The organism is Paracidovorax konjaci (genome assembly GCF_900112675.1).
In the GTDB taxonomy this organism is placed as follows: domain Bacteria; phylum Pseudomonadota; class Gammaproteobacteria; order Burkholderiales; family Burkholderiaceae_C; genus Paracidovorax; species Paracidovorax konjaci.
This window is the reverse complement of record NZ_FOMQ01000019.1, coordinates 1-55512: the sequence shown is the minus strand read 5'-3', so window position 1 is coordinate 55512 and position 55512 is coordinate 1. Positions and strand designations below refer to the sequence as shown.

Sequence of the window (55512 nt, the reverse complement as noted above, 5' to 3'; positions counted from 1 at the left end):
GCTGCGATACCAGCAACAGGATCGCATTGCGGATGCTGGGCAGGTATTGCTTGACCGTGTCGGCGGTCTTGGCATCCGCCAGTTCCAGCGTGAGGCCGATCTGGGCGAAACGCTCTCCACCGGAGTCGGCAAGGTTCACCACCATGTTCTCGATGGGCAGGAAGGTGGGCGCCACCTTCGGCGCCGTGGCCTTGGGCGCAGGCGCAGCGCCCTCCTCATCGTCGGCAGCATGGCTGCGCTTGGACAGGAGGAACCAGGCCGCACCACCACCGACCAGGGCCAACACCACCACGATGGCGATGATCAGGACCAGCTTCTTGCTTTTGGGCTTGGCGGCAGCTGCGGCAGGAGGATTGGCGGACACGTTGGATTTCCTTGCGCAACGGAATCGGACAACAGGGGCGGCGGTTGGCCGGCAAAGGCAAGGGACTCGGCACGATCCTTATCGCCGCGGGCCTCTCGCATGGGGGCATTATTGGGCACCAGCGCGACCAATAATAGCCAGAATAAGGGTGGAAACCACCGCCTTCCGCCCGTTGCACCCACCCTGCAGTGCCCCTCCGATGGCTGCCGCCCGGCCCGGCGTCAGACGAACACGTCGAGCGCCCGGTCCGGATGGGCTGCGGGACGCGCCACGGCCGCAGGCGCGGAGGACTGGCCGCCCCCAGACTGCACCCGGGTGACGCGGGCCCCTTCGCCCCTGGCCGACTGCCGGCCCGACGCATCGCCCGCGCCGTTGCCGCCCGACTGGCCGACCGTGACGCCCGCCAGCTCGAGGCCTTCGCTGCGCAACAGTTCGCGCAACTGGGAAACGCTGGTGTCCAGCAGGTCCCGGGTCTGGGACTGGTCGCTGCGGAAAGCGACATGGGCCTCATTGCCCGAGAGAGACACGGAGATCTCGACCGGCTGACCGTCCCGGTCGATCGTGAGCTCGGCATTCTGCGTTTTCTGGTGCACCCAATAGGCCACCTGCTCGGCAATCTGGTCTTCCATGGCGACCTGCGAGGGATCGGGCACGCCTACGGCGCCGCCCGATCCCGTGCCTGCGCCAGCGTCGACGGGGTGAGCCCCGTCCGCCACGCCCGGGCCGGCTGAGCGTTCCACCGCCGCCGCGAAGGACGGGCTGCTTTCCGTGCGGGCCGATGCCTGCAAGGCCGTGGCCTGTACATCGGCGCCACCGCCGGCCGCCTGCCCCTGCAGGTTCGACTCACTGCCGCGCCCGGCACCGTGCGCGCCCGCTGGCAGCGCCCCTGCTTCCCGGCGTTCGGCGCCGGCCAGGGAGGCGGCAGCGCTTTGCAGTGCCGCGCTGCTGTCCCCAAGGCCGACAGTCCCCTCGCCCTTGGCGCCGTGGACCGGAACGGCGAAACCGCTGCCTGCTGCGACAGCAGCCTCCTGGCCCGGGCCGCCCGCTGAACCCATGGCGGAGTGGGCGCCCCGCGCCATGCCGGCGCGTGGGGCACCCAGCCCCTTGCCTGCACCGGCTGCAGCCCCCCCGGAGACATCCGCAGCCCCATCGATAAGGGCCGTCTGGCCCACCAGGCTGCTGGCATCCATCAGACCCACGGCCCGGGAAGCCTGCCCGAAGCCCATGCCCGAAACGCCTGGCCCCGCACCGGTGCCAACGACGCCGACACCAACGCCGGACCAGCCGGAAGCCAGCGCCGTGGGCAGCATTCCCTGCAGTGCGAGCGCCGAAGGGTCCGTGGCGGCGAAGGCAGCGCCCCCCGAAAGCCCGGCGTCCGGCGTGCCCGGCAGCAGCGGATCTTCCGCCGCAAACCCTGCTGCGCCAGCAGCCGCGCCGGCCACGGCATCCCCAGCCCCCAGGTCGGCGCCCAACGATGCCAGCAGCATCGAAAAGCCGCCCTGTCCGGCCGCCGCGGCATCGGCACCATCGGTGGCCCCCTGCGCACCGGCCGTCTTGGCTGCCCCCCGGGTTCCGCGCGCTTCGTGGCTGGCGTGGGATGAGGACGGGCCTCGGGCAATGCGATTCTGGGTGTCCGTGTTCATGATGATGGCTCCTCTGGCCCCATGCCTGGGGCCTTGCCGAACTGCAGCGATGCACGCTCGTCCGTCTGCTTCTGATCCCGCCGCGCTTCGGCGTGTTCGATGTCCCTGCGCCGCTTCTCGACCACCTTGCGCAGGGCCGTGACGCGCAGCTCGGCCTGCAGCAGCGCTTGCCCGGCTGCACGCACACGGCCTTCCTGCTCACCCACTACGCTGTTCTGCAAACCCATGGCATGCCCCAGGCGAGCCATGAAGTGGTAGTGGTGGTGCATGACTTCGGGCTTGACCGTGGCGTCGGCACGCATCCCCCACCGGCCCTCCGTCTCGTGGGCATAGTTTTCGAGCTGCTGCAGTTGCGCCTCGGAGGCCTGGCGCGCGCGCTGCATGTCCTGCAGGGTCTGGCGCGCGGCGTCGCGCTGGCGTTCCGCCAGTTCGACGGCCACGAGGAACGCGTTGAGTGAAGCCATGGTGGATCGGTCCTTCCGTCAGCCCTGCAGGCCCAGCACCGTGACCATCGAATGCAGGCTCTCCTGCATGGGCGCGGCCTCGAACATGTTCTGCTGCAAGAACGCGGCCATGGCCGGCTGCAGGCGGATCGCCTCGTCGAGCGCAGGATCGGAACCACTCATATAGGCACCCACCTGGATCAGGTCGCGGCTCTTCTGGTAGCGCGAATACACGGCGCGGAACCGGCGCGCCACATCGAAGTGTTCACGCGAGGCCACGTTGTGCATGACGCGCGAAGCGGACTGCTCGATGTCGATGGCGGGAAAATGCCCGGTCTCCGCCAGCGCCCGCGACAGCACGATGTGGCCGTCCAGGATGGCACGCGCCGCGTCGGCGATCGGGTCCTGCTGGTCGTCCCCTTCGGAGAGCACGGTATAGAAGGCGGTGATCGACCCCACGCCGTGCAGTCCGTTGCCGCTGCGCTCGACCAGGGCGGGCAGTTTGGCGAAACAGCTCGGCGGATACCCCTTGGTGGCCGGCGGCTCGCCGATGGCGAGAGCGATCTCGCGCTGGGCCATGGCATAGCGGGTGAGCGAATCCATGAGGAGCAGCACGTGCTTGCCCTTGTCGCGGAAATGCTCGGCGATCGCCGTCGCGTAGGCCGCGCCCTGCATGCGCAGCAGCGGCGGCGCATCGGCGGGTGCGGCCACCACCACGGCCCGCCCCCGGTCCTCTTCGCCCAGGATGTCTTCCACGAACTCCTTGACCTCGCGCCCCCGCTCGCCGATGAGCCCCACCACGATGACGTCGGCCTGCGTGTAGCGGGCCATCATGCCGAGCAGCACGCTTTTGCCCACGCCCGAGCCCGCGAAGAGCCCCAGGCGCTGCCCCCGCCCCACGGTGAGCAGCGAATTGATCGCGCGCACGCCGGTGTCCAGCATCTCCCGCACCGGATCGCGGTCCATGGCGTTGATCTGGCGGCGGTCTATGGGTTCGGACGACACGTTGGCCACTGGGCCGCCGTGGTCGAGCGGCAGCCCCTGCGAATCCACCACGCGGCCCAGCAGGCCATCGCCCATGGGCAGGCGCAGCACCCCCGCGGCATTGGAAGGCCGCGCGGCATCGCCGAGGCGCGGCACCGGAACGTAGGGCGCCGCAGGCACCACACTCGCGCCGCTGGAAAGGCCGTGGATGTCTCCGGCCGGCATGAGGAACGCCCGGTCGCCCGAGAAACCCACCACCTCCGCCAGCACCGCCTCATGGCCAGGCATCTGTACCAGGCACTGCGATCCCACGGGAACGCGGATGCCCGCGGCTTCCAGCACCAGCCCGGTCAGCCGCGTCAGCGTGCCGCGGGCCTCCAGCGGCGTACCGTCCGCCAGGCGTGCGCGCGCATCGGCCATGAAGGCGCTCCAGGCCGAAGCCTGTGCATCTGCCGGCACGTCTTCGGTGGCTGGCTGCGCTGGGGATTCAGCCATGGCCGCCCTCGTCGATCTTCCATGCGGTCGACAGGCCCAGCGCCGCGATGGCACGGCGCCAGCGCCTGTCCAGCGAGCCGTCCACCACCGTGCCGGCCGATTCCACGAAGCAATCGCCCTCGGCCACGGCCGCATCGGGCACCCACTGCACCTTCGCCGTGGCGTAGGCCGCCGTCAGCGGCTGCTCCAGGAAGGACCAGTCTGCCGGGTTGACCCGCACGGTGGCGGGGCGGCCTTCGGCCACGAGCATGCCGAGCGCCTCCCGCACCACGGGCAGCAATGCCTCGGGGCCGACGGACAGCTCCTGCCGGATGACCTGGCGGGCGATGTCGCAGGCCAGCTCCAGGACCTCCTGCGCCATGCGCTGCTGCAGCTCCGACAGCGTGGCGTCGGTGCTCTGCACCAACTGGCCGAGCTGCGCGGCCACCTGCTGGCCCTGCCCGGCGATGTAGTCGTCCATGCGCTGCTGCCAGGCCAGCGCGGTTTCTTCCTCGCCCTGCGCCTTGCCCTGGGCGAAGGCGTCCTGGCGGGCAGCCTCGATGGCGGCCCGGTGCTCCGCTTCGTCGATGCCGGGCGGCGGCAGTTCGGCCGCTTCCGGCTCGGTCTCCGCGGCCTGCGGAGGGTCGGAGCCATCCACGGCGCCGAAGTGCCATTGCGTCACATCGCCGATTTCCTCGCTGGGGATGAAGCGCGTGTAAGCGCCGCGGGGGCTATACGAATGCGTCATCGCCGCCGCCTCCGATCACGATCTGGCCTTCGTCGGAGAGCCGCCGCACGGTCTTGAGGATCTCCTTCTGCTGCGCCTCCACCTCCGACAGCCGCATCGGGCCGCGCGACTCCAGGTCTTCGCGCATGGCTTCGGCCGCACGGGAAGACATGTTGGACAAAAACTTCTCGCGCAGCTCGGGCTGGGCACCCTTGAGCGCCACCACCAGGGTTTCGGAGGCCACCTCGCGCAACACCGTCTGGATGGAGCGGTCATCGAGCTTCATGACGTCGTCGAACACGAACATCTTGTCCATGATCTTCTGCGCCAGGTCGGGGTCGTAGCCCCGGATCGATTCGAGCACCACCGTGTCCATGTTGGAGCCGAGCAGGTTGATGATCTCGGCCGCGGCCTTGACCCCGCCCAGCGAACTCTTGCGGATCTTGTCGCCGCCCGCGAGCACCTTGAAGAGCACCTCGTTGAGGTCCTTGAGCGCCGTCGGCTGGATGCCTTCGAGCGTGGCCACGCGCAGCAGCACTTCCCCGCGCTGCCGGTCGGTGAGCTGCATGAGCACGGCGGCCGACTGCTCCGGGTCCAGGTGCACGAGGATGGCCGCGACGATCTGCGGGTGCTCGTTGCGCAGCAGTTCCGCCACGGAGAGCGGGTCCATCCACTTGAGGCTTTCGATGCCGGAGACGTCGCCGCCCTGCAGGATGCGGTCGATCAGCAGCGCGGCCTTGTCGTCGCCCAGCGCCCGCTTGAGCACGGAGCGCACGTAATTGCTGGTGTCCGACACCAGCAGGCTCTGCGCCGCAGCATCCTTGGAAAACCGGTTGATGACGCCATCCACCTTCTCTTTCGAGACGGAGCGCATGCGGGCGATGGTCTCGCCCAGCTTCTGCACCTCCTTGGGGGACAGGTGCTTGAACACTTCGGCGGCTTCCTCCTCGCCGAGGGACATCAGCAGGATCGCCGCGTCGTTCAGGCCTTGCTCATCCATGGAAGGTCACCGGGTGGGAAGGAAAGGGGTGGGTCTGGGCTGTCATCGCCGCCATCATCGGTGGATGCCGCGCGGGTTTCAAGCGTCGCCGTTCACCCACACCTTCAGGATGTTGGCCACGGCCACCGGGTTGTCCTTGGCCAGCACGCGGGCTTCGTCCAGGCGCAGCTGTTCGGGCGTCTGGATGAGGTCTTCGGGCTTGGTCGGTGCGGCCAGGGCCGGGCGCTCGGGCTGGTCGGCCTCGATCGCGTCGACCTGGCGCCCGGCCACCGCCGCCGGAGCAGGCGCCTGGTTCAGGCCCTTGATCGCGGGGCGCACCAGGCCCAGCAGGATCAGCGCGGCGAAGAGCGACATGCCCACGGGCCATCCCAGGCTTCTGGCGAGCTCGATCATCTCGGGCTGCTTCCAGAGCGGCAGATCCACCGAAGGCGTGCTGTCCACCTGGAACTGGGTGTTCATGATGTTCACCGAATCGCCGCGCTCCTTGCTGTAGCCCACGGTCTCGCGCACCAGCGCGGTCATCTGCTCCAGCTGCTCGGGGGTGAGGGCCTTGGCCACAGGCGCCTTGCCGGCCCCTTCGGCCACGGCCTGGTAATTGACCACCACGGCGGCGCTCACCCGCTTGATCGCGCCGCTGCCGGCACGCGTCACGCGCACCGTCTTGTCGACTTCGTAATTGGTGATGGACTCGCGCTTCGCACCCGGGGCCTGGCCTTGCTGGCCGGTGCCGGCGGCGGGCGCGGGATTGGCGCCGTTGATCGGTGCGGTCGAAGGCTGGGGCGGCTGGTTGCTGGCTGCGCCCGGCACGCCGCTGGGCGGCTGGTTGCCCTGGGCGCCGGAGCTTTCGACCACCTGCTGACTGCGCACGGCGCTGCTGTCGGGCGTCTGGTTGGGGCGGTGCTGCTCCGAGGTCTGCTCCGACTGGCTGAAATCCACCTCGGCCGTCACCTGGGCCTTCACATTGTTCTTGCCGACCACGGGCTCCAGGATGTCCAGGATGCGGCGGGTGTATTGCTGCTCGATCTGCTGCACATACGAGAGCTGCTGCGCGTCGATGCCGCTGTTGCTGCCGGCGGCACCGTCGGGCGACTGCGACAGCAGCTTGCCCGTATCGTCGAGCACGCTCACGGCCGACGGGGTCATCTCGGGAACGCTGGAGGCCACGAGGTGCACGATGCCCGCGAGCTGGGCACGGTCCAGGAAGCGGCCCGGGTAGAGGCTCAGCAATACGGAGGCCGAGGGCTTCTGCTGCTCGCGGAAAAACCCGTTCTGATTGGGTAGCGCCAGGTGCACGCGGGCGCTCTGCACCGAGGACAGCGCCTGGATCGAGCGCGTCAGCTCGCCTTCGAGCCCGCGCTGGAAGTTCAGGCGTTCCTGGAACTGCGTCACGCCGAAGCGGTTGGTTTCCATCAGCTCGAAACCCGTCACCGAACCCTTGGGCAGCCCCTGCGTGGCCAGCCGCAGGCGCACATCGTGCACACGGTCCGCGGGCACCAGGATGGCACCGCCGCCTTCTGCGTACTTGTAGGGAACGTTCATCGTGGACAACTGCGCCACGATGGCGCCGCCGTCCTTGTCGCCCAGGTTGGAAAACAGCACCTTGTAGTCGGGCTGGCGGTTGAACACCACCGCGGCCACCACCGCAGCCACGAGCAGTGCCACGCCTGCGCCGAAACGCAGTCGCTTGGAACGGTCGAGCGCGGAAAAGCGCTGCACCAGCGAGGGCGCGTTCGGGCTTGCAGGAGGGACGACGGGGATTTCGGCGACTGCGGACATGGTGCTTTCCAAGAGGGCCGACACGGCACACGGGATCTGGCGTGCCGCGATTATTGGGCGGCCCCGCACGGCCCGGCGGGCGGATAAGGCCCCCGTTTTCCCAGCTATTCCCCAGGATACGCCGGCGCTCCGCCCCTAGGATTGCACCATCCCGCAACCCCCTCGCCCACCGCCATGGACCTCCGCATCTCCAGCTCCACCGCCCCCTTGACGGGCGCCGGCCTGGCACGCCGCGCCACGGCCGCGCCGGAGGCCGCAGGCCAGGAAGTCGGCTTCTCCAGCGCGCTCAAGGGCGCACTGCAGTCGGTCAGCTCCGCCCAGAACCGCGCCTCCAACCTCCAGCAGGAGGTGCAGATGGAAAACCCGTCCGTCAGCCTGGAAGAAACCATGATCGCCATCCAGAAGGCCCAGGTGGGCTTCCAGGCCACGCTGCACGTGCGCAACCGGATGGTGCAGGCCTACACCGACATCATGAACATGCAGGTCTGACGCCTCGCATGGCGCACCGCAGCGCAAGGCCATCGGTCAATTGCTATTATTTAAATAGCAAACTCTCCAATGAATCCGGCGGCATGAAGCCGATTTGACCCAAAACCCGGGGGCTTGCCGCTCGCATGCAAAAGGCCTCGCCATCCGGACCGGATGGCGAGGCCTTTTGCATGGTGACCACTGCCCGTGGCAGAGGTGCCGCAAGCGGCCCCCTGCAGGACGGGTCAATGCATGGTCATGGGCTGGCGCTCGAACAGGTGCTCGAACTGGGCGAGCCAGGGTTCGGCCAGGCAGCGGATCTCCGCGTCGTTGCGCAGGATGCGCTGCATGATGCGCGTCTTCTCGCGGCGGTGCTGCGGCAGCAACTCCTGGTCCTGGGACCGGAAGCGGAGCTGCTCGATCAGGACCGCGCAGGCCCCTTCGCAGCGCACGACTTCATCCCAGTCCTTGAGCTTCGCGGCTTCGAGCATCCGCGCGCTGCTGTCTTCGATGGCTTTGTAATAGTCAATGAGCATATCGGACATTTCTACGTACTCCCCTCAAACGGGCCGGCGCGTCTCCGCACCGATCTCGTTCCAGCTTTGGGCCACGGGGACAATCAAGGTAACCACTTCTTCCACCAGCGACAGGTCGTTGCGCAGGTTGGCCATGGTCAGGCGGCCGACGCAGTAGTCGTACAGCGCGCGCAGGTTCCCGGCCAATTCGCCACCCTGGACAGGATTCAGGCCACCCTTGAGGCCTTCTTCCAGGATGCGCACGGCCTTGCCGAGATGGCGGCCTTTTTCTTCCACCTCACCGCGCTGCATGGAGCCGCGGGCCGCGTTGAGCGACTGCATCAAGCCCTCGAAAAGCATCTGGATCAACTGGTGAGGCGATGCACCATCCACGCTGGATTGCACACCGACCTGGCGATAGACCGAGGCTGCGCGGGAACTGACTGGCGTATACATCGAGGACTCCTTCATGCTGCTTACCTTTCTTATCGGCAGGCGCGGGAAGAACTCAAGGCCATTTCTGCACAGGATGGAGCCGATGTTGCGGATGCCGCAACGTCAGGCATTCCACTTCGCGATCTGCTGCGTCATGTAGGTGCTCAGCGAGGACATGTTGGCCATCTGCTTGTCGAGCGCGGTGTACTGCGCCCGCATTCTTTTCTCCAGCGTGTCGGCCCGCTTGTTCACTTATTCCACTTCGCGATCTGCTGCGTCATGTAGGTGCTCAGCGAGGACATGTTGGCCATCTGCTTGTCGAGCGCGGTGTACTGCGCCCGCATTCTTTTCTCCAGCGTGTCGGCCCGCTTGTTCACTTTGTCCTGGTCATCGGTATTGCGCTTGGACTCCGCCGAGAGCGCGTCCGACTTGTTGTTCATGAGCCCGTCGAAGGACAGCATCCTGGCGGTGAGCGACTTGAGGCGCACGCCCAGGCCGGTGCTGGTCGCACCGGAGGCGGGGTCCGCAGCGAAGAAAGTCTTGAGCGTCTCGGGCGTCTTGAGTGCAGTGTCCAGCTTGGTGGCGTCCACGGTGAGCTTGCCGCCACGCTGCATCTGGATCCCGAGATCGGAAAGCGTCTGGAGCGCATCCGTGCCCCCCGTCGCAGCGGTCATCGCCGAGCGCAGAGTGCTCTGCAGGCCCACGGTCGTGCCGTCGCCCTGCAGCACACCGGCGGTTTTCGTGTCGCTGTCGTACTTGGTGACGCTGCCGAGCAGGTCGTTCACGGCGTTGTAGGCATCCACGAAATCCTGGATGTTCTTCTTCATGCTCGCCGTGTCCGACTTGGAGGTCACCTCCACGTCTTCCGTGGTGACCTTGGACGCGGTGAGCGTCAGGCCGGGAATGGTGTCCGCAAAGACGTTGGTCTTGGACGTGACGCTGATGCCATTGATCTGGGCCTGCGCGTTCTGCGCATACTGGATCGAGTTGCCGGCCATGCCCGTGCCGGGCGACGACTGCGGATCGAACGCCAGCTTGGAGAGCCCCGGGGAAGCGGAATCCTCGGTGACCTGGATGCGGAAGCCCGATTCCTCGCCCGTCGTCTTGGAGCGCAGCATCAGGCGCTCGCCGGACGCATCGCGCAGCACCGTGGCGGTGACTCCGCCATCGGCCTCGTTGATCTTCGTCGCGATGGAAGTCATCGTGTCCGTGGCGGACACGGAGATGTTGAATGCGGCCGTCGAACCCGCGGTGAACGCCGGCGGATTCGTGGTGGAGTTCCAACCACCCAACTGGATGGCCATGGTGCCGGCGCCGACGGCGGCATCCTTGTTCACGACGGCGGATGCCACGGACTGAGAACGCGCCAGCTGCTGCACGCTCATGGAGAACGACGTGGCGCTGGCGATGCCCGAAACGGACACGGCCACCGCACCGCTGTTGGAAGACGTCACCGCCATGCCGTTCCACGCACTGTCCCGCGTGAGCTTGGAGGCCGCGTCGGACAGGGTGGACACCAGCGACTTGATCTGCGAATAGGTCGAGATCTTGGTCTGGATGGAGCTGGCGGTGTTCTGCAACTGCGTGAGCGGGCGCTTTTCCAGCGCAACGGTCTTGGAAATGATGGTTTCGACATCAAGTCCGCTTCCGATCCCGATCGAGGTAATGGCCATGTCCAGCTCCCTGGGCGTGCTCGCGCCCGGTCTTCATTAATGAGATGCGATTCTGGCAAGAACCCTGCGCTTCAAAAGCAGGAAAAGCGGCCACAGGAGCCTCCCTGTCGCCGCTTAGCGAGGGGCCGGCCCCTGCCGCCACCCCTTATAAGACACCCATCAACGCAGGAGGGACAAGACCCCTTGCGGAAGCTGGTTGGCCTGCGCCACCATGGCGGTGCCGGCCTGCTGCAGGATCTGCGTGCGCGACAGGTTGGCGGTTTCCTTGGCGAAGTCGGCGTCCACGATCCGGCCGCGCGATGCGGAGAGGTTTTCTGCCTGGATGTCGATGTTGCCGACCGAGTTCTCGAAGCGGCTCTGCAGGGCGCCGAGGTCGGCACGGGCGGAGTTCACCTGGTCGATGGCGCTGTCGATCTTCTTGAGCGCAACCCACGAATCCTTCTGCGTCGCCACGGTGACCGTGTCGATGCCCTTCTTGTCGGTGCCCGTGGCGGCCGTCAGCGTCGGAGCAGCGAAGCCATTGTTGGCCACGGAGAAGCCCGTGAACGTGATGGTTTCCGGCACCGGCGGCGTGGCGCTGTTGAGCTTGGACGATGCGAACTCCAGGTCGTAGGTGCCGTCGTCCTTCTTGGTCATGAAGGCCGTGACGCCCGTGTCGGCGGACTTGTTGTTGATCGCCGAAACCACCTGGCCCAGGCGCTCCACGCCGGAGCCCGCGGCCTTGATGGCGCCCAGGTCGATCGCGGAAGCCGAGCCCACCTGGATGGTCATGCTGCCTGCGGTGACGGCGGTGCCGAAGCCGGTGATCGTGGCATCGCTGGCATTGATGGAAGTCACGCTGCCGGTGGAGTAGTCGATGTTCGACAGGCCGGACGCGGAGGAGTTCGTCAGGGCGCCCACGGTGATGTTCTCACCGGAGTTGGCACCCACCTGGAACAGCGCGCCGGCGAAGCTGCCGTCGAGGATCTTCTGGCCGTTGAAGCTGGTCTGCTTGGACACCCGGTCGATTTCGTCCGTGAGCTGCTTCACTTCGGATTGCAGGGCCTCGCGGTCCTTCTTGCTGTTGGTGGCGTTGCTGGACTGCACGGCGAGTTCCCGCATGCGCTGCAGCATGTCGCCCACCTTGCCCAGCGCGCCTTCGGCCGTCTGCGCCAGCGAGATGCCGTCGTTGGCATTCCGACCCGCAACGGCCAAGCCCTTGATCTGGCTATTCATACGCTCCTGGATAGACGACCCAGCGGCATCGTCCTTGGCGCTGGTAATGCGCAGGCCAGAAGAAAGGCGCGACATGGACGTGGTGAGCGACGACTGCGAAAGGCTCAGATTGCGCTGGGCATTGAGAGAGGCGATGTTCGTGTTGATGGTAGAGGCCATTTGAAACGCTCCTTGGTTACTTAAAGTCCGGCTAAGCCGCCGATCAAAACGTCAGCTCCATTGAACTGACAGCCAAGACCGGGGCGGCAGTCACGTGAACCCATCCATCGCTTGCCGGTCAACAAATTCGCTTGAGTGAACCTGTTGCTTGGGTTATCGGGCGGCCCGGCGGGAACTTGAGCGTCCGCGTGCAAAAATTTCTTACACAGAGCCGTGCTTCCCTCTGGATTCCGGCAAGTTGCGCAAATACAACGATCGAACTGACCGGTTTTCCTCCCTTTTTTCGCCCGTCCGGAAAAACCGGCGGCCCGCAGAATTCCTTCCAACGCTAGGGCGACCCGATGACGGTGTGTGTCCTTGGCCACGGCAGCAATGCCCATCCCTTTTGCGAAGGAGTTCCGCAATGGCCTCGACCATCAACACCAACATCGCTTCCATCAACGCGCAACGCAATCTGGGCCTGTCCGCCTCCTCGCTGAGCACTTCCATGCAGCGCCTTTCGTCGGGCCTGCGGGTGAACAGTGCCAAGGACGATGCCGCGGGCCTGGCCATCGCCGAGCGCATGAACACCCAGGTCCGCGGCCTCACCGTGGCGGGCCGCAATGCCAACGACGGCATCTCGCTGGCCCAAACGGCCGAAGGCGCGCTGGGCAAGGTGGGCGACATGCTGCAGCGCATGCGTGAACTCGCCGTGCAGGCCAGCAACGCCACCAACAGCAAGGCCGACCGCACGGCCCTGCAGGCGGAAGTCAAGCAGCTCACCGACGAAATCGACCGCGTCTCCAAGCAGACCACCTTCAACGGCCAGAAGATCCTCGACGGCAGCTTCGCCGGCGCGCTTTTCCAGGTGGGTGCCAATTCGGGCGACAACGTCACCCTCGGTTCGCTGGCCGATACCCGTGCCGCCGGCCTGGCGAACATCAGCTACTCGAGCACCGCATCCGCCATCTCCGTGGACGCCTCTGATGCGACGGTCTCGGGATTTGCCAGCGCCATCCCCGCCGGCACGCTGACCATCGCCGTGAACATGGGCAGCACGTCCACCACGATCGATCTCGGAGCCATCAAGGCTGCGGGCTCCGGGGTGGAACGCCTGGGCCAGGTGATGAGCGCGATCAACAACAAATCGGCAGACACCGGGGTGACCGCGTTCCTGACCAAGAAGGACGACGGCACCTACGACCTGGAGATCGCATCGGGCAAGCTGACCGACGCCGTCCCGCCGGTACCCGCCACCGTGACTTTCTCGGGCTTCTCGACGGCCAGCACCGGGTTCACCGCCCCCACGCTGACGGCCGCTACCGGTACGGCTCAGAAGGGCATCGACTCGGTCAACATCGACACGCAGAAAGATGCGTGGATCGCCCTCAAGAAGATCGACAGCGCCATCGACCAGGTGAACTCCGCACGCGCCGACCTCGGCGCCCTGCAGAGCCGCTTCGAGAACGCCATCGCCAACATCGACATCCAGTCGGAGAACATGTCGGCGGCGCGCGGCCGCATCGTGGACGCCGACTTCGCCAAGGAAACCGCCAACCTGTCGCGCACGCAGATCCTGCAGCAGGCCGGCACCGCCATGGTGGCGCAGGCCAACCAATTGCCTCAGCAGGTATTGAAGCTGCTCCAAGGCTGAAAAAGGTTTCCGGGGCTAATACACTGCCGTTCGGGCCTTCCATCTTGGCCCGAGCGGCTTTTTTCATTCTGGAGTACGCATGCCTTCGCCTTCCATCGAGCAGTTCATCGAGAGCTTTCTGACCGCCGTCGACTTCCAGGAGCCCGTGGAGGTGACGCCCGACACCGAATTGCGTGCCCTCCCCGAATGGGACTCCCTGGCCGCCCTGGGCGTCATCGTGATGTTCGATGTGGAATACGGAAAGACCATCGTGGGCGACGACCTGAAGAACTGCACCACGGTGACGGATCTCTACAAGCTGCTGGGGTAACGCACCATGGGCCTGTCCACCTTGCACAACGTGCGCTTTGCGGGCATGACCAGTTGCGTTCCCAAGCGCGTCATCTCCAATCTGGAGGACTGCCCGCCGAAGATCCGGTCCGAACGGGAGCGGCTGGTGCGCAACATCGGTATCCAGCAGCGCCGACTCTGCGCTTCGTGGCAGTGCTTTTCCGATCTGGCGCTGGACGCCACCGAGAAGCTGCTGGAAGAGCTGCAGTGGGCCCGCGACGAGGTGCACGCGCTCATCGTGGTCACGCAGTCCCCCGACTACCCGATCCCTTCCACTGCCATCATCCTGCAAGACCGGCTGCAGCTGGCCTCCGGCACCATCGCATTCGATGTGAATCTGGGCTGCTCGGGCTACCCGTTCGGCCTGCACCTCCTGGGCAGCATGATCGCGTCGGGCACTGTGAAAAAGGGCCTGCTGCTGGTGGGGGACCGGTCCGCGAGCGAAAAAGACCCGCTGTTCTCCGATGCCGGCACGGCCACCGCCCTGGAATTCGATCCTGCAGCGCCGCCGATGTACTTCGACCTCAACAGTGACGGCAGCGGCTACAAGGCGATCATCAAGCCGGTGGGCGGGCATCGGGAGCCCTATGCCTTCCACCACAGCATTCCGGCGCGCGACGAGAACGGAGAGCTCCAGTGGCCGGACCGGCTCATCCTCGACGGTCCTGCCGTGCTCAGTTTCTCGACGCAGAAGGTGCCGCCTTCCGTGGAACGCGCGCTTCAATATGCGGGCGTGTCCAAGGAGGATGTGGATTACTTCATCTTCCATCAGGCCAACCGGATGATCAACGAGACCATTCGCAAGAAACTGGCGCTGCCCACCGAAAAGGTTCCCTCGACGCTGGCCGATTACGGCAATACCAGCGGGGCCACGCTGCCGGTGACGATGACCGCGCGATTGAACGAAACCCTGGAGAGCGGTTCGCACAAGTTGCTGCTGAGCGGCTTCGGCATCGGGCTGTCCTGGGGCACCTGCATCCTGGACATCGCAGGCGCACGGTTCCCCGCGATGCTGGAGTCCTGACGCCATGGAAGCCGCCCTCACCCCTTTCCACCTCACGGGCCAACGCATCCTGGTGACGGGTGCCACATCGGGCCTCGGCCATTCCATCGCCCTGGCTTGTGCCCGCATGGGCGCGGACGTGGTCGGGGTAGGGCGGGACGAAGAGCGCCTGGCCCGCACGCTGGAGGCGCTGCAGGCCGCAGCGCCCGAGGGGGCGCACCAGGTACTGCGTGCAGACCTGACCCAGGCCCCGGACCGCACCGCGGTGGTCGAACAGATCGGCAAGGCCCTTTTGAACGGCGTGGTGCACAGTGCGGGCATTTCCCGCCTGGCTCCCGTGCGCATGATCACCGAGCAGCATCTGCGCGAAGTCCAGAGCATCAATGTCGACGCCCCCATGCTGCTGACGCAGGCGCTGCTCAAGCGCAGCCTGATCGCGCCGGGCGGTTCAATGGTGTTCATCGCCTCGATCGCCGCGCACATCGGCGTGCCCGGGGTGGCAGCCTACTCCGGCACCAAGGCGGCGTTGATTGCGATGGTTCGCTGCCTTGCGATGGAAGTGGTGAAACGGGGCATCCGGGCCAACTGTCTGTCGCCCGCGCTGGTCGAGACCCCCCTGCTGGACGCCACCGCCACACTGGTGGGTTCGATGGAGCAGGAACGCGGCAACTATCCGCTGGGTTTCGGCAAGCCCGACGACGTGGCGAATGCCGCCGTCTTCCTGCTGTCCCAGGCCAGCCGGTGGATCACGGGCACGACGCTGGTCATGGATGGCGGCCTCACCATCAGCTGAGCGCGACACCATGCCTTCGCCTTCCCAAGCCCCTGCGGACGCGCGCCGCAATCTGCTCATCGTCGGTGCGGGAGGTTTCGGCCGGGAGGTGTTGACCTATATCGAGGACGACAACCCACTGTTTCGGCCCAAGGGCTTTCTCGACTCCCGCACCTCCGCGCTGGACGGCATGCACCGCTCCATCGGCATCGTGGGCGACCCGCTCACGTATGTCCCGGTCAGCGGAGATGTATTCATGGCGGCACTGGGAGATCCCGCGGCCCGCCTCAAGTACACCGAAACGCTGCGCACCCTCCACGACGTGGATTTCGCCACCGTGGTCCATCCCCAGGCCAACGTGACACGGCATGCCCGGCTGGGAAGGGGCTGCATCGTCGCGCCCCGGGTCGGCATCTCGGTCGATGTACAGATCGGCGATTTCGTCTGCATCCAGGAGTACACGGTCATCGGGCACGACGTCCGGATCGGCGACTGGTGCCAGATCAACAGCCATTGTTCCATCGGGGGAGGCGCCAAGATCGGCAATTTCGTGTCGATCCACCCCAATTGCGTCATCACCAGCGGCACCGTCATCGGTGACAACGTCAAGATCGGCGCGGGCAGCGTGGTGTACGGCCGCATACCGCCGAACATCACGATCATGGGCAATCCGGCCCGGCGGTTCGCCTGGAGTTGAGCGCCTCCGGCACGCCGGCACCGCAAGCCCGCCCCCAAGCGACATACAAGGTCTCCATGCCTCCTTCCTTCGCGCCCGATGCCCTGGTCAGCCGCATCAATCTTGCCCCCTTCCAATCGGATGAAGCGCTGCTCGCCATGCTGGAGCTCTACCGACGCGATCCGCATTTCTGCATCCCCTCCCAGGCCCGCGAGATCTTCGCGCGGCGAGGAGAACGCACGCGCTTCGTCCTCCTGGGGACGAAGACCTTCGCGGAAGTCTTCATCCGCGCGACGCGCGACCAGGGCTGGGCGCTGGCCGTGGTCGACGACTTCAAATACACCAGCGGCGAGGACTACTACGGCGTGGAGATCATCTCCACCGAACGCTTTCTCGCGATGTTGCGCCAGGACCCGGACATCATTGCCATCAACTGTTGCCGGACCGACTATTCCCGGCGATTTTTCGACCGGCTCTGCACCCGCCATGGCATCGCCCACCTGAACCACGAGCAGGTCACACGGCTCTTCGGCATGAACGACCGTGTGGACTACCGCACGGCGGACTGGGCTCCTGCCATCAGCCGCAGATTCGATGAATTCCAGGCGCTTGAACGGCGGTTTGCGGATGCGCATTCGGTGAACACATTGCGCAGCGTGCTCATGTTTCACCTGAGCTGCAACCCGGAGTGGTACCTCACCGTGGCCAGACCCTACTCCACGCTGTACTTCCGTTCAGGCCTGCTGAATTTGTCCGACGACGAGAGGTTCGTCGATTGCGGAGCCTCCATCGGCGAGTCCACGACCGGGCTCCTGGGCATGACGGGCGACCGCATCGGGCACTCCTGGATGATCGAGCCCGACCGCTTGAACCTCGAGGTGCTGCGCAAGCTGCAGCAGGGCTACGCAGGCACCGCGCTCGCATCCAGGATTTCGCTGCACCCCTTCGCCGTCGGCGAGCACGACGCGCAAGCCCCCTTCCACCACCTGGGGGGACATGGCGGCAGCATCGCCGTCGATCCGGATGCACCGCTGGAGACGGTGAGCATCCGGCGCATCGACGACCTCATCGATGCGCCTCCGACTTTCATCAAGATGGACATCGAAGGCTTCGAAATACCGGCGCTGCGGGGTGCCCAGGCGGCCATCCGCGCCGGTCTGCCCAAGATGGCGATATCCGCCTATCACCGCGCGACCGATCTGGTGGACATACCGGCGTTGGTGGATACCGTGGCCCCTGGCTACTCGATCGGCCTGCAGCACCACACCGAGGACCGCTGGGACACCTGCCTGTATTTCTATCGCTGAGGCCTCTCCAGAGGCATTCCATTCCACTATCCAGAGGGCACCGCAGGATGGCCAAGACTCGGGGCGGCCTCGACCGCGTTCTTTTGAAGTATCCGGAAATCGATCCGGCCAAGGTCCGCCTGATCGGCTGGGGCGCCGGGCAGGCCTTCACGGACTACTACCCGCTGCTGGGCCTGCCGGTGGAATACACCGTGTGTCCGTTCACCGCGAACCAGGGCAAGCAGATCCACGGGGTTCCTGTGCGAAGCCCCGATGCGCTCATGCAGGAGCCGCACGACGAAGTGCTCGTGGTGATCTTCGCGGCGCACTCCGCGGAAATCATGAACCAGATCCGCAACCTGTGGGGCGATTACCGCTGCATACCGGCGCTCACGCACAGCAGCCGCCATGGAGACATCGACCAGCTCCAGGCTTTCTCGCGGGTGTTCGAAGGTCTGTCGCTGCAGCGCGTACCGCCCTCCCGCACGCCCTCGCTCGGCATCTTCGTGCAAGGTCCGGTCTTTCCCTACACGCCCATGGCGCTGGCCTGGCAACGCATGGCATGCCCCGAGGCCCATGTCTGCTTTGTCACGTGGGACCATCAGTCCGCAGCCAGCCTCGACGCCTGCCGGCCCTGGGTGGACGCCGTGGTCACGCTTCCCCAACCCCAGAACATGGTGGACAGCCGCAATGCCATCATCCGTTCCGCCAAGGCAGGCGCCCTGCACCTGGCCGAGGTCGGGGTGCCGTATTCGGTCCGCATGCGAAGCGATACGGTCGTCACCGGATCGCTCTACCGCGCCGTGGAGGAACTCTTCGACGATGGCAGCAGGAACACGGGAAAGTTCGGCTTCCTGGCACATTCATCCTGGAAGCAGATCCCCTTTCACTTCTCAGAACGCTTTCTGGTGAGCCGAACCCAGGACATGTGCGAGCTGTGGTCGCTTCCGGAAGACATGCGCGGAGCATCCGAGATCCAGCACAGGACCGAAGAGCCCTACCAGCATATACAGAAGGCCGCTGTCGAGTGCCTGCTGTGGCAAAGCCTGGCGCGCAAGTGGGGCGAGCCGGCCCAGGACCTCGCCGATGGCTACCGTTTCGCCGCAAAGCACCTGCTGCCGATGGACGAGTTCGTCGATGTCCTGTCGCTCAAGAGCATTCCTCTGTTCAATCTGACGCTCAACAAAGGGTTCGTCGGCACTCCAGCGTGGTGGCGGGAGGTCTATGCCGATCTGCCCTCGGCCATGCGGCAGGCGCACGAGGAAAGCGCCCAGGACTTCACGATCGCCGAATTCTTCAGCGGCCGCGTCGGCTGATCCCAGGTCGGATCAGTAGAGCACGGCACGCCGCTCGGGCGTCATGGGTTCGAGGGCCTGTCCACGCTCCAGCCTGCGCACGAAGTCGGGGTTGGCGAGGAGCGCGCGGCCCCACGTGACCATGTCCAGCAGTCCTTCCTGGATTTCGTGCTCGGCATCCCCAGCCGACAGCGAGGCTCCGCCGATCAGGAAATGGGGCCAGAGGGGGCGCACCTTGCGCACGATCCTGCCGGAGGTTTCGGCATAGGGTGCGTCCGCACAGCTGATGTCCAGCTGCCTCAGCCCCAGGCGGTCGAGTCTGGGAATGAGATGGCCAAGCATGTCGTCCAGGTCCGGCCACTCGTACAGCCCCCCCATCATCCGCGCGGGCGAGATGCGGACCATGAGCCTTTGCGGGCCGCAAACGGGCAGCAGACGCTCCACCAGCTCCAGCGCGATGCGGCAACGGTTCTCGACCGATCCGCCATAGGCATCGGTCCGGTCATTGATGCGCGCATCCAGGAACTGGTCGAACAGGTATCCATGCCCCATGTGGACCTGCACGCCGTCGAAGCCAGCACCCAGTGCACGCTGCGCGGCCTCCTCGAAAAGACGGTAGATGCCAGGCATCTCCGATGCATGCAGCGCCCGGGGTTGCCCGTAGGGCTGGCCGTTCTGGCGATTGATCCCGGCCGCCGGCCGGTCCGTGGAACTGACCGGCGCCAGCCCACCAGTGAAATCCGGGTGCGAGATGCGCCCGCAGTGCCACAGTTGCGCGACGATGCGCCCCCCGGCTTCCTGCACCTGCCGGATGGCCGGTATCCAGCTGTCGGCATGCTCGTCGTTCTGCAGGTGGGGCACGTTGCGGTAGCCATCCGCCGACGGATGGACCACGATGCCTTCGGTCAGGATCAGCGATACGCCGGCAGCGGCACGCCGGGCATAGTAGGCCGCGATTTCTTCCGTGCAGCGGTGCCGTTCATCGGCAAAACCACGTGTCATGGCGGCCATCGCAACGCGGTTGGGCATGGGGCCGAAGACACCTTCGGGCACGAAAGGGCTCAGCAGTTGCAGACTCATGGAGCAAACATTCCAGTGAAATAAGGGTGGTCCAGATAGGCGGCCAGGCTGTCCTGCCATGGGCGCTGGCGATCCAGACCGCGGGACTGCAACGCGGCATTGCGCATCACCACCGCATCGGGCCGCACGGCTTTCTCCTTGCGGGCCATGGTTTCTGCGGGGACGCATGCGATCTCGATGCGGCGATCCAGCCCCAATCGGAGCACGATCTCCCGCGCCAAAGCGAAGAACGAAGCCTGTCCATGCGACGCCATGCAGAAGCGGCCGGTCTCTCCGCGCGCCAGCAACAACAGGCTGTTGTAGGCCAGGTCGTCCGTGAGGGTGGGTTGCCAGATGCGATCGCCAATCTCCATGCGGTCCACGCCGGCACGCAGCAGGCCTGCAAGGTGAGGAACCAGCTTGCCGACGAAGTTCTTGTCGCGTCCATGCTCCCCGAAAAAACCGCCCATGCGCACGGAGAGTGCGCCTGGAAAAGACTCCAGCACGATGTGCTCCGCTTCCAGCTTGAGCCGCGCGTACGCGCTCAGGGGATTGGGAGGGGTGGCCTCGTCCACCGGCACGCTTCCGTCGTAGATCAGGAAAGTCTGCGGGTAGAAGAACCGGGCGCCGCAATCGCGGGCCAGCTCGACCACGTGGCGCGTGCCTTCGAGCTGCACCTGCGCCGCCTCGTCCGCATGGTCTTCGCACCAGTTGACGTCGGAACACACGGCACAGTGGATCACGATATCGGGTTGCCAGGTGCGCAGTGCCCTGGCCTGCTCGCGCTGGCGCACATCGAACGCCTGGCGGTCCAGCGCCGCAACCAGGGCAGTGGGCACATGCTCGGCCAGATGGCGCGCAAGGGCCCTGCCGAGCATTCCGCCCGCGCCCGTGATCAGGATGCGGGAGCCCCCCAGGGCCGACAGTTCGTTGGATTCACGCAAATGGTTGTCCCTCGTTCGCAGGTCAAGACAAGAACAGATCGGCCGCCATCTCGGGCACGCAGCGCATGACCTCGTTGGGCCGATAAGGCAGGGCCCCGACGAGCAGCCGGCCAGGAGCGGCCCAGAGATTCCACCAGTGCCGCGCGAAATCGTGCATCGATACCGGCCCTCCGGACCCTACATTGCGCACCCAGGGCATGCCGGCCTCGATATCACGGCGCTCGGCAGCATGCCGGAACGCGCGGGCGACCGCATCCACGGGTACGTAGTCGCGCACCTGCTCCCCGGGGGTCATCGGAAAATCTTCGCCCTGCGACGCAGCCAGGCGCAACGCCGGCCAGAAGTTTCCGGCGTACTGGCCTTCGCCGAAGACCGAGAAGATCCGCAGATAGCACAGCTCCATCGCGTATTCGATCGCGTGCGCATGCGCGGCCTGGAAACCTGCGGCCTTGGAGGCCGCGTAGCCGTAGGTGGGCTCAAGGGGTGCGCCAGCGGGAATGAAGTCGAAGCGATCGGCACTGCGCCCGTATTCTGCGAAAGTCCCGGCCAGGACGGCCCGCTGCACGCCAGCGGCGCGCGCCGCATCGAGCAGGTGCAGCAACACGGTGACATTCCAGTAGAAAAGTGTCTGCCGGTCGGCATGCTGCGGCGGCACGCCGGGCGAGGCCAGGTGCATCAGCACGTCCACGCCGGCCAGGTCAGCGGGCACCAGCTGGTCCATGGCGCGGCTCAGCCAGGCGAGGCGAGGATGCGCGGACACGGGCGCGTTGGCGGGATGCCTCAGGGCGGTCACACGGTGGCCCGCATCCAGCAAGGATGCCAACACATGCCGGCCAATGAAACCCGTGCCGCCCGTCAGGAACACGTGCCGCTCAGTGGTCATGGGGCGCGCCCTCTGGCATAGCGAAGGGACTGGCGAAATCGCTCAGTCGCGGGTGCCCGCGGTCGCGCACCGAGAGCAGGGGCTGGTCGTCGGGCCAGGGGATGCCGGCAGAGTCCCAACGGATGCCGGCGTCATGCTGCGGTGCGTGGGCCGAGGTGACGTGATAGACGATGGTCGCCCCTTCGGTCAGCGCATAGCAACCGTGGGCACACCCCGCCGGTATGTAGATCTGGTTGCCGCGCTCGGCATCGAGCTCGAAAGTGGCAAAACGGCCCTGGGTCGGCGAACCGATGCGCAGATCGACCACCACGTCGAAGAGGCGGCCATGGCTGCAGTGCACCAGCTTGGCATGGTGGTGCGGCGGCAACTGGAAATGCAGCCCGCGCAGCACCCCACGCCGCGATACGCTGTAGAAGCTCTCGGCCCAGTCGCATTCCAGCCCCCTCGCGAGGAATGCCTCCCGGCTGAAGGTCTTCACGAACCGCCCACGCTCGTCGGGCTGTGCTTGGGGCTGGATCAGGTAGCAGCCCGGCACAGGACTTTCTTCGAAGCGCATGGTCGAATGCTAGAAGTTGACGCCGAAGTAGGTTTCGATGCGGTCGGCCATGAAGTCGATCATGGCTTCACTCAACCCCGGATAGATGCCCAGCCAGAACGTGTTCTCCATTACCGTGTCCGTGTTGGCCAGACTGCTGGCCACCCGGTAAGTTTGCCCGTGCATCGAGGGTTGCCGTGCCAGGTTGCCCGCGAACAGCAGCCGCGTCCCGATGCGGCTCTGCTCCAGGTACTCCAGCAGATCCACGCGGCGGGTACCGGCGGCTTCGCGCAGCGTGAGCGGGAAGCCGAACCACGATGGCCGGGAATCTTCCGTGGCCCGGGGAAGCACCAGGAATTCCTCACAGCCTTTCAGCCGTTCGGAAAGATGATCGAAATTGCGCTGCCGCGCCGCGATGAAGCCGGGCAACCGGTCCATCTGTGCGAGGGCGCAGGCCGCCTGCATATCGGTGATCTTGAGGTTGTAGCCCACATGCGAATACGTGTACTTGTGGTCATAGCCCGGCGGCAGATCGCCGAGCTGCCACCCATACCGTTTTCCGCAGGTATTGTCCTTGCCAGGACCGCAATAGCAGTCCCGGCCCCAATCGCGGAACGAGGTGACGATGCGCGCGAGTTCATCGTCATTGGTGAAGACGGCTCCGCCCTCCCCCATCGTGATGTGATGGGCCGGGTAGAAGCTCAGGGTTCCGATGTCGCCGAACGTACCGACCAGCCGTCCGCCGTAGGTGGATCCCAGGGCGTCGCAGCAATCCTCGACCAGCCACAGCCCGTGCTTCCGGCACAGGGCCTGCACTGCCTTCAGGTTGTACGGATTGCCCAGGGTGTGGGCCAGCATGATGGCCTTGGTGCGTGGGGAGATCGCCGCTTCGATGAGATTGACGTCGATGTTGTAGGTGCCGAGTTCGACGTCCACGAACACCGGAATCGCACCGTTCTGAATGATGGGATTGACGGTGGTGGGAAACCCTGCCGCCACACCGATCACTTCGTCACCCGGCCGGATGGCACGATCGCCCAGCGCCGGCGAGGTCAGCGCCGAAAAAGCGAGCAGGTTGGCGGATGAGCCGCTGTTCGTCGTGAGCGCATGGCGGACCCCGAGAAAATCCCGCAGGCGCGCTTCGAACGCATCGTTGAACCGTCCCGTGGTCAGCCAGCCGTCGAGAGACGCGGCCACCATGTTCTGCAACTCGGCTTCTCCGATGACCTTGCCGGACGGCGGAATCGCCGTGGCGCCCGGAAGGAAGGGCTGGGGGCGATAGGCATGCGCCGCGTACTCACCGACGAGTGCGGCGATCTGCTCGCGAATGTGGTTCAACTTGTCCATAAAAGATGTGTTCAGCGCCCGCTGGCGCAATAGGACGCGATCTGGTCCTCGGTCATCGTGCGCATGTTCCCGCCCCGGTGGTGTGCTGCATGCCAGTCCACGATGCTGGACAGCGTCTGCGGCAGCGGCCAGCGCGGGCTCCACCCCAGCAGGCTTCTCGCCTTGCTGCTGTCCAGCCGGAGCATGCCAGCCTCGTGGAGGCCGCCCGCTTCGGTGGCGAAGCGGCAGTCCACCGGCTCCGGCCACGACGCGGCCAGTTGCCGGACGACATCCCCCACGCTCTGCACGTCCTGATCGGACGGGCCGAAATTCCAGGCCCCGGACAGCGCCACGCCCTGCTCCACCAGCCCCTGCGCCAACCGAAGATAGCCGGCCAGGGGCTCCAGCACATGCTGCCAAGGCCGCACGGCGCAAGGATTGCGCAGCTCCAGCGGCTGGCGGTGACGCGCGGCCCGCAGGAAATCCGGAATCAACCGGTCGCTCGACCAGTCGCCCCCGCCGATCACATTGCCCGCGCGCGCGCTCGCCACCGCCACGCCATGCTTCGCATAGCGCCCTGTCGGAAAAAAGGAATCGCGATAGCTGGCGGCCACCAGCTCGGTGCAGGCCTTGCTGTTGCTGTAGGGATCGAACCCTCCCAACGCATCGCCCTCCCGGTAGCCCCAGAGCCACTCGCGGTTCTCATAGCACTTGTCGCTGGTCACGACCACCACGGCACGCACCGATGGCGCATGCCGGACGGCCTCCAGCAGGTGCACGGTGCCCATGACGTTGGTCGAGTAGGTGCCGACCGGATCGGCATACGACTTTCGCACCAGGGGCTGGGCGGCCATGTGGATCACCACGTCCGGCGACGCTGCCGACAGCAGCGCGGCAAGGCGCGCGGCATCGCGCACGTCGCCGATGCGCGAATCCATCCCATCCCCCGCCCGTGTCAGTGCGAACATGGCGGGTGTGGAATCCGGTTCGAGCGCATAGCCGGTCACCTCTGCGCCCAGTCGCTGCAGCCAGAGCGACAACCAGCTTCCCTTGAAGCCGGTATGGCCCGTGAGGAACACCTTGCGCCCCGCCCAGAACCGGTCCGACGGCACCGCGCCGTCGGCGATCACCATGACTTCCAGGGAGCTGCGCCTCCCTGCCAGAGTTGCTCCAGATAGTTCTTGTCCCGCAGCGTATCCATCGGTTGCCAGAATCCCTCGTGCCGGAAGGCCCGCAACTCGCCCTGCCGGGCCAGCGCTTCGAGCGGCGCCGCCTCCCAGACCGTTTCATCCGATTCGATCAGATCGAACACCGCCGGAGACAGCACGAAAAAGCCACCGTTCACCATTCCACCGCCGCCATCGGGCTTCTCGCGAAACGACAGCACGCGGTCGTCTTCCATCTGCAGCGCCCCGAAACGGCCGGGCTGGCGGGTGGATGTGAGCGTGGCCTGCCGGCCGTGGCTCTTGTGGAACCGGACAAGCTCCGTGATGTCGATATCGCCCACGCCATCGCCATAGGTGAAGCAGAAGGCGTCGTCCTCGCTCACATAGCGCCGGACCCTGCGCAGGCGGCCACCGGTCTGGGTGACATCGCCGGTATCGACCAGGGTCACGCGCCACGGCTCGGCGTAGCGTTCGTGCACGTCCATGCGGTTGTTCGCCAGATCGAAGGTGACGTCCGACATGTGCAGGAAGTAATTGGCGAAGTACTCCTTGATCACGTAGCCCTTGTAGCCGCAGCACACCACGAAGTCGTTGATGCCATGGTGCGAATACATCTTCATGATGTGCCAGAGGATCGGGCGCCCCCCGATCTCCACCATGGGTTTGGGCTTTTGCTGCGTCTCCTCGCTGAGCCGCGAGCCCAGTCCTCCTGCCAGGATGATGGCCTTCATGCCCCGCACACCTTTGCGGACTCCGGCGCATGCGGCCCGCTGGCCTCCAGGGCCTGCGCATAGGCCCGCTGGAAATGCGCCACGCGGTCCTCGATCCCGGCGCCCACGATGGCCGGACGGCGCGCCTGGTCCACGCCCGCCTGGACCTTGGCGCAGATACCGCCGTCCTCCGCGAACACCTTGTGTGTGAAGGCATGTCCGTCGGCATGGATGTGCTCCATCATCTTCGCGCCGGCCGGCTTGGCGCCGATGAACTCGACCCCGACGGTCCGTGAATGCACGGTGGTTTGCCGGGCCGCGGTGGGTTCGAAGGACTGCACGTGGAAGCTGTACCCCATGAACGAGGTGACGGTCAGGTTCGGAAAGATGTGGTGGTGGGTGTAGTGCTCGAAGCGCCACGGCCATTGGCCGATCTTGCTTTCCATGCGTGCGAACCGCGCCACCCAGTCCGCATCGGCAGCGTGCTCGAGGTGGCTGTGCAGACGGTCTTCCAGAAAGAAACGCGGCGCGGCCTCCGCCCGGTCCATGCCATCGATCTGCATGAAGGTGCGCGCATGGACGGCAGGCACGTGGTAGCCCTCCAGCGCGTTCTCAATCACGATCTTCCAGTTGGCCTCGACAGGCTCCCGGAATTCATCCAGCAGACCCTGCATCCCCTGACTCGCGCGCTCCAGAAACGCATACTGCCCGCCCAGATAGTCGCGCAGCGACGGCCCGGCCTCCGACACCCGGACGAACACGAACTGCCCGACCGCCTCGCAGGCGAACTCCTGCAGCCGGAAACGGGCCGGCTCGGCCACCACCTCGGGAAAGCACTGCTTCGACGGGATACCGACGGGCACGCCTTCCCGGTCGTACACCCATCCGTGGTAGGGGCACCGCGCAGGCCCACGGTGCAGGCCCGATTCGCACAGTTGGGCATGGCGGTGCGAACAGACGTTCAGGAAGGCGCGGGGCCGGCCCTGGCTGTCGCACTGCACCAGCAGCGACACGTCGCCCACCCGCAGGCCCCGGTGCACGAGGCCTTCCAGTTCGAAGCGCATGCAGACGAAAACCCAGCAATCGCGGAACAGCCCCTGCAGTTCCTGCGCGTGGTGACCGGGGTCACGGTAGAAGAGGGGCGGAAGGACGCTCGTCGGCATAGATCAGTGTTCGGGTGGTGTGTGGCTGCCGGCGATGACGGCCGGACACGCGGGGATCGGGGCGCACCTGCGCCGCACCGTGCGGCCGCATTGCGCGCCATTGTCCCTAACGGAACCCATGAAAACCTGCGCCATCACCCGCCCATTGCCTGCGCCATCACACGGGTCAGGCGGAGCTTCTGCGCGCTGTTCATGTGCGGAAAGAACGGCAGGCCGACGAGGCTGTCGGCCAGCGCTTCTGCCCGCGGCGCCGGCAGTGCCGTGGACCGTGACATCAGCACTTCCATGCGGTGCATGAGGGGTTGGTACCAGCGCCGCGTGGCGATATGTTGGCGGGCGCAGAAGGCTTCGAGCCGTTCGCGCGAGCGGGCGTCGGGCATGCGCGCGCACAGCAGCGTCGGCGCCATGATGCCGCCGGCCGGCCCGGCCGCCTGCCATGCGATCCGCCCACCGGCGGCGTGCGCCAGCGCGCCCTGCATTTCCTGGTGCAGCGCGCGACGCTCCTGCGCCCCCTGGTCCCAGCGCTCGAGCGATGCCAGCGCCACGGCCGCATGCAGTTCGCTCATCTTGGCATTCGTGCCCACCGCAGCCAGGGCACCGATGGGCATGCGGCTGGCCGGATCCAGATTGATGCCGAAGTTGGAAAGGCGCCGAACCTGCGCAGCGAGACCCGGGCGCGTGGAGACCACGAAGCCGCCCTCGCCGGCCGGCAGGGATTTGGTGGCATGGAGGCTGAACACGAGCGTCCCTGCGGCTTCTCCGAGCCGTTGGCTGCCGAAGCCCGCCGCCGCATCGATCACGACGGGCACCCCCGTCTCTTCCTCGAACCGCTGCCACTGCCCCATGCCGTGGGGCATGCCGAGCGCGGCCACGGGCAGAACCGCATCGAGGGGCCCGGCCGCGAGCGCGGCGCGGGCGATGTCCGGGGTGAGCAGCCAACTGTCCGCGTCCACGTCGCACAGCACGGGAACGTGCCCCGCACGCAGCACGGCCGTCGCGGTGGCGGCGAATGTGAAGGTGGGCACCAGCACGCGGGCCCCTGCGCGCAGGCCCAGCGCCTGCAGCACCAGTTCCAGGCCGAGCGTGGCGCTGCCCACGGTCGCGACCTGCTCCGCCGGCACGCAGAAGTGCGCGGCGAAGCGCTCTTCCAGTTCACGTACCAGGGGGCCGCCATTGGAGTAGTAGCGCGCGGCATGCATGCGCTGCAGGTACGGCAGCAGCGCTTCGGGCGCCGGCACGTCCGGCACCAGCAAAGGAATGGGGTCAGGAGGCAGCAGGCCGGCCGTCGTCATGCGGAGGGCGCGGCGTGCGCGCGTTCCTGGCCGCCGGAGCCGGCGCCGAGGCGTTCGAACGCCGGGCCGGGGTCGGCGAACACGTCGAGGAAGCGATCATGCCCCTCCAGATGGTTCAGCCACATAAGCCGGAAGGCCTTCTCGATTTCGGCCGTGCGGCTGGCGTAGTCCATCAGCGGGCAGGCCGAAAGGCGCTGGCGCGTTTCGTGCCGCAGGCGGACCAGGGTCTCGGGGTCGTCCAGGAACGCCAGCGCCCGCGCGACGTATCCGTCCTCGTCGGTGGCCACCCATTCGGCATAGCCCACGCCCTGGAGCGTGCGCGCGGTGCTGGCGTCCACACCCCGCTCGGCGTCCATCGCGACGATCGGCAACCCCATCCACAGCGCATGCAGCGTGGTGGTTCCGCCCGAGATCGGCGAGGTGTCGAGCGCCAGATCCGCGATGTGCCCCAGCTCCATGAACTGGTTGAGCGGCTGCTGGTGGAGCACGAACACGCGGTCCAGCGGCATGCCGGCCGCCTCGACCCGGGACTGCATCGCCGCCTGGGCGGCATCCGCCGTGCGCTCCTTGACCATGATGATGAGCCGCGCATCGGCCCGTGCCTGCAGGATGCGCGCCCAGACGCCCAGCATCGCATCCGTGACTTTGGCCGAGTTGTTCAGCGAAATCAGCGTGGGGTGGCCGTTGCGCAGCATCGGCGGCTCTTCGCACAGGGGGGCGTAGGTCGGCGGCGCGTAGCTCGCCATGCAGGCCAGGCGGAACAGGCGTTCGCTGTAGTGGGGCTCCTGCCCTGGCGGGGTCATGCCGATATCGGTGAGCCGGTAGTCCATGGCCTTCATCCCCAGCGGCAGCATGAACCCGAGCCAGGTGACCTGCACGGGCGCCGCCCGGCGGGCGAACACCAGCAGCCGGTTGCCGGCCGTGTGGCCTGCCAGGTCCACCAGCACGTCGATGCCGTGGGACCGGATGAGCTGGTGGAGCGCGTCGTCGCTCAGCGAATGGGTGTCGTGCCAGTGGGGCACGCAGGCCTGCAGGGCGTCGGTGATGGCGTCGCGGTGGCCGCCCGAGTACACGTGCACCTCGACCGCCTCGTGATCGTGGTGGCGCAGCACGGGCAGCATGAAGAACGCGATCGAATGCTCCCGGAAATCGGCAGTCACGTAGCCGATGCGCAGCTTGCGGCGCGGGTCGCGGTCCAGTCTCGGGAACGGCGCGGCCTTGCGCGTGAGCGGATCGGCGAAGCGGCGCCCCCAATCCTGGTAGGCCTGCAGCGTGCGCACCGGATCGCGGTCGGCCTGGCTGTGCAGGAAGGCCCGCATCACCCACATGGCGGAATTACCGCCGCGCTGGCACACCGCGTCGATCAGGGCCAGCGCCTCCTCGCGCCGCCCCACGTTGAAGAGCGCGAGCGAGAGCCCGTGCTGGGCGTCGGCCATCTGGGGCTGCAGGGCCAGGGCCGTCTCCAGCGCCGGGATGGCGTTGGCCCAGTTCTCCATCTTGAGGAAGGTGCGCCCCGTGAGGAGCCAGGCATCCGCCCGGCGCGGGTCCAGCGCCAGCGCGGTCGTGAAATGCTTGAGCGCGCCGGGCAGGTTGTTGGCGGCCAGGCACTGCTCGCCGTTCACCAGCTCCAGCAGCAGTTGCGTTCCGCTGCCGAGTGCGACGTCCTGGTTGTCAGTTTCTGCCATGGATTGCTGCCGACATGTGCCACTTTCGTGCCGGCGCATGGCGCGGCGGTGCATGCTGAGAAGGCGGCGGGCACGAGCAGCCTCACCGTTTGTTTCATTCTAGAGACATGGCGCCACCGGAAAAGGGATGAAAGCGCAGCTTTTGGGTGCTTTCTTGCCGGCCTCCCGCGGCGGGTGTTGCATTAAGGTCCGGATGTCGCATCGCCTGCAACCCGGGCGCGGCGCCCGCGCTACAGAACGGGGTTTTCCGGCCGATAAATACCTCGATACATTTACATTAGGTTCGTTTCTCCCCGCTCCCGCCAGCAGGGCACGCACACGCCGCACTCACTCAAGCATGTTCGTCATCATTGGTTATATCGTCTGCCTGGGATGCATCTTCGGGGTGTTCATCGTGCACGGCGGGAACATCGGCGTGGTGCTGAGCGCCCTGCCCTTCGAACTCATCACCATCCTGGGGGGGGCCCTGGGCGCCTTCGTGGTGAACAACCAGCCCAAGGTGCTCAAGGCCACCATCGCGGCGCTGCCGATGGCGCTCAAGGGTTCCAAGTACACCAAGGCGCGCTACATGGAGCTGATGGCCATGCTCTACGAGATCCTGCAGAAGGCGCGCAAGGAAGGCCTCATGGCCATCGAAAAGGACGTGGAAGCGCCCCACGAGTCGGAAATCTTCAAAAAATACCCCACGGTGGGCAGCGACCACCACGTGATCGAGTTCACCACCGATTACCTGCGCATGATGGTCTCGGGCAACCTGAACGCCCACGAGATCGAGGCGCTGATGGACAGCGAGATCGAAACGCACCACCAGGAGGCGCACGCCCCCGTGGCGGCGCTGGCGCGGCTGGCGGGCGCCCTGCCCGCCTTCGGCATTGTGGCGGCCGTGCTCGGGGTGGTGAACACCATGGGCTCCGTGGGCCAGCCGCCCTCGGTGCTGGGCGGCATGATCGGCTCCGCACTGGTGGGGACCTTCCTCGGGATTCTCCTGGCCTATGGCGTGGTGGAGCCGCTGGGCGGCCTGGTCGAGCAGAAGCTCGAGGACGCCGCCAAGGAACTGCAGTGCATCAAGACCACCCTGCTGGCCAGCATGCAGGGCTACAACCCCGCCACGGCCATCGAGTTCGGCCGCAAGGTGCTGTTCTCGACCGACCGGCCCAGCTTCTCCGAGCTGGAAGGGCACGTGAAGGGCAAGAAGTAACCCCCAGGAAAGACGCCGGAGGCACACGCCATGGCAGACAAGAAACTCCAGCCGATCATCATCAAGCGCGTCAAGAAGGGCGGCCATGCCGTGCACGGGGGCGCCTGGAAGATCGCGTATGCCGACTTCGTGACGGCCATGATGGCGTTCTTCCTGCTCATGTGGCTGCTCGGCTCGACGGCCAAGGGGGAACTGCAGGGCATCGCCGCGTATTTCGCCTCGCCACTGAAGGTGGCGATGCAGGGCGGCGACGGGGCCGGCAACAGCTCCAGCATCATTCCCGGCGGCGGCAACGACCTCTCCAAGGTGCACGGGCAGGTGCGCCGCTCCGAATCCGACACGGCCACCAGCCGCCGCGCCAACATCGAGGCCGCGCGCGCCGAGCAGGCCCGCGTCGACCAGATGCGCATCAAGTCGCTGCAGGCCAAGATCGACGCGCTGATCTCCGAAAACCCGCGCCTGAAGGAGTTCCGCTCCCAGATCCGGATCGACGTGACCACCGACGGGCTGCAGATCCAGATCGTGGACGACCAGAACCGCCCCATGTTCGACAGCGGCAGTGCGTTGGTAAAACCCTACATGCGCGACATCCTGCGTGAAATCGGCGCCGCCCTCGGCGGGGTGGAAAACCGCATCAGCCTGGCCGGCCATACCGACGCCGCCCCCTACGGCAACGGCGATCGCGGCTACAGCAACTGGGAGCTTTCGGCCGACCGGGCCAACGCCTCCCGGCGCGAACTCGTGGCGGCGGGCATGCCCGACGCCAAGCTGGGCCGCGTCGTCGGCCTGGCGGCCAGCGATCTGCTGGAACCCGCCACCCCCCGTGCGCCCGTGAACCGGCGCATCAGCATCACGGTCCTGACCAAGGAAGCCGAGGAACGGCTTCTCGGAAAACAGACGCCTTCCATCCCGGTAGCGGACCTGGCCGCGGAAAAGCGGGAAAATCCCGCATCCACCCAGCAGCCGTAACGTCTTGTCACCAAACCGGCTGCCCCTGACAATATCTCCTGCAATTTCCGACCGAAAGGGTCCCCGTGACCACTGCCCTTCGCTTTTTGATCGTTGACGACTTCTCCACCATGCGACGCATCGTGCGCAATCTGCTCAAGGAAAGCGGGTTCACCGACGCCGACGAGGCCGAAGATGGCGTCGCGGCCCTGAACAAGCTGCGCAACAGCAAGTTCGATTTCGTGGTCACCGACATCAACATGCCCAACATGAACGGGTTCCAGCTGCTGGCCGAAATCAAGAAGGACGACAAGCTCAAGCACCTGCCCGTCCTCATGGTGACGGCCGAGGCCCGCAAGGAGGACATCGTCGCGGCGGCCCAGGGCGGGGCGGCCGGCTACATCGTCAAGCCCTTCACCAAGGCGACGCTGGAAGAAAAAGTCACGCTGATCCTCAAGAAAATGGGACTTTGACCATGGACACGCCGGACCACACCCCCCCGGAGTCCACGGACGTTCACAACAAGATCGGCGTTCTCACCCGCCAGCTGCACGATGCGCTGAGCGAGCTGGGGTATGCCGACCAGTTGCGCGGCACCGTGGGCGAGTTGCCCGACGCCCAGAGCCGCCTGTCCTATATCGCCCGTCTCACGGGCGAGGCGGCCGAGAAGGTGCTCAGCCGCGTCGAGCAGGCCAAGGCCCAGCACGATTTCATCGCCGAGGAGACGCGCCGCGTGGTGGCGTCGCTCATCAAGGATCCCGTGGCCGCGGTGGCCAAGGGCGAGATCATGAACTTCCTGCACGACGTGGAACGCGTCACCAAGGAAGCCGACGTGCATCTCACCGAGATCATGATGGCCCAGGATTTCCACGACCTCACCGGGCAGGTGATCGCGCGCGTGGTCAATCTGGCCGGCACCATCGAGCAGCAGCTGGTCCAGCTGCTCATCCAGACCGCTCCGCCCCAGGCCCAGCCGGTGGCACCGCCTCCCGAACCCCGCCGCGAGCACCTCGCCGGCCCGGTGGTGGACCCGGAGAACACCCCCAACATCGTCTCCAACCAGTCCGAAGTCGACGACCTGCTGGCCAGCCTCGGCTTCTGATCGCCTCCCTCCGCGGTTCCCCCACCCGCCTGCGGCCGTACCCCACGGCCGTGCGGCGCGGTGCCACGCGGCCATGGGGCACGGGGGAAGAAGGCGCTCCGGGCGGCCACCGGGGATGCGCCTACCCATTCAGGGTGTTTTCTGCTCCATGCCGCCGGATTCATTGAATAGTTTGCTATATATTCGATAGCAACTGCCATGCAATGCCTGCGCGACGATGCCCAGCGGGCAGGCCGGAATAAACGCCTCCCGGGCCGTCTATTCGCGCTTTAGATTCCGGAGCCCCTCACGACAATTGGCATGACCCAGCCGTCATGCCACCATGGACTCCTCCAGCCAAGACAAACAGCTACCCGCGACCGAGCGCAAGCTCCAGCAAGCGCGCGAGGAGGGCCAGGCCGCGCGGTCCCGCGATCTCTCCCACATCGCCATCCTCGGCATGGGCGCGGTCAGCACCTATGCGCTGGCGCCCACGCTCATCGAGCACCTGCAGCGCGCCATCGCCCACCACATGGCGTTCAACGCCGAGACGGTGCATGCCACGGGGTCCATGCTGCAGCGCCTGCAGGACATGACCATCGTCGGCGTGGGGGCCAGCGCCGCCTTCGCCCTGCTCACCGCCGTGGCCACCGTCGCCAGCGCCATCGGCTCGGGCGGCTGGCTGTTCACCTTCAAGCCGGTGATGCCCAACTTCAGCCGGCTCAACCCCATCTCCGGGTTCGCGAACCTGTTTTCCAAGCAGCAGATGGTCACGGTGCTCAAGATGGTGCTGATGACCTGCATCCTCGCGGCCGTGGCGTGGAACTTCATGAGCAGCAGCATCGAGAAGGTCGCGATGCTGGTGCTGCAGCCCTCCCCGGTCTCGCTGCGCCACGTGGGCGAATGGATCGCCGGCGGCGTCGGGCTGATGCTGCTGGTGGTGTTCATCGCGGCGGTCATCGACGTGCCGCTCCAGGCCTTCTTCTTCAAGTCGCGCCAGAAGATGTCGCACGAGGAAGTGAAGCAGGAGCACAAGCAGTCCGAGGGCAGCCCCGAGGTCAAGGGCCGCCAGCGCCAGCGCGCCCGCGAGATCGCCAACCGCGCCAGCCTCGCCAACGTGGCCAAGGCCGACTTCGTGGTGATGAACCCCACCCACTATGCCGTGGCGCTGCGCTACGACGAAGCGACGATGGGCGCCCCCCAGGTGGTGTCCAAGGGCACCGACCTGCTGGCGTTCAAGATCCGCGAGCTGGCCAACCAGAATTCCGTGCCGGTGCTGCAGTCGCCCATGCTGGCACGTGCGCTCTACGCCAATGCCGAGCTGGAGCAGCCGATCCCCGCCCAGCTCTACGCGGCCGTGGCGCAGATCCTGGCCTACGTGTACCGCCTCAAGGCCGCGCTGCGCGGCGAGGGCCGCATGCCCGACGCCCAGCCCGACCCGTTCGTGCCGCCGGAACTCGATCCGCTCACGAAGATCGCCCCGTCCGCCGCATCCACCGCAGGTGACGCGCCATGAAGACTCCCACGATGAGCAACGTCCGCCAATGGGCGGGCACCAATGCCTCCATGCTGCAGGGCATGTCGGCCCCGATCCTGGTGGTCGCCATCCTGGCGCTCATGGTGCTGCCGATCCCGGCCTGGCTGCTGGACACGTTCTTCACGCTCAACATCGCCGTCGCGCTGATGGTGATGATGGTGGCCGCCTACATGATCCGGCCGCTGGACTTCGCGGCCTTCCCGTCCGTGCTGCTGCTCACCACGCTGATGCGGCTGTCTCTGAACGTGGCGTCCACGCGCGTCGTGCTGCTGGAAGGCCACACCGGTCCGGGCGCGGCCGGCGCAGTGATCGAGGCCTTCGGGCACTTCCTGATCGGCGGCAACTTCGCCGTCGGGCTGATCGTGTTCGCCATCCTGGTGGTGATCAACTTCGTGGTGGTGACCAAGGGCGCGGAGCGCATCGCCGAGGTGTCGGCCCGGTTCACGCTGGACGCCATGCCCGGCAAGCAGATGGCGGTGGACGCCGACCTGAACGCCGGCCTGATCGACGAGAAGGAGGCCAAGCGCCGCCGCCTGGAAGTGCAGGAAGAGGCCAACTTCTTCGGCTCGATGGACGGTGCCTCGAAGTTCGTGCGCGGCGACGCCATCGCCGGCATCCTGATCCTGCTCATCAATATCGTGGGCGGCTTCGCCATCGGCATGCTGCAGCACGACCTCTCGGCCGGGCAGGCGGCCAACAGCTACATCCTGCTGGCGGTGGGCGATGCGCTGGTGGCGCAGATCCCCGGCCTGCTGATCTCGGTGGCCGCCGCCATGGTGGTCTCGCGCGTCGGCAAGGAAGAGGACATGGGCCGCCAAATCGTGCAGCAGCTCTTCATGTCGCCACGCGTGCTCGGCGTGGCCGCCAGCATCCTGATCCTGCTGGGCCTGATTCCCGGCATGCCGCACGCGGTGTTCCTGATCCTGGGCGGCGGCATCGGCTATGCCGCCTGGCTGCTGCACCAGCGCGCCAACGCCCCCAAGCCGGTCGAGGCGCCGCCCGCGCCAGTGACCGACGGCGAGGCCACCTGGGACGACCTACAGCCCGTGGACCTGCTGGGCCTGGAGCTGGGCTACCGCCTGATCTCCCTGGTGGACAAGAGCCGCCAGGGCGACCTGCTCACGCGCATCAAGGGTGTGCGCCGCAAGTTCGCCCAGGAAGTGGGCTTCCTGCCGCCGGCAGTGCACGTGCGCGACAACCTCGAACTCAAGCCCAGCGCCTACCGCATCACGCTGCGCGGCGTGGTGGTGGGCGACGGCGAGGCCTTCCCCGGGATGTTCCTGGCGATCAACCCCGGCGGCATCAGCACGCCGCTGATCGGCACGCCCACGACCGACCCGGCCTTCGGCCTGCCGGCGCACTGGATCGACGATCACCAGAAGGAAGCGGCACAAATGGCGGGTTTTACGGTCGTTGATTCCGAAACCGTCATGGCCACCCATTTGTCACACTTGATGCAAGTCCAGGCAGCCAAGCTCCTGAGCCGCACGGAAACGCAGCAGCTCGTGGAACATGTCAGCAAGCTGGCCCCCAAGCTCATCGAGGAAGTGGTTCCCAAAATGGTGTCGATCGCAACGTTCCAGAAGGTCCTCCAGCTGCTGCTGGAAGAGTCCGTCCACATCCGGGACATCCGCACCATCATCGAAACCCTCGCCGAGCATGCGGGCAGCGTCGCCGACCCGGTGGAGCTGGCGCGCCGCGTGCGCATCGCCCTCTCGCCGGCCATCGTGCAGCAGATCTACGGCCCCACCCGGGAGCTGAACGTGATCGCCATCGAGCCCGGCCTGGAGCGCCTGCTGGTGCAGGCCCTGGGCAACGCCGGCGGCCCCTCGCTCGACCCGGGCGTGGCCGACATCCTCACGCAGAAGGCAGCCGAAGTGGCCATGAAGCAGGAAGAAATGGGCATGCCCGCCTGCCTGCTGGTGCCCGACGCCATCCGCAACGCCGTCTCGCGCCTCGTGCGCCGGGTGGCTCCCCGCCTGCAGGTGCTCGCCCACAGCGAGATCCCTGAAACCCACACCATCCGCATTGGCCCGATCCTCAAAGGTGCAGCATGAACATCAAACGCTTTACCGCCCCCACCTCGCGTGAGGCCCTGGCCAAGGCGCGCATGGCCTTCGGAGACGGCACCCTCATCCTCTCGAACCGCCAGATCGCCGGCGGCGTCGAGGTGATGGCCACCGCGGAAGACACCCTCTCGTCGCTGGAGAACACCCCCGAGCCGCCCCAGGCCGGCTCCCGCCTGCAGGAGCGCGCCGCCGACATGGCCGCCAACCCCTCGCAATCGAGCCGCCCGGCGCGCCCCGCGCCCCGCGCCGAAGCCCCGCGCAACCCCGTGGCCCAGGACACCGAGCAGCTCGCGATGAGCACGCTCTCCTTCCAGGACTATGTGCGCGAACGCATGCTGCGCCGCCGCCACGAGGCCCTGCACGGCTCGCCCGAACCGATGGTGGAAGAGCAGGCCATGCCCGAGCGCATGCCCGCGGCCCGCGCGCCCCAGCCGCGCACGCCCGAACGCGCCAGCCCGCCGCCCGCGGCCGCCAGCGCACCCGTGCAGCGCCACAACCCGCTGCGCGCCTCCATTCCCATGGGCCTGCCGCCCGAGCCCGTGCGCGAACGCCGCGTGCAGTCGCCCATCGTGCCGTCGCTGGCGCAGGAGTCGGGGCAGCAGAACCTCATGAACGAGCTGCAGTCGATGAAGGACCTCATCGAGGACCGTTTCAACACGCTCGCCTGGCTCGGCCAGGCCCGGCAGAACCCGATCCAGTCCAATCTGATGCTCAAGCTCATCCGCGCGGGCTATTCGCCGTCGCTCGCCCGGGCCGTCCTGGAGCGCCTGCCCGAGGAACTGGGCGCGGCCGAGGCCGTGCGCTGGCTCATGGACGTGCTGGAGCGCAACCTCAAGACCGACGCGCACGCCCGCCCCCTGTACGAAGAAGGCGGCGTGTACGCGATGGTCGGCGCCACGGGCGTGGGCAAGACCACGACCACCGCCAAGCTGGCCGCGCTCTGCGCCCGCATCCACGGCCCTGCGAGCGTGGGGCTCATCACGCTCGACACCTACCGCGTCGGCGCCCACGAGCAGCTGCGCACCTATGGCCGCATGCTCGGCGTGGTGGCCCACCTCGCGCACGACCGCGCCGCCCTGCAGGACCTGCTGGGCCTGCTGGCCGGCAAGAAGATGGTGCTCATCGACACCACGGGCGTGGCGCCGCGCGATCCGCGCAAGCGCGACATGCTCAACGTGCTCGACCTGCCCGGCGTGAACCGCCTGCTGGTGCTGAACGCCGGCTGCCACGGCGATACGCTGGACGACGTGCTCACGGGCTTCAGGACCGAAGGCTCGCAACAGGCCATCCTCTCCAAGGTGGACGAAGCCGTGAAGCTCGGCCCGGCCGTCGACGCGCTGATCCGCCACCAGATGGTGCTGCGCGGCGTGACCAACGGCCAGCGCGTGCCCGAGGACTGGGAAGCCGCCGACGCGCACAAGCTCATCGCCACGTCGATGCGCTCGCCCGCCAAGTCGGCCTTCGATCCCAAGGCGTCGGACCTGAACTTCTTCTTCTCGCACTCGCCAGAGATGGCCATGGAAAGGGGACTGGTCGATGCTTGATGCCAGCTTTCACCAGGGCGCGAGCCTGCTGGGCCTGATGCCCGAGTCGCAACTGCGCATGGTCGCCATCCTGGCGCAGCCGGATGCGGCCTATGGGCTCGAGACCCTGTTCCAGGTGTGCTCGGCGCTCCAGCGCATGGGCTACCCCGTGGCCGTGCTCGACGGCACCGCGCGCGAAACCGATGCCGCGCCCGGCCTGGCCCATCTGCTGGCCGCGCCTTCGTGGCAGCACGGCGCGCCGCTGGACACGGGCGCCGCCGCGGCCGCTTCGCTGGCCGTGCTGCCCGCCGCCTATGGCCTGCGCCGCCTGGCGCGGCAAAGCGTGGACGCCTTCGCCGCCCAGCAGACGCTGCAGCCCTTCTTCCGGGCCTATTCGGTGCTGGCCGTGTATGCGCCCGCCGAAACGCTCGCCCCGTTGGTGCGCGAGACCTCCACCGTCCCGCTGCTGATCGCCGAGGGCGGCGATCATGCCGTGCAAAGCTACCGCCAGCTCAAGCACATGGCGATGCATGCCGGCGTGCCGTGCACGGTCGCCTCGGTGGTCCCCACGGACCGCCCGGCCAGCTTCGCCCGCGCGCACGCCGTGCTGGCCGCCCTGCAGCGCTGCGCCGAGCGGCACCTGGGCAGCGAATTGCACACCACCACCCTGCGGGCCAACCACCCGCAGGACCTGCAGCGGCTGGCCTTGCAACTGCTGGAAAACGCGGGCACCATTGGCGCCGCGCAGGTTCCCGCCGCCCCGCCCTTCATTGCACCGCAGCACACCCCGCAATTCGCACGGAGCCATTGATCCGATGTACACCGCCAAAGGACAGCTCGACCGCGATGCGCTGATCCGGCAGCACGTGCCGCTGGTGCGCCGGATCGCGCACCACATGATCGCCAAGCTCCCGCCCAACGTGGAGCTGGACGATCTGATCCAGGTCGGCATGATGGGCCTCAACGAGGCACTGTCACGCTACGAGGTGGCGCAGGGCGTGCAGTTCGAGACCTTCGCCTCGCAGCGCATCCGCGGCGCCATGCTCGACGAACTGCGCGAAGGCGACTGGATGTCGCGCAGCTCGCGCAAGAGCCAGAAGGAGATCGAGCAGGCCGTGCTGCGGCTGGAGCAGAAGCTGGGCCGCAGCCCGCTCGAATCCGAGATCGCCGCCGAACTGGAACTGAGCCTGCCCGAATACCAGTCCCTGCTGAGCAAGGTCCGCGGCACACAGCTCGTCTATCTGGAAGACATGACGCGCGGCGACGACGACGAGGAAGGCTTTCTCGACCGGCACGTCGCCGACACCGCCGCAGACCCCATGGCCATGCTGCGCGACCAGCGGCTGCGCACCTCCCTCGTGGCCGCCATCAAGGCGCTGCCCGAGCGCGAGCAGCAGATCATGGGCATGTACTACGAGCACGACATGAACCTCAAGGAGATCGCCGCCGTGCTCGGCGTGACCGAATCACGCATCTGCCAGCTCCACAGCCAGTCCATCGCGCGGCTGCGCGCCAAGATGCGCAGCCATTGAGCGGAAGACGGTCCGTCGCTGGCATGGAGCGCCAGGGATGAATCACCGTACCTGCAGGCTTGTTACATAACTCCGCACACGGCCTATCGCCGCCTGAGCTTTGTTGCTCGCACACGGCCGCGAAGACATTCATGGCGGCCCTGCGGCCTGGTGTCTGGCTCCCCCACTGGACCACGGAGCGCTGCCCCACGGCTCCAGCGCGGTGGCTCCGCGAACCTTCTTCTCAGCTCTGCGACCGGTAGATGCGCGCCGCGCTGCCGCGCATGCCTTGCCCTGCCGGGCTGCCATTGCCATAGGTGGAGACGCCCTGGTCCGGCGGCAGCAGCGAGGCCACCTGGCGTTCAGTGAGCGCCGCCAGGCGGGCGAGCTGCTCGCGCTGCATGGCCAGTTGACTGCGTACGGCCCGGATGCGGGCGGTCCACTCGGGCGGCAATGCGGGCGCCGAGGCAGGGCGGCTTTCGAGGGCGCGGGAGAAATCCAGGGCCGCCTGCCGCAGCAGGGGCGCGCAGCGTTCCAGTGCGGGCGCATCGCCCTGCAACAACAGGGCGCCGACGTCGGCCAGGTGCGACTCGACGGCAGCCAGCGCGGTTTCGAGGGAGGCCGGAGGGGAAGCTGGGGAGGAGGTGTACATGGGGCGGTCCTGTGCCGACCGGCCCATGGAGGGCGCGCATGCCGCGTGCGGTGCGGCCGGCGCCCGAAGAACGGTTCAGCGGGTCAGTGGCTCTTGGGGGAGTGGGCGATGATTTCCTGCGCGTTGGACAGCAGCTTGTCGGCGATGGCGCCAGCGTCTACCGTGAAGGTGCCCTTCTCGATGGCGGCGCGCACGGCCTTGACCTTGTTCGCGTCGAAATCCGCACCGCTGCGCAGGGCGGGGTCCAGCGCACGGGCGGCGCCGGAGAACGTCACGGGCGTGCCGCCGGCGGTGGCGACCGTGGTGGCGGTCTTGGCGGCTTCTTCGGCAGCGGGCGCCGGAGCGGCGGCCTTGGGCGGCTGCTTGGCAGCCGCGCCGACCTGCTGCGTCAGCGCAGTCGGCAAATCCGGGTTTTGTCCTATCTTCATCGCACTCTCCCACCCCGTTCGATGTGGGGCACAGTAGCAATGTTTTCGGCCATCGGACGGAGGACTTTAGGGCTTTATCGGCAACAGGAGGTCACAAACCGATCTCTACTGTTCCATCGTTGGACACAATTCCAGCAACGACCCGGCCATTATCCATGCGCACGCGCACAGTCTCGCCGATGGCGCCGGCCGTGACGGCCTGGCCCGCGGATGTTACCGAATAGCCCCGGCCCTGGGCGACGACGCGCACGGGTGCGCCGGCCCGGAAGAGCGTGGGGGCTTTGACCATGTGCTGGCGCAGCGTCTGCCCGGCCATGAGGTTGCGCGATGCCACCTGCCCGACCCAGCTTTCGGGGTTGGCCACGACAGCGGTGGTTTCGGCTGCCCAGTCGACCTCGGCCTGGGTGGCGTCGGCTTCGGTCAAAACGGCGCCCGAGACCACGTTGCCGGTCAGCACCCAGGCGGGCCCGAAAGCCTTGATGGTGACCGGCAGGAACACGTTCCAGGCCGTGGCGCCTTCCACGCACCGCAGGCCCAGCCGGGTGCGGCCCCAGAGCCGGGAGCCGGCGGGCAGGTAGGGCTCGACGCGCGCGCAAGGCGCCAGGCGCAGCCGAGAATCGAGTTGGCCCACGCTCACTTCCATGCGCAGCGGCAGCGGGCCGCCGGCAGCCTGGCCGCGCTGCAGCGCATCGTCGAGCCAGCGCTGCGTGATGCCGCCCAGGTCGGCGGTGGCATCCGCCCCGGGCGCGGCCTGGGCATGGACCGCGGTGGCGGCGCACCAGGCGAGCGCGGCAGCGCCCGCCATGCAGACCAGCCGTGCTGCGCGCGGAGCGGGACGGGACAAGGACGTGGAGCAGATGCGGGACATGGGGCCTCCTGGCGGCGACAACGGAAAGCGGAAAACAGCGGGGGGAAAGGGCCGGCGGGACGGGCGGTCCGGGGGCGATTCCACGCCCTGCACTCTAGGGCGTGGGCGGCGCGGCGATGGACCGAACTGCGCGCCAATCCCCGCGTTCTTCGCGCTTTAGAAAAACAGGCCCATTTCCATAATCGGTCCACGCCGAAAACCCGTGGGCATTGCGCCCCGGACCGGCCCCGAACCCCGACTTTCCAAGGTGGCCCCGATGCTCGACAAGTTGACCGAACGGCTGGATTTCCACGGCAACGCGCTGCTGCTGCGTGCCGAGCGCCAGCGTGCGTTGGCCAGCAACATCGCGAATGCCGACACCCCGGGCTACGTGGCGCGCGACTTCAATTTCTCCGATGCACTGCGCGATGCCACCGGCCAGGGCTCGGGCGCCTCGCTCGGCACCGCGCAGCGCGCGATCCAGCGCCAGCAGAGCGCGAGCGACCCGCGCCACATCCCGCTGCCCGCCGCCGCGAGCGGCTCGTCCACGGCCAGCACGCTGGGCTATACGGTGCAGACCCAGCCGAGCCTGGACAACAACACGGTCGATCTGGACCGCGAACGCGCCGCGTTCGCCGACAACGCCGTGCGCTACGAAGCCACGCTGCGCTTCATCAACGGCAACGCGCGCACGATGCTGAGCGCGATTCAGGGCCAGTAAGCGCCACGCCCCGCACCAGGAAAGCGAGTCTCCGCCATGTCCATGTTCTCGATCTTCGGCGTCTCGGGCAGCGCGATCAGCGCGCAGTCGCAGCGCCTCAACGTGGTGGCCAGCAATCTGGCCAACGTGGACGCCGTGGCCGGCCCCGACGGCCAGGCCTACAAGGCCCGCCAGGTCGTCTTCCAGACCACGCCCATGGGCGCGGACACCTCGGCCGGCGTGCGCGTGAGCGGGATCACCGAGAGCCAGACGCCCGGCAAGCGGGTGCACGACCCGAGCCACCCGCAGGCGGATGCGGAGGGCTACGTCACCCACTCGAACGTGAACGCGGTGGAGGAGATGGTCAACATGATCTCGGCCTCGCGCTCCTACCAGAACAACGTCGAAGTGATGAACACGACCAAGTCCCTGCTGCTCAAGACGCTGCAGATGGGCCAGTAAGCAACCTCCCGGAGAGACCGCACCATGATCCTCAACCCGATCGGCTCGACGGCCACCGTGAACACGAGCTCGAACTCCAACTCCTCCACCGATCCGGCCGCCGCGCAGGACCGATTCCTGAAGCTGCTCGTCGCGCAGCTGAACAACCAGGATCCCATGAACCCGCTGGACAACGCCCAGATGACCTCGCAGATGGCGCAGATCAACACGGTGACGGGCATCCAGCAACTCAACCTGAGCATGCAGACCATGGCCGAGCAGTTCACGACCATGCAGACGCTGCAGGGCACGATGATGATCGGCCGCTCGGTGCTGACCGAAGGCGCCAAGATGACCTTCAAGGACGGCACGGGCACCGGCACGTTCGACCTCAAGACCGCCGCCACCGACGTCAAGGTGGAAGTCGTCACCCCCGGCGGCCAGTTGGTCGACACGGTGGAGGTCGGCGCGAGCGAGTCGGGCCGCCACACCTTCTCGTGGGACGGCAGCAAGTACACGGGCACCCAGAGCGACCTGAAGTTCCGCGTGGTGGCGACCAACAAGGACGTTGCCGTGGAAGCCACCCCGCTCATGCAGGCCAAGGTGCTGGGCACCGGCTCCAACGCGGGCGCGCTCACTCTGAACCTGGACACGGGCAGCACCGTGAACTACAGCAACATCCGCGCGGTGCTCTGACCGGCCGGCGCTCCACCCTTCCCTCCCCCTCCACCTTCCCCCTGTTTTCCCGAGGAGAACACCATGAGCTTCCAGCAAGGCCTGTCCGGCCTCAACGCCGCCAGCAAGAACCTGGACGTGATCGGCCACAACGTCGCCAACTCCGGCACCACGGGCTTCAAGGCCTCGCGCGCCGAATTCGCCGAGATGGTGGCCTCCGCCATCGGCTCCGCGGGCGGCAGTAATGCCGGCATCGGGGTGGAACTCTCCGCGGTCTCCCAGCAGTTCAACCAGGGCAACATCTCCGTGACCGGCAACAGCCTGGACGTGGCGATCAACGGCGACGGCTTCTTCACGCTGCAGCAGCCCGACGGTTCCCGCGCCTACACGCGCGCCGGCAACTTCAAGCTCGACAACACCGGCCGCGTGGTGACCAACAGCGGTGCGCAGGTGATGGGCTACGCGCTCGACCCGACCACCGGGACGCGCACCGCCAGCAACGCGACGCCGCTCACCTTCCCCACGTCCAAGCCGATCCCGGCCAAGCAGACCACGTCCATCACGGCCGAGTTCAACCTGGACGCCCGCGCGCCCGACGCCGCCGGCGACCCGACGGCCACGCCGCCCATCGCCGCCACGCCGCGCTCCACCTACGGCACGTCGATCAACGTGTACGACAGCCAGGGCGTGGCCAAGCCGGTGAGCCTGTATTTCCAGAAGAACGGCGCCAACACCTGGGACGTGTACGACCAGCTCGACGACCCCACCGCCACGCCGCCCGTGGTGGCCACGGCGATCGGGCAGATCACCTTCGACAACAACGGCAAGATCACCGGACCCGCAGCCACCGCCCCCGAAACGGGCTTCCAGTTGCCGCTCACGATCACGCCCTCGCCGCCCAACCCGAACAACCTGACCAGCTACACGGTGAACGCGAAGCTCGACGGCGTGACGCAGTTCGGCAAGTCGTTCGCGGTGTCCAACCTCTCGCAGGACGGCTACACCGCCGGCGAACTGACCGGCATCAGCATCGAGAACAACGGCACGGTGATGACCCGCTACTCCAACGGCGTGACGCGCGCCGAGGGCCAGGTGGCGCTGGCCACCTTCCGCAACACGCAGGGGCTGGCCTCGGTCGGCAACAACAACTGGGTGGAAACCTTCGAGTCGGGCCAGCCCGTGCTGGGCACGCCCACCGAGGGCAAGTTCGGCGCCCTGCGCTCCGGCGCGCTGGAGGACTCCAACGTGGACCTCACGGCCGAGCTGGTGAACATGATGACCGCGCAGCGCGCCTACCAGGCCAACGCGCAGACCATCAAGACGCAGGACCAGGTGATGTCCACCCTGGTGAACCTGCGCTGACGCCACGCCCGCGCTGACCCACCCCTGACCCCACGACGCATTTCCTTCCACAGGCCGAGCGATGGACCACATCATCTACACCTCCATGACGGGCGCCAACGCCGCCGCCCAGCGGCAGGCGGTGCTGTCCAACAACCTCGCCAATGCGTCCACCAACGGCTTCCGCGCGGAAATGTCCACCTTCCGCTCGGTGCCGGTGCAGGGCGACGGCTCCAAGACCCGCGTGTTCGCGCTGGAGGCCACCTCCGGCCACGTGGAAACCCCCGGCCCCGTGCAGCGCACGGGCCGCAACCTGGATGCGATGGCCGTGGGCAACGCGTGGTTCGCGGTGCAGGGGCTGGACGGCACCGAGTCGTACACGCGCAACGGCAGCTTCGAGGTCACGGCCGAGGGGCAGCTGCGCACCTCCAACGGCCTCACGGTGCTGTCGGACGGCGGCGGTCCCATCGACGTGCCGCCCGGCGCCGATGTCTCGCTGGGCTCGGACGGCACCATCACCGCACGCGTCGCGGGCCAGCAGGCCACGCCCATCGGGCGCCTGAAGCTCGCCACGCCCACGCTCGAGGACCCGCTCAAGCGCGGCGACGACGGGCTGTTCCGACCCGCCTCCGGCGAGCCCATGCCCAATGACCCGAACGGCCGGCTGCTGTCGGGCGCGCTGGAGGGCTCCAACGTGAACGCCGTCGAAAGCATGGTCGGGATGATCTCCGCCTCCCGGCAGTTCGAAGCCCAGCTGCGCCTGCTGCAGACGGCCGAGAACAACGACAAGTCGGCCAGCCAGCTGCTCAACCTCAACGGCTGACGCGCCGCCCGCCGCCGCCTCCGCCCGAACGCCCGCACCTTCCGAGGAACCGCCATGATCAATTCGCTCTGGATCGCCAAGACCGGCATGTCCGCCCAGCAGACGCAGCTGGACGTGATCTCCCACAACCTCGCCAACGTCTCGACCACCGGCTACAAGCGCAACAACGCGGTGTTCGAAGACCTGATCTACCAGAACCTGCGCCAGGTGGGCGCGCAGACCACCGAGCAGAACCAGCTGCCCACGGGCCTGCACCTGGGCCTGGGCGTGCGCACGGTGGCCACCAGCCGCAACTTCACGCAGGGCAGCCTGCAGCAGTCCAACAACAACCTGGACGTGGCGATCAACGGCAACGGCTTCTTCGAGGTGACGATGCCCGACGGCACCACCGGCTACACGCGCGACGGCTCCTTCCAGCTCGATTCGCAGGGCCGCATGGTCACCTCCAGCGGCCTGCCCGTGGCCAACGGCATCACCGTGCCCGCCAACGCGACCAGCATCAGCATCAGCACCGACGGCATCGTCTCGGCCACGGTGCCGGGCACGACGGCGCCGCAGCAGATCGGCACGCTGGGCATGGCGAGCTTCGTCAACTCGGCCGGCCTGGAGCCGGTGGGGCAGAACATGTTCAAGGAATCGGCCGCCTCGGGCCAGCCGCAGCAGGGCACGCCCGGCACGAACGGCCTGGGGATCATGCGCCAGGGCTTCCTCGAAACCTCCAACGTGAACGTCGTGGAAGAGCTGGTCTCGATGATCCAGACGCAGCGCGCCTACGAAATGAATTCCAAGGCCATCCAGACGTCCGACCAGATGCTAGCCAAGCTCGCGCAGCTGTGATGCGCGCCCTCTCCTTCCCTTTCGGAACACTGACCATGCCGCACACCGTCCCCCTCTCCGCTTTCGCGCGCCTTGCCACGATCGCCGCCCTGCTGGCCGCCACGGGCTGCGCCTCGATCAACCCGCCGCCGCCCATCGACATGCCGCCCACGCTGCCGCCCGTGGCCGTGCAGACCGCGCCCCGCGCCACCGGCCCGGCCACGGGCAGCCTCTTCCACGCGGCCAGCTACCGGCCGGCCTTCGAGGACCGCCGCGCGCGCCTGGTGGGCGACATCGTCACGATCCAGATCGTGGAGACGATCTCCGCCTCGCAGAAGTCCAGCTCCAAGGTGGACCGCACGGCCGCCAACACGGCCGGCATCACCGCCTTCCCGTTCGTGGGCACGGCCGACACCAGCAAGCTCCGGCTGGGCGGCAACAGCACCAACAACTTCGAGGGCAAGGGCGACCTGCAGAGCAGCAACACCTTCACCGGCACCATCACCACCACGGTCATCGAAGTGCTGCCCAACGGCCACCTCGTGATCGCGGGCGAAAAGCAGATCGGCGTGGCCGAGAACGTGGACGTGCTGCGTTTCTCGGGCACGGTGGACCCGCGCTCTCTGCAACCCAACAGCGTGGTCAGCTCCACCCTGGTGGCCAACGCCCGTGTGCAGTCGCGCGGCCGCGGGTCGCCGGCCGAAGCCCAGGCCATGGGCTGGCTGGCACGCGCCTTCAACTCGGTCGCGCCGTTCTGACGGCCCGCCGGCGCGATGCCGGCTCTTCCGCTCCAAGCCCGTACCGCACCCAGCGGAACGGGTTTTTGCTATTATTTATATAGCAAACTATTCAATGAATCCGGCGGCATGCAGCACTTTTCGATGAAAGCCGTGCCACGCCAGGCCCAGGGGCATGCCAGGCCTGCGAGGAATCCGCAACAGCGCCCCGCCCTGGACCCCGCCCCCCTGTTCCCCCAAAAGAGCCGTGATCCGGCGCCTTTTCGGTCCATTCCTCCGGGGCCTCCGATTCCACAATCGGTGCCATGACGTTCCTCTCCCCCTCCTTCTTCGCACGCGCGCACCGGGCCGCCCTGCGGCACGGGCTCGCGCAAGGCCTGGCCGCGTTCGCCCTGCTCGTGGCGGCGATGGCACCCGCGCACGCGCTGCGCATCAAGGAGGTGGCGGCGGTGCAGGGCGTGCGCAGCAACCAGCTCACGGGCTACGGGCTCGTCGTGGGGCTGGACGGCACGGGCGACCAGACCACGCAGATGCCCATCACCACGCAGGCGCTCACCAATTACCTGCAGCAGATGGGCATCAGCCTGCCGCCCGGCACGGCGGCGCCGCAACTCAAGAACGTGGCCACGGTGATCGTGACGGCGCAACTGCCGGCCTTCGCCCAGCCGGGCCAGCAGATCGACGTGAGCGTGTCCTCGATGGGCAACGCCAAGTCGCTCAAGGGCGGCACGCTGATCGCCACGCCGCTGCGCGGCGCCGACGGCGAGATCTATGCGCTGGCGCAGGGCAACCTCGTCGTGGGCGGCGCGGGGGCTTCCGCCGGCGGCAGCAAGGTGCAGATCAACCACCTGAGCGCGGGCCGCATCCCTGAAGGCGCGCAGGTGGAGCGTGCGGTGCCCACGCCGCTGCACGACGGCGACACGATCAACCTGGGCCTCAACGCCTCCGATTTCCAGACCGCGCGCAAGGTGGCGCAGGCCATCAACGGCAAGCTGGGCAAGGGCGTGAACATCGCCACCGCGCTCGACGGCCGCACGGTGCAGGTGCGGGCCCCGCAGAACCCGGGCGAGCGCGTGAATTTCATCGCCGACCTCGAAGAGCTGACGGTGGCCGACGCCACGCCGGCCGCCAAGGTGGTGATCAACGCGCGCACCGGCTCCATCGTGCTGAACCAGGCCGTGACGCTGGGCCCCTGCGCCATCGCGCACGGCAACCTGTCGATCACCATCAGCTCCACGCCCGTCATCAGCCAGCCCAATCCGCTGTCCCAGGGCCAGACGGTGGTCGCGCAAAAGAGCGATATCGCCATCAAGCAGGACCCGGGCAACATCATCCAGATGCCGCCCTCGCCGCAGCTCGCCGACGTGGTGCGCGCGCTCAACACGCTGGGCGCCACGCCGCAGGACCTGCTGGCCATCCTGCAGGCCATCAAGGCCGCTGGCGCCCTGAACGCCGAGCTGGAGGTCATCTGATGACGACCCCGGCCGCCCCCACCGCCTCCGCCTGACCGCCGGGAGAAGAACGCCATGGCCCTCAGCCTGCCCTCCTCCGCGTCGCCCTCGGCCACGAATGCGCTGGCGGTGGACGCGCGCTCGCTCAACGCGCTCAAGTACGAAGCCGGCCAGAACAACCCGCAGGCCGCCAAGGAGGCGGCCAAGCAGTTCGAGTCGCTCTTCATGCGCGAGATGATCAAGAGCATGCGCGAGGCGACGATGAAGTCCGGCCTGATGGAAGGCGGACAGGCGGACCTGGGCACGGACATGCTGGACCAGCAGCTCTCGGTGCAGATGTCGGGCCTGCCCGGCGGGCTCTCCGAGGCCATCCAGCGCCAGCTCACGCGGCAGATCGGCGGCGGCCAGGAGGCCGCACCGGCGTTCTCGCCCCCCTCCACGCTGAGCCTGCCGTCGCAGTCGCCCGCACGCGCCGCCGCGGCCGCCAACGCCTATGCGCCCGCGCCCAAGGGCCGCGACAGCTTCGTGCAGCACCACCGCGACGCGGCCGAGCGCGTGTCGCAGGACAGCGGCATCCCCGCGAGCTTCATGCTCGGCCAGGCCGGCCACGAGACCGGCTGGGGCAAGAGTGAGATCCGTGCCAAGGACGGCAGCAACTCGTTCAACCTGTTCGGCATCAAGGCCGGCAAGGGCTGGACCGGCAAGGTGGCCGAGATCACCACCACCGAATACATCAACGGCACCCCGCGCAAGGTGACCGCGAAATTCCGCGCCTACGATTCGTACGAGGATTCGTTCAAGGACTACGCGCGCCTCATCAACGACAACCCGCGCTACGAGAAGGCCCGCGAGAAGACGCATTCGGCCGTGGCCTACGCGGCCGAACTGCAGAAGGCCGGCTACGCCACCGACCCCGAGTACGCGAACAAGCTGAGCCGGGCCATCCACAGCACGCTGCGCGTGGGCCCGTCGGCCTGAGGATGGGTGAACGCACATGAGCCTGCTCAACGTCGGCGCCCGCGCCCTCCTCGCCAACCAGACGGCCCTGCAGACGGCCGGGCACAACATCGCCAACGTCAACACGGCGGGCTATTCGCGCCAGACGCTGTCGCTGCAGACGGTGCAGGGCCAGTTCACGGGCGGCGGCTATATCGGCCAGGGCGTGGACGTGCAGACCATCCTGCGCAACCACAACGAACTGCTCACGCGCCAGGCGGCCGCGGCCAATTCCTCCCAGACGGCCGACAAGACGCGGGCCGAGCGCCTGTCGCAGATGCAGGACGTGTTCAGCGGCGGCACCAGCGGGCTGGGCGCATCGATCACCGACATGCTCAACTCGCTCAAGGACGTGGTCGCCGCGCCGACCGACATCACGGCGCGCACGGTGACCATCACCCGCATGGACGAGACCGCCGCGCGCATGCGCTCGGCCGCCGAACGCATCGACGAGATCCAGTACACCGTCAAGGAACAGCTCAAGAGCGACGTGAACGCGATCAACAGCCTGGCCAAGCAGATGGCGGCGGTGAACGAGCAGATCGCGCGCGTGAAGGGCAACGGCCAGACGCCGAACGACCTGCTGGACCAGCGCGACCAGATCATCCGCGAGATCAACCAGTACGTGCAGACCACGCAGGTGGCGGCCGACGACGGCACGGTGGGCCTCTTCGTGGCGGGCAGCCAGCCCCTGGTGCTGGGCACCACCGCCACACCGCTGGCCGTGGAGGAGTCGAGCCTGTTCCCCGGCAGCGGGCAGCTCAAGCTGTACTTCAGCCCGCCGGGCGCCAAGCCCATCGAACTGGACGACTCCATGCTCGCGGGCGGCGAGCTGTCGGGCCTGCTGCGCTTCCACAACACCGACGTGGCCGAGGGGCGCAACCTGCTGGGCCGCATGGCCCAGTCGATCGGCATGACGATGAACGCGCAGCACAAGCTGGGCGTGACGCTCGACGGCCAGCCCGGCAAGGACCTGTTCTCCGTCGCCAGCACGATGCCCGGCTACACCAGCGGCACGGCCGTGGGCAACGTCGCCTTCACCGATGCGACGAAGTTCGCCGCCTCCGACTACGAAGTGCGATTCACCACGCCGCCCGCGGGCCAGGTGGTGCGCCTGTCGGACGGCAAGGCCACGGGCTTCACCGACCTCGCGAACCTCGCGGGCCAGCAGATCGACGGCCTCAACTTCAACCTCACCGCTGCGGGCGCGGCCGGCGAGCGCATGCTGTTCAAGCCCTTCAGCAGCGCGGCCTCCAACATCGAGGCGCGCGTGCTCTCGCCGCGCGACCTCGCGGCCGCCAGCCCGGTGAACGCCTCCATGGGCACGACCAACAACGGCTCGCTGCAGCTGACGTCGGTGCAGGCCACGTCCACCGGTTTCACGGCGCCGCCCACCCCGGGCGGAGTGACGCTCACCTTCGCCGCCGGCCCGCCGGCCACCTACGGCGTGACGGGATCGACCACGCCGGCCTCGGGCACCACCGGGCTGGCCTACACGGCCGGCCAGCCCATCACCATCGACGGCTGGGAGATCACCCTCAAGGGCACCCCCGGCACGGGCGATACCGTGAAGGTGGGCAACGCCCTGGACCCGCAGTACGGCGACGCCTACAAGCGCAATGCGGGCAATGCCTCGGCGCTCGACGCGCTGGGCGACGTGAAGATGTTCGACGAAGCGACCATGAGCGACGGCTATGCCGGCCTCATGGCGCAGGTCGGCACGCGCACGCAGAACGCCAAATACGCTGCGGACGTGTCGGCCACCATCGCCTCCAACCTCGAACGCGACCGCACCGCCGTCTCGGGCGTGAACCTGGACGAGGAAGCGGCCAAGCTGATCCAGTACCAGCAGGCCTACCAGGCTTCGGCCAAGGTCCTGCAGATCGCGCAGAGCATCTTCGACAGCCTGCTGCAGACGATGGGCCGCTGATGCCGACGCCGATCCCGCCACCGCCCGCTGAAACGAACCCGGCCCTCCGGAGAACGCCATGAGCACCTTCTACCGCACCGCCACCGCCAACCAGTACGACAACGCGCTGCGCAACCTGTCGCAGCGCCAGACGGCGCTGTCCAACCTGCAGGAGAACCTCACCTCCGGCAAGCGCGTGGTGCGCGCGAGCGACGACCCCGTGGCCGCCGCGCAGGCCGAGCGCGCCATGACGCGCCTGTCGCGCGTGCAGAGTGAGCAGCGCGCGCTGGAGAACGCGCGCAACACCGTCACCCAGGCCGAGTCCACGCTCGGGCAGGCCGTGGACATCGTGCAGGAACTGCGCCAGCTCATCGTGAACGCGGGCAACGGCTCGCTCAAATCCGAAGACCGCAAAACCATGATGAACCAGGTGCAGGGCCTGCGCGAGCAGCTCTCCGACCTGGTCAACCGCAAGGACACCAACGGCCTGCCGCTGCTGGGCGCGCTGGGCAGCGCGCTCGAACCCTTCCTGGGCCCGCAGTCCGGCAGCCCCGACTACAGCTTCGCGGGGCAGGCGGGCCTGGCCTCGGGCTCGGGCACCTCGCTGCCGGTGTCGATCGACGGCGAATCGGCCTTCATGTTCCAGCCCAAGCGCGACGGGGTCTACACCGCATCGGTGAGCGCCATCCCCTCGGGCCGGCTGCTCGTGACCGATGGCGTGAAACCGGTGGACACCAGCCTCGTCACCGGCGACGACTACCAGGTGGTCTTCAGCGGCGTGGGCCCCGGCGCCACGGCCGGCACCACCACGGCCACCTACACGATCACCAACACGACCACGGGCGTCTCGTCCGCGCCCGTCACGGTGCCCGACTTCCCCTCCGACAAGGCCGTCTCCATCGCGGTCACCGGCATCCCGGGCGTGAGTTTCAACATCACGGGCACGCCCACCAAGCAGTCCGACGGCACCTACAACTTCTCGCCCGCCAACGGCGACACCGTCTCGCTCAAGCCGAGCGCGAGCATCTTCAGCTCCATCGACCAAGCGATCCGCGACATCGGCGGCGCCACCAACAGCAACGCGGCCACGCAGGCCGTGGGCCAGGCGCTCAACAACATCGACATCGGGCTGGAACGCATCCACAACATGCGCGGCTACGCGGGTGAACTGCTCAACCGCGCGGACCGCATCACGGGCGACCAGGACAAGCGCCAGGTGCAGCTGGAGGCCGACCGCTCGCGTGCGGAGGATCTCGATATGATCAAGGGCATCTCCGACTTCCAGAACAACCAGACCGGCTACCAGGCGGCCCTGCAGTCGTACGCGCAAGTGCAGAAGCTGTCGCTGTTCAATTACATCGGCTAGGCGGAAAGAGACAACCGGGGCGCAGGCCCCCTCCGCCGGGCCACCGCACCGCCCACCCATGGTCCAATCCGTCCTCGGCAGCCTGATCCTCGGATACCGCCCCCTCTGGAACCAGGCCCGCCGCCTCGCAGCCGTCCAGCTGCATGTGCACATCGCCGGCGAAGCGCTCGTCGATGCGCCCCACCTGCTGCGCACGCTGCAGGAACTCTGGAGCGCCAGTTCTCCCCCCCTGCTGCTGTCGCCGCAGAGCCCGCAACTGCTGGCCGACCTGCTCGCCCAGGCCCCGCGCGGCACGCCCTGGATCAGCGTGCCCGACGCCTGGCTCGGCGATGCCGACCTGTTCGCCCGCGTGCGCGCCGCCCACCAGCGCGGCCTGAAACTCGTGTGGCGCGGCCCGCTCGACCACCTGCCCCCGGCCGAGGTGGCCGCCTGCTTCGACAACAGCCTGCTCACCCTGTCCGCCACCGATGCCGCCGCGGCCCTGCGCGCGGCCGGCGGCCCGATCCGCGGCGCACCGGCCGCGCCCAGCCCCGTCATCGCGGGCCAGATCTACGAAAGCGTGGCCAGCCGCCCGCTCATGGAACACTGCCTGGACCGGCACCACGCGCTCGCCATCGCCGGATGGCCCGCCGAGGACGTGCTCTACAGCCTGCGGCACCAGCCCCCCCAGCCCGCGCACGAGACCGTGCTCAAGCTCATGCGCGCCATCGACGCGGAGCAATCGCTCGAAGCCTTCGAGCAGATCCTCGGCGAAGACCCGCTGCTCGCCTACCGGTTCATGGTCTACACCAACTCGGCCGCGCTCGGCCTGCGCACGGGTGTCGACTCGCTGCGCCGCGGCCTCGTCATGATGGGCTACGGCTCCCTGCAGCGCTGGCTCGGCGACCAGTTGCCGCACGCCAGCACCGACCCCAACCTCCAGCCCATCCGCGAATCCATGGTGATCCGCGCCCACCTCACCGAACGCCTGCTCGACGCCGGCGTCGAAAACGACCTGCGCCGCGAGGTCTACCTCTGCGGCCTGCTGTCGCAACTGGGCGAGCTGCTCTCCGAGCCGCTCGGCACCATCCTGCGCCGGCTGCCCCTGTCGGAACGCATCTACGACGCGGCCGTGCTGCGCACCGGCCCCTACGCATCGAGCCTGGAAATGGCCTGCGCACTCGAATCCGAAGACGCCAACGCGGTCCGCCAGCTGTGCGAAGCTCACGAGTTGGACCTGGAGGAGGTCAACCGGGCATTGCTGCGGGTGATCTCGGATCTGGTGGTAGAGCGGCCGGCGGGAAGGTGAAGCGGCCCACAGGGCAACGTGGGCCGTCGGGCTGAGGGGGCCACGCACGCGGGCAGCGGGCCCGGGGCTGTGGGCAGCCAGATCACCTCCATGCGGTCCATCTCACCGGCGGGGGCCGCGCTGTCGCTGCTGCGGCGGTTGGCGTACTGGCCCAGCACCGTGCTGCCGGTGCCGTCCTCCGCTTACACCGTCGAGAATTTTCCCAAACCCCGAATTCAGCCACTCAGCGCCTTCATAAATCAACGATTTACGACGCATAAATTTGCAGATCGAGAAATTTTGAGAGGTTCTCCGTGGCTGCGTGATTGCGGGGTGTCTGCTGCCGGAGAGGAAATATTTTTCTCAATTCTTTCACGCTCCAGCAAGAATTTTTATACCCCAATAAAGCCAAATTTAACTATTTAATTATCCAATTCACTTTCCACCCTGCTTCTTCGAAATATCTTATAAGCTGCCCTTCGTCTTCCACCCAAGCATCAAAGCCATCCTCCTTAAAATCGGCATCTGCAGAAGTTATTATTAAATAACCACCCGAAGACTCAGCATCATCAATCACTTTTACATATCTGCCAAGTTCTATACCAGAAATTATCCGACCTGAAACTCCGATTTCTATTTTCATAATTCAATCAAAAAACAAGATGTGATTGTTTACGATCGGCCTAGCCGATCCAGGCGAATAGATCTCCAGATGCCCGTGCGGCATTCCGGGCGAATGGTTCCCCGCCAAAGAATTTCCATCAATTCGGAATTGCCTCATCCCATCTGCACTCCGAAAGACATCCAACCCCCAAAAAACGCTGACCTGCACTTAAAAGATCATCAGCGCTCAGCCTATATGAGCTGGTCATATTCCCACTACCACCTGTAGTCTCTGCAATTACCGCATCCGACGGACTGCACGTGCCCGAGTTTTGCAGTCTTTGTAACGCTCCCCGCAATTGCCTGATATTCGCCGCAGTGAACCCTTGCCCAGGAGCCGAGACATACATCGGCGCATAGTTGGGCTGGTACTGCCGAATCTGGCTTGTGAGATTCACACCCTGTGCGTTGAGCAGACTTTGCGCATAACTGACCGGAGGCACGGCCGAACGCCTTTGCAGGCTTCGTTGTCCGAGAAGTTCAGCGGATCCGCGCCCACATACCCGAACCGATTCCACCCACCCTCCAGCCCGATCGGATCGGCCTGGATGTACCGCCCGCTCGCCGCGTCGTAGTACCGGTGCAGGTTGTAGTTCAGCCCCGTCTCCTCGTCCCACACCTGCCCCGGATACCGCAGGTCGAACCGCACCGCTTCCCCGTAGTTGCGGATGCCGGCTTGCCCGCTCTGCGCGTAGCCCGTGGCGCCGGTGGTCGGGTTCGCTTCTCCAAAGCCCGTGATCAGCCACTGCCACACCACCTGCCCCTGCGCGTTCGTCAGCCGCCGGGGCGTGTTCAGGTGGTCCGCATCGATGGCGTACAGGCGCCCGTTGATTTGACCACCACCGCGATTGGATTCGCCGCAGTGAGAGGGTCAGTCAAATGGTAGAAATCCGTCTTTG

57 protein-coding genes (1 of these 57 only partly in view) are annotated in these 55512 nt (G+C 67.0%); 30 read left to right on the top strand and 27 right to left on the bottom strand.

Features of this window, described 5'->3' with window-relative positions:
- The 7 genes from BM144_RS20550 to fliF form a co-directional block, all read right to left on the bottom strand.
- Window positions 1-364: the 5' portion of a flagellar basal body-associated FliL family protein gene (locus BM144_RS20550; protein ID WP_092956948.1), read on the bottom strand. 212 nt of this gene lie to the left of the window's left edge; the window shows 364 of its 576 coding nt (coding positions 1-364); its start codon is at window positions 362-364; its stop codon lies beyond the left edge, outside the window.
- Between the two features lie 221 nt (window positions 365-585).
- Window positions 586-2007 carry a flagellar hook-length control protein FliK gene (locus BM144_RS20545; RefSeq protein WP_092956945.1) on the bottom strand — a complete coding sequence of 474 codons (1422 nt, stop codon included), beginning with the start codon at window positions 2005-2007 and terminating at the stop codon, window positions 586-588.
- The gene (fliJ, locus tag BM144_RS20540) at window positions 2004-2471 is read right to left on the bottom strand and encodes a flagellar export protein FliJ (RefSeq protein WP_092956942.1); all 468 of its coding nucleotides are present in this window, start codon (window positions 2469-2471) and stop codon (window positions 2004-2006) included. Before fliJ ends, BM144_RS20545 begins: the two co-directional genes overlap by 4 nt.
- Before the next feature lie 18 nt (window positions 2472-2489).
- On the bottom strand, window positions 2490-3854 hold the full coding sequence (gene fliI, locus BM144_RS20535) for a flagellar protein export ATPase FliI (RefSeq protein ID WP_434802685.1): 1365 nt from the start codon (window positions 3852-3854) through the stop codon (window positions 2490-2492).
- Between the two features lie 67 nt (window positions 3855-3921).
- Complete coding sequence (locus BM144_RS20530; RefSeq protein ID WP_092956936.1) at window positions 3922-4656, bottom strand: FliH/SctL family protein; 735 nt, start codon at window positions 4654-4656, stop codon at window positions 3922-3924.
- Window positions 4640-5635 carry a flagellar motor switch protein FliG gene (gene fliG / locus BM144_RS20525; RefSeq protein WP_092956933.1) on the bottom strand — a complete coding sequence of 332 codons (996 nt, stop codon included), beginning with the start codon at window positions 5633-5635 and terminating at the stop codon, window positions 4640-4642. Before fliG ends, BM144_RS20530 begins: the two co-directional genes overlap by 17 nt.
- Window positions 5636-5713: 78 nt before the next feature.
- The gene (fliF, locus tag BM144_RS20520) at window positions 5714-7411 is read right to left on the bottom strand and encodes a flagellar basal-body MS-ring/collar protein FliF (protein ID WP_092957001.1); all 1698 of its coding nucleotides are present in this window, start codon (window positions 7409-7411) and stop codon (window positions 5714-5716) included.
- Window positions 7412-7585: 174 nt separating this feature from the next.
- Between fliF and fliE the strand changes: the two genes are divergently transcribed.
- Entirely contained in the window at window positions 7586-7900 is a 315-nt protein-coding gene (gene fliE / locus BM144_RS20515; protein WP_092956930.1) for a flagellar hook-basal body complex protein FliE, read from the top strand.
- 224 nt (window positions 7901-8124) lie between these two features.
- On the opposite strand, the gene BM144_RS20510 is transcribed toward fliE, so the two are convergent.
- The 5 genes from BM144_RS20510 to BM144_RS20495 all read right to left on the bottom strand — a co-directional run bounded on the left by BM144_RS20510 (window position 8125) and on the right by BM144_RS20495 (window position 11876).
- On the bottom strand, window positions 8125-8424 hold the full coding sequence (locus BM144_RS20510) for a flagellar protein FliT (RefSeq protein ID WP_092956927.1): 300 nt from the start codon (window positions 8422-8424) through the stop codon (window positions 8125-8127).
- A gap of 15 nt (window positions 8425-8439) precedes the next feature.
- Window positions 8440-8850 (bottom strand): flagellar export chaperone FliS, encoded by a 411-nt coding sequence (gene fliS, locus BM144_RS20505; protein WP_092956998.1) that lies wholly within the window; start codon window positions 8848-8850, stop codon window positions 8440-8442.
- Between the two features lie 102 nt (window positions 8851-8952).
- Window positions 8953-9081, bottom strand: a complete 129-nt coding sequence (locus BM144_RS23665; protein WP_281246103.1) for a hypothetical protein — start codon at window positions 9079-9081, stop codon at window positions 8953-8955.
- Window positions 9078-10502, bottom strand: coding sequence for a flagellar filament capping protein FliD (fliD, locus tag BM144_RS20500; RefSeq protein ID WP_092956924.1), 1425 nt, complete (start codon window positions 10500-10502; stop codon window positions 9078-9080). The genes BM144_RS23665 and fliD overlap by 4 nt, the downstream gene beginning before the upstream one ends.
- Window positions 10503-10661: 159 nt before the next feature.
- Window positions 10662-11876 (bottom strand): flagellin N-terminal helical domain-containing protein, encoded by a 1215-nt coding sequence (locus BM144_RS20495; RefSeq protein WP_092956921.1) that lies wholly within the window; start codon window positions 11874-11876, stop codon window positions 10662-10664.
- 403 nt (window positions 11877-12279) lie between these two features.
- Between BM144_RS20495 and BM144_RS20490 the strand changes: the two genes are divergently transcribed.
- From BM144_RS20490 to BM144_RS20460, 7 genes are all read left to right on the top strand, one after another.
- Window positions 12280-13509: a flagellin gene (locus BM144_RS20490; RefSeq protein WP_092956918.1), complete on the top strand. Its 1230-nt coding sequence runs from the start codon at window positions 12280-12282 to the stop codon at window positions 13507-13509.
- A gap of 79 nt (window positions 13510-13588) precedes the next feature.
- On the top strand, window positions 13589-13819 hold the full coding sequence (locus BM144_RS20485; protein WP_092956915.1) for an acyl carrier protein: 231 nt from the start codon (window positions 13589-13591) through the stop codon (window positions 13817-13819).
- A 6-nt stretch (window positions 13820-13825) separates the two neighbouring features.
- Window positions 13826-14863 (top strand): ketoacyl-ACP synthase III, encoded by a 1038-nt coding sequence (locus BM144_RS20480; RefSeq protein ID WP_092956912.1) that lies wholly within the window; start codon window positions 13826-13828, stop codon window positions 14861-14863.
- 4 nt (window positions 14864-14867) lie between these two features.
- Window positions 14868-15635, top strand: a complete 768-nt coding sequence (locus BM144_RS20475; protein WP_092956909.1) for an SDR family NAD(P)-dependent oxidoreductase — start codon at window positions 14868-14870, stop codon at window positions 15633-15635.
- A 10-nt stretch (window positions 15636-15645) separates the two neighbouring features.
- On the top strand, window positions 15646-16311 hold the full coding sequence (locus BM144_RS20470; protein WP_092956906.1) for a NeuD/PglB/VioB family sugar acetyltransferase: 666 nt from the start codon (window positions 15646-15648) through the stop codon (window positions 16309-16311).
- A 56-nt stretch (window positions 16312-16367) separates the two neighbouring features.
- Window positions 16368-17597 carry an FkbM family methyltransferase gene (locus BM144_RS20465; protein ID WP_092956903.1) on the top strand — a complete coding sequence of 410 codons (1230 nt, stop codon included), beginning with the start codon at window positions 16368-16370 and terminating at the stop codon, window positions 17595-17597.
- 47 nt (window positions 17598-17644) lie between these two features.
- The gene (locus BM144_RS20460; protein ID WP_092956900.1) at window positions 17645-18892 is read left to right on the top strand and encodes a WavE lipopolysaccharide synthesis family protein; all 1248 of its coding nucleotides are present in this window, start codon (window positions 17645-17647) and stop codon (window positions 18890-18892) included.
- Between the two features lie 12 nt (window positions 18893-18904).
- On the opposite strand, the gene BM144_RS20455 is transcribed toward BM144_RS20460, so the two are convergent.
- The 10 genes from BM144_RS20455 to BM144_RS20410 all read right to left on the bottom strand — a co-directional run bounded on the left by BM144_RS20455 (window position 18905) and on the right by BM144_RS20410 (window position 29634).
- Window positions 18905-19951 (bottom strand): oxidoreductase, encoded by a 1047-nt coding sequence (locus tag BM144_RS20455; RefSeq protein WP_175526094.1) that lies wholly within the window; start codon window positions 19949-19951, stop codon window positions 18905-18907.
- A complete protein-coding gene (locus BM144_RS20450; protein ID WP_092956894.1) occupies window positions 19948-20874 on the bottom strand; it encodes an SDR family oxidoreductase in 927 nt (308 codons plus the stop codon). Before BM144_RS20450 ends, BM144_RS20455 begins: the two co-directional genes overlap by 4 nt.
- A gap of 22 nt (window positions 20875-20896) precedes the next feature.
- On the bottom strand, window positions 20897-21757 hold the full coding sequence (locus BM144_RS20445) for an NAD-dependent epimerase/dehydratase family protein (RefSeq protein WP_092956891.1): 861 nt from the start codon (window positions 21755-21757) through the stop codon (window positions 20897-20899).
- Window positions 21747-22313 (bottom strand): dTDP-4-dehydrorhamnose 3,5-epimerase family protein, encoded by a 567-nt coding sequence (locus BM144_RS20440; RefSeq protein ID WP_092956889.1) that lies wholly within the window; start codon window positions 22311-22313, stop codon window positions 21747-21749. The genes BM144_RS20445 and BM144_RS20440 overlap by 11 nt, the downstream gene beginning before the upstream one ends.
- Window positions 22314-22322: 9 nt before the next feature.
- A complete protein-coding gene (rfbH, locus tag BM144_RS20435) occupies window positions 22323-23639 on the bottom strand; it encodes a lipopolysaccharide biosynthesis protein RfbH (RefSeq protein ID WP_092956886.1) in 1317 nt (438 codons plus the stop codon).
- 11 nt (window positions 23640-23650) lie between these two features.
- Window positions 23651-24751 carry a CDP-glucose 4,6-dehydratase gene (rfbG, locus tag BM144_RS20430; RefSeq protein WP_092956883.1) on the bottom strand — a complete coding sequence of 367 codons (1101 nt, stop codon included), beginning with the start codon at window positions 24749-24751 and terminating at the stop codon, window positions 23651-23653.
- Entirely contained in the window at window positions 24745-25515 is a 771-nt protein-coding gene (gene rfbF / locus BM144_RS20425; RefSeq protein ID WP_092956880.1) for a glucose-1-phosphate cytidylyltransferase, read from the bottom strand. The genes rfbG and rfbF overlap by 7 nt, the downstream gene beginning before the upstream one ends.
- Entirely contained in the window at window positions 25512-26657 is a 1146-nt protein-coding gene (locus BM144_RS20420) for an aromatic ring-hydroxylating oxygenase subunit alpha (protein WP_092956877.1), read from the bottom strand. The genes rfbF and BM144_RS20420 overlap by 4 nt, the downstream gene beginning before the upstream one ends.
- 134 nt (window positions 26658-26791) lie before the next feature.
- Complete coding sequence (locus tag BM144_RS20415; protein WP_217644363.1) at window positions 26792-27949, bottom strand: DegT/DnrJ/EryC1/StrS family aminotransferase; 1158 nt, start codon at window positions 27947-27949, stop codon at window positions 26792-26794.
- Entirely contained in the window at window positions 27946-29634 is a 1689-nt protein-coding gene (locus BM144_RS20410; RefSeq protein ID WP_092956874.1) for an O-linked N-acetylglucosamine transferase, SPINDLY family protein, read from the bottom strand. The genes BM144_RS20415 and BM144_RS20410 overlap by 4 nt, the downstream gene beginning before the upstream one ends.
- A 337-nt stretch (window positions 29635-29971) precedes the next feature.
- Here BM144_RS20410 and motA point away from each other — a divergent pair, with 337 nt between their 5' ends.
- The 9 genes from motA (at window position 29972) to BM144_RS20365 (ending at window position 39522) form a co-directional block, all read left to right on the top strand.
- The gene (motA, locus tag BM144_RS20405) at window positions 29972-30832 is read left to right on the top strand and encodes a flagellar motor stator protein MotA (protein WP_092956871.1); all 861 of its coding nucleotides are present in this window, start codon (window positions 29972-29974) and stop codon (window positions 30830-30832) included.
- A 30-nt stretch (window positions 30833-30862) separates the two neighbouring features.
- Window positions 30863-31801, top strand: a complete 939-nt coding sequence (motB, locus tag BM144_RS20400; RefSeq protein ID WP_092956868.1) for a flagellar motor protein MotB — start codon at window positions 30863-30865, stop codon at window positions 31799-31801.
- 65 nt (window positions 31802-31866) lie between these two features.
- Entirely contained in the window at window positions 31867-32253 is a 387-nt protein-coding gene (cheY, locus tag BM144_RS20395; RefSeq protein WP_092956865.1) for a chemotaxis response regulator CheY, read from the top strand.
- 2 nt (window positions 32254-32255) lie between these two features.
- Entirely contained in the window at window positions 32256-32882 is a 627-nt protein-coding gene (locus BM144_RS20390; protein ID WP_092956861.1) for a protein phosphatase CheZ, read from the top strand.
- 322 nt (window positions 32883-33204) lie between these two features.
- Window positions 33205-34377, top strand: a complete 1173-nt coding sequence (locus tag BM144_RS20385; protein WP_092956858.1) for an EscU/YscU/HrcU family type III secretion system export apparatus switch protein — start codon at window positions 33205-33207, stop codon at window positions 34375-34377.
- Window positions 34374-36455: a flagellar biosynthesis protein FlhA gene (gene flhA, locus BM144_RS20380; RefSeq protein ID WP_092956855.1), complete on the top strand. Its 2082-nt coding sequence runs from the start codon at window positions 34374-34376 to the stop codon at window positions 36453-36455. The genes BM144_RS20385 and flhA overlap by 4 nt, the downstream gene beginning before the upstream one ends.
- Complete coding sequence (gene flhF / locus BM144_RS20375) at window positions 36452-38011, top strand: flagellar biosynthesis GTPase FlhF (protein ID WP_092956852.1); 1560 nt, start codon at window positions 36452-36454, stop codon at window positions 38009-38011. The genes flhA and flhF overlap by 4 nt, the downstream gene beginning before the upstream one ends.
- On the top strand, window positions 38004-38801 hold the full coding sequence (locus BM144_RS20370; RefSeq protein ID WP_092956849.1) for a hypothetical protein: 798 nt from the start codon (window positions 38004-38006) through the stop codon (window positions 38799-38801). Before flhF ends, BM144_RS20370 begins: the two co-directional genes overlap by 8 nt.
- Before the next feature lie 4 nt (window positions 38802-38805).
- Window positions 38806-39522, top strand: a complete 717-nt coding sequence (locus BM144_RS20365) for an RNA polymerase sigma factor FliA (RefSeq protein ID WP_092956845.1) — start codon at window positions 38806-38808, stop codon at window positions 39520-39522.
- A gap of 223 nt (window positions 39523-39745) precedes the next feature.
- On the opposite strand, the gene BM144_RS20360 is transcribed toward BM144_RS20365, so the two are convergent.
- The 3 genes from BM144_RS20360 to flgA form a co-directional block, all read right to left on the bottom strand.
- Window positions 39746-40153 carry a prefoldin domain-containing protein gene (locus BM144_RS20360; protein ID WP_092956842.1) on the bottom strand — a complete coding sequence of 136 codons (408 nt, stop codon included), beginning with the start codon at window positions 40151-40153 and terminating at the stop codon, window positions 39746-39748.
- An 83-nt stretch (window positions 40154-40236) separates the two neighbouring features.
- Window positions 40237-40581: a flagellar biosynthesis anti-sigma factor FlgM gene (gene flgM, locus BM144_RS20355; RefSeq protein ID WP_092956839.1), complete on the bottom strand. Its 345-nt coding sequence runs from the start codon at window positions 40579-40581 to the stop codon at window positions 40237-40239.
- 91 nt (window positions 40582-40672) lie between these two features.
- Entirely contained in the window at window positions 40673-41449 is a 777-nt protein-coding gene (flgA, locus tag BM144_RS20350; RefSeq protein ID WP_092956836.1) for a flagellar basal body P-ring formation chaperone FlgA, read from the bottom strand.
- Between the two features lie 256 nt (window positions 41450-41705).
- Here flgA and flgB point away from each other — a divergent pair, with 256 nt between their 5' ends.
- From flgB to BM144_RS23255, 13 genes are all read left to right on the top strand, one after another.
- Entirely contained in the window at window positions 41706-42149 is a 444-nt protein-coding gene (flgB, locus tag BM144_RS20345; protein ID WP_092956833.1) for a flagellar basal body rod protein FlgB, read from the top strand.
- A gap of 36 nt (window positions 42150-42185) precedes the next feature.
- On the top strand, window positions 42186-42590 hold the full coding sequence (gene flgC / locus BM144_RS20340) for a flagellar basal body rod protein FlgC (RefSeq protein ID WP_092956830.1): 405 nt from the start codon (window positions 42186-42188) through the stop codon (window positions 42588-42590).
- 24 nt (window positions 42591-42614) lie between these two features.
- Window positions 42615-43265, top strand: a complete 651-nt coding sequence (locus BM144_RS20335; RefSeq protein ID WP_092956827.1) for a flagellar hook assembly protein FlgD — start codon at window positions 42615-42617, stop codon at window positions 43263-43265.
- Window positions 43266-43328: 63 nt separating this feature from the next.
- A complete protein-coding gene (flgE, locus tag BM144_RS20330; protein ID WP_092956824.1) occupies window positions 43329-44606 on the top strand; it encodes a flagellar hook protein FlgE in 1278 nt (425 codons plus the stop codon).
- A 61-nt stretch (window positions 44607-44667) separates the two neighbouring features.
- Window positions 44668-45408 (top strand): flagellar basal-body rod protein FlgF, encoded by a 741-nt coding sequence (flgF, locus tag BM144_RS20325; RefSeq protein WP_092956821.1) that lies wholly within the window; start codon window positions 44668-44670, stop codon window positions 45406-45408.
- 54 nt (window positions 45409-45462) lie between these two features.
- Window positions 45463-46245 carry a flagellar basal-body rod protein FlgG gene (flgG, locus tag BM144_RS20320; RefSeq protein WP_092956818.1) on the top strand — a complete coding sequence of 261 codons (783 nt, stop codon included), beginning with the start codon at window positions 45463-45465 and terminating at the stop codon, window positions 46243-46245.
- 35 nt (window positions 46246-46280) lie between these two features.
- On the top strand, window positions 46281-46982 hold the full coding sequence (locus BM144_RS20315) for a flagellar basal body L-ring protein FlgH (RefSeq protein ID WP_092956815.1): 702 nt from the start codon (window positions 46281-46283) through the stop codon (window positions 46980-46982).
- A gap of 284 nt (window positions 46983-47266) precedes the next feature.
- Window positions 47267-48433 carry a flagellar basal body P-ring protein FlgI gene (locus BM144_RS20310; protein WP_092956812.1) on the top strand — a complete coding sequence of 389 codons (1167 nt, stop codon included), beginning with the start codon at window positions 47267-47269 and terminating at the stop codon, window positions 48431-48433.
- Window positions 48434-48487: 54 nt separating this feature from the next.
- Complete coding sequence (gene flgJ / locus BM144_RS20305; RefSeq protein WP_092956809.1) at window positions 48488-49390, top strand: flagellar assembly peptidoglycan hydrolase FlgJ; 903 nt, start codon at window positions 48488-48490, stop codon at window positions 49388-49390.
- Window positions 49391-49406: 16 nt separating this feature from the next.
- Entirely contained in the window at window positions 49407-51338 is a 1932-nt protein-coding gene (flgK, locus tag BM144_RS20300; RefSeq protein WP_092956806.1) for a flagellar hook-associated protein FlgK, read from the top strand.
- A 58-nt stretch (window positions 51339-51396) separates the two neighbouring features.
- Window positions 51397-52683, top strand: a complete 1287-nt coding sequence (gene flgL / locus BM144_RS20295) for a flagellar hook-associated protein FlgL (RefSeq protein WP_092956803.1) — start codon at window positions 51397-51399, stop codon at window positions 52681-52683.
- A 58-nt stretch (window positions 52684-52741) separates the two neighbouring features.
- On the top strand, window positions 52742-53971 hold the full coding sequence (locus BM144_RS20290; protein ID WP_092956800.1) for an HDOD domain-containing protein: 1230 nt from the start codon (window positions 52742-52744) through the stop codon (window positions 53969-53971).
- A 90-nt stretch (window positions 53972-54061) separates the two neighbouring features.
- Window positions 54062-54376 carry a hypothetical protein gene (locus BM144_RS23255; protein WP_175526093.1) on the top strand — a complete coding sequence of 105 codons (315 nt, stop codon included), beginning with the start codon at window positions 54062-54064 and terminating at the stop codon, window positions 54374-54376.
- Here BM144_RS23255 and BM144_RS20285 read toward each other — a convergent pair.
- A complete protein-coding gene (locus tag BM144_RS20285; protein WP_092956797.1) occupies window positions 54369-54593 on the bottom strand; it encodes a hypothetical protein in 225 nt (74 codons plus the stop codon). The genes BM144_RS23255 and BM144_RS20285 overlap by 8 nt on opposite strands.
- A 414-nt stretch (window positions 54594-55007) precedes the next feature.
- Window positions 55008-55367: an RHS repeat-associated core domain-containing protein gene (locus BM144_RS20280; protein WP_217644362.1), complete on the bottom strand. Its 360-nt coding sequence runs from the start codon at window positions 55365-55367 to the stop codon at window positions 55008-55010.
- Window positions 55368-55512: the final 145 nt, after the last annotated feature.

Coding starts and splice junctions, on each gene's coding strand:
- BM144_RS20545 (WP_092956945.1), bottom strand. CDS start 2,007: ATGAACACGGACACCCAGAATCGCATTGCCCGAGGCCCGTCCTCATCC.
- fliJ (WP_092956942.1), bottom strand. CDS start 2,471: ATGGCTTCACTCAACGCGTTCCTCGTGGCCGTCGAACTGGCGGAACGC.
- fliI (WP_434802685.1), bottom strand. CDS start 3,854: ATGGCCGATGCGCGCGCACGCCTGGCGGACGGTACGCCGCTGGAGGCC.
- BM144_RS20530 (WP_092956936.1), bottom strand. CDS start 4,656: ATGACGCATTCGTATAGCCCCCGCGGCGCTTACACGCGCTTCATCCCC.
- fliG (WP_092956933.1), bottom strand. CDS start 5,635: ATGGATGAGCAAGGCCTGAACGACGCGGCGATCCTGCTGATGTCCCTC.
- fliF (WP_092957001.1), bottom strand. CDS start 7,411: ATGTCCGCAGTCGCCGAAATCCCCGTCGTCCCTCCTGCAAGCCCGAAC.
- fliE (WP_092956930.1), top strand. CDS start 7,586: ATGGACCTCCGCATCTCCAGCTCCACCGCCCCCTTGACGGGCGCCGGC.
- BM144_RS20510 (WP_092956927.1), bottom strand. CDS start 8,424: ATGTCCGATATGCTCATTGACTATTACAAAGCCATCGAAGACAGCAGC.
- fliS (WP_092956998.1), bottom strand. CDS start 8,850: ATGTATACGCCAGTCAGTTCCCGCGCAGCCTCGGTCTATCGCCAGGTC.
- fliD (WP_092956924.1), bottom strand. CDS start 10,502: ATGGCCATTACCTCGATCGGGATCGGAAGCGGACTTGATGTCGAAACC.
- BM144_RS20495 (WP_092956921.1), bottom strand. CDS start 11,876: ATGGCCTCTACCATCAACACGAACATCGCCTCTCTCAATGCCCAGCGC.
- BM144_RS20490 (WP_092956918.1), top strand. CDS start 12,280: ATGGCCTCGACCATCAACACCAACATCGCTTCCATCAACGCGCAACGC.
- BM144_RS20485 (WP_092956915.1), top strand. CDS start 13,589: ATGCCTTCGCCTTCCATCGAGCAGTTCATCGAGAGCTTTCTGACCGCC.
- BM144_RS20480 (WP_092956912.1), top strand. CDS start 13,826: ATGGGCCTGTCCACCTTGCACAACGTGCGCTTTGCGGGCATGACCAGT.
- BM144_RS20475 (WP_092956909.1), top strand. CDS start 14,868: ATGGAAGCCGCCCTCACCCCTTTCCACCTCACGGGCCAACGCATCCTG.
- BM144_RS20470 (WP_092956906.1), top strand. CDS start 15,646: ATGCCTTCGCCTTCCCAAGCCCCTGCGGACGCGCGCCGCAATCTGCTC.
- BM144_RS20465 (WP_092956903.1), top strand. CDS start 16,368: ATGCCTCCTTCCTTCGCGCCCGATGCCCTGGTCAGCCGCATCAATCTT.
- BM144_RS20460 (WP_092956900.1), top strand. CDS start 17,645: ATGGCCAAGACTCGGGGCGGCCTCGACCGCGTTCTTTTGAAGTATCCG.
- BM144_RS20455 (WP_175526094.1), bottom strand. CDS start 19,951: ATGAGTCTGCAACTGCTGAGCCCTTTCGTGCCCGAAGGTGTCTTCGGC.
- BM144_RS20445 (WP_092956891.1), bottom strand. CDS start 21,757: ATGACCACTGAGCGGCACGTGTTCCTGACGGGCGGCACGGGTTTCATT.
- BM144_RS20440 (WP_092956889.1), bottom strand. CDS start 22,313: ATGCGCTTCGAAGAAAGTCCTGTGCCGGGCTGCTACCTGATCCAGCCC.
- rfbH (WP_092956886.1), bottom strand. CDS start 23,639: ATGGACAAGTTGAACCACATTCGCGAGCAGATCGCCGCACTCGTCGGT.
- rfbG (WP_092956883.1), bottom strand. CDS start 24,751: ATGGTGATCGCCGACGGCGCGGTGCCGTCGGACCGGTTCTGGGCGGGG.
- rfbF (WP_092956880.1), bottom strand. CDS start 25,515: ATGAAGGCCATCATCCTGGCAGGAGGACTGGGCTCGCGGCTCAGCGAG.
- BM144_RS20420 (WP_092956877.1), bottom strand. CDS start 26,657: ATGCCGACGAGCGTCCTTCCGCCCCTCTTCTACCGTGACCCCGGTCAC.
- BM144_RS20415 (WP_217644363.1), bottom strand. CDS start 27,949: ATGACGACGGCCGGCCTGCTGCCTCCTGACCCCATTCCTTTGCTGGTG.
- BM144_RS20410 (WP_092956874.1), bottom strand. CDS start 29,634: ATGGCAGAAACTGACAACCAGGACGTCGCACTCGGCAGCGGAACGCAA.
- motA (WP_092956871.1), top strand. CDS start 29,972: ATGTTCGTCATCATTGGTTATATCGTCTGCCTGGGATGCATCTTCGGG.
- motB (WP_092956868.1), top strand. CDS start 30,863: ATGGCAGACAAGAAACTCCAGCCGATCATCATCAAGCGCGTCAAGAAG.
- BM144_RS20390 (WP_092956861.1), top strand. CDS start 32,256: ATGGACACGCCGGACCACACCCCCCCGGAGTCCACGGACGTTCACAAC.
- BM144_RS20385 (WP_092956858.1), top strand. CDS start 33,205: ATGGACTCCTCCAGCCAAGACAAACAGCTACCCGCGACCGAGCGCAAG.
- flhA (WP_092956855.1), top strand. CDS start 34,374: ATGAAGACTCCCACGATGAGCAACGTCCGCCAATGGGCGGGCACCAAT.
- flhF (WP_092956852.1), top strand. CDS start 36,452: ATGAACATCAAACGCTTTACCGCCCCCACCTCGCGTGAGGCCCTGGCC.
- BM144_RS20370 (WP_092956849.1), top strand. CDS start 38,004: ATGCTTGATGCCAGCTTTCACCAGGGCGCGAGCCTGCTGGGCCTGATG.
- BM144_RS20365 (WP_092956845.1), top strand. CDS start 38,806: ATGTACACCGCCAAAGGACAGCTCGACCGCGATGCGCTGATCCGGCAG.
- BM144_RS20360 (WP_092956842.1), bottom strand. CDS start 40,153: ATGTACACCTCCTCCCCAGCTTCCCCTCCGGCCTCCCTCGAAACCGCG.
- flgM (WP_092956839.1), bottom strand. CDS start 40,581: ATGAAGATAGGACAAAACCCGGATTTGCCGACTGCGCTGACGCAGCAG.
- flgA (WP_092956836.1), bottom strand. CDS start 41,449: ATGTCCCGCATCTGCTCCACGTCCTTGTCCCGTCCCGCTCCGCGCGCA.
- flgB (WP_092956833.1), top strand. CDS start 41,706: ATGCTCGACAAGTTGACCGAACGGCTGGATTTCCACGGCAACGCGCTG.
- flgC (WP_092956830.1), top strand. CDS start 42,186: ATGTCCATGTTCTCGATCTTCGGCGTCTCGGGCAGCGCGATCAGCGCG.
- BM144_RS20335 (WP_092956827.1), top strand. CDS start 42,615: ATGATCCTCAACCCGATCGGCTCGACGGCCACCGTGAACACGAGCTCG.
- flgE (WP_092956824.1), top strand. CDS start 43,329: ATGAGCTTCCAGCAAGGCCTGTCCGGCCTCAACGCCGCCAGCAAGAAC.
- flgF (WP_092956821.1), top strand. CDS start 44,668: ATGGACCACATCATCTACACCTCCATGACGGGCGCCAACGCCGCCGCC.
- flgG (WP_092956818.1), top strand. CDS start 45,463: ATGATCAATTCGCTCTGGATCGCCAAGACCGGCATGTCCGCCCAGCAG.
- BM144_RS20315 (WP_092956815.1), top strand. CDS start 46,281: ATGCCGCACACCGTCCCCCTCTCCGCTTTCGCGCGCCTTGCCACGATC.
- BM144_RS20310 (WP_092956812.1), top strand. CDS start 47,267: ATGACGTTCCTCTCCCCCTCCTTCTTCGCACGCGCGCACCGGGCCGCC.
- flgJ (WP_092956809.1), top strand. CDS start 48,488: ATGGCCCTCAGCCTGCCCTCCTCCGCGTCGCCCTCGGCCACGAATGCG.
- flgK (WP_092956806.1), top strand. CDS start 49,407: ATGAGCCTGCTCAACGTCGGCGCCCGCGCCCTCCTCGCCAACCAGACG.
- flgL (WP_092956803.1), top strand. CDS start 51,397: ATGAGCACCTTCTACCGCACCGCCACCGCCAACCAGTACGACAACGCG.
- BM144_RS20290 (WP_092956800.1), top strand. CDS start 52,742: ATGGTCCAATCCGTCCTCGGCAGCCTGATCCTCGGATACCGCCCCCTC.
- BM144_RS23255 (WP_175526093.1), top strand. CDS start 54,062: ATGCGGTCCATCTCACCGGCGGGGGCCGCGCTGTCGCTGCTGCGGCGG.
- BM144_RS20285 (WP_092956797.1), bottom strand. CDS start 54,593: ATGAAAATAGAAATCGGAGTTTCAGGTCGGATAATTTCTGGTATAGAA.